The organism is Crassaminicella indica, from assembly GCF_019203185.1.
Lineage (GTDB): Bacteria > Bacillota > Clostridia > Peptostreptococcales > Thermotaleaceae > Crassaminicella > Crassaminicella indica.
In genome coordinates, this window is sequence record NZ_CP078093.1 from 2,595,219 (window position 1) to 2,652,889 (window position 57,671).

Genomic DNA, 57,671 nt, shown 5'->3' on the forward strand with positions numbered 1-57,671 from the left:
GCGCACCCATTTTAAATGCAATAACAAAGGTATTTATTAATATTCCTATCAATTTATCAACCATAAAAGCATTGATAGTTAAATTTCCTAAAGGTATACTATCAAAACTATATTTTAAGGCATAAATTAATGTATGATGTCCATTTATGGATAAAAATACCAGCACAGCCATAACATAGAATAAGCTTCCCATTAATGGAACTTGTGTATCATCCTCTGGATTGATTACACTCGCCATAGAAAAACCTATTTGCATATCTATGATAGTTCCTGCCAAATATATAGAGCTATAAAACAAATAGCAAATAAATCCTATCATCATCCCTATTAATAGCTCTTTTATGCTCGATACCAATAATAAATAAAAATGATCATTCACTAAAGTTGTTGGCACTTTTATCACTGGAAAAAGAATAAGCGCTGTAATAAAAGAAAATCCTATTTTAAGATAGGTTGGTACATTTTTATGATTTAAAACTGGCGCTGAAACAAAAATACCTAAAACTCTCGAAAAAATCAATAACAAAACATCTATATGCTCAAGTAAACCAAATGCAATCTCCACATTTTTTCATCCAATCTATTGTATAAAATTATTCAAATTCATAAATAAGCTTTCGGTATAATCCACAATAGTATTTAAAATCCACGGTCCAAAAACAATAATTGCAACAAGCACCGATATAATTTTAGGAACAAAAGCAAGGGTTTGTTCTTGTATTTGCGTTGTTGCTTGAAAAACACTTACTGCTAAACCAACAATAAGTCCTAATACAAGCATTGGTGCTGATAACAATATTACATTTGTCATGGCTTGTTGCATAAGATCAATAATCTGTCCCTCACTCATTTAATACACTCCTAATGAAATCCCATAATTAAGGATTTGATAATAAGATTCCATCCATCTACTAGTATAAATAACAGTATTTTAAACGGCATTGAGATCATTACCGGCGGCAGCATCATCATTCCCATAGACATCAATGTACTTGCAACCACCATATCTATTACAATAAATGGTATAAACAATACGTAGCCGATTTGAAATCCTGTTTTTAATTCACTAATAATAAAAGCTGGAATCAAAGCTTTAGATGGAATATCTTCTAATTTTTTAGGTTTCTCACTCCCAGATATATCTATAAATAGTGCTAAATCCTTTTCTCTGGTTTGTTTGAACATAAAACTTCTAACTGGCTTCATAGCATTCTCTAAAGCTTCTTCTGCTGTAATCTGTTCATTTATATAAGGCTGTACTGCCTTCTCATTGATCTCCTCACCTATTGGTGCCATAATAAAAAAAGTAAGAAAAAGGGCTAAGCCAATAAGGACTTGATTCGGAGGTGTTGTTTGGGTAGCAATAGCTTTTCGTATAAAAGATAATACAATGATAATTCTAGTAAAGCACGTCATCATAATCAAAATAGACGGTGCTAATGCTAAAATTGTCAATAAAAATAAAATTTCCAAGCTATTTGCTACCTCTTTTGGATTTTTTGCTTCATCTATGCTTAATCCTATCTTAGGAATAGGCATCTTAGGTTCAGCAGAAGATATAGAAAACGAGAGAGCTAAAACAAATATCATCAACACAGTAATCCATAAAAATTTTTTAAAATCTTTTCTTATCATTTCATTTCGTCCCTATCCGTATGATGTTTTACGCCCTGCATTCGTCTCTTCATTTCCTTTAATTTGTTCATCATAGTATTTGTAAAAGCATCAAAGCTTTTAGGTTTTTCTTGTGAAAAAGTATTTTCTTTGTATAAATATTGGTCTAATAAAGTATCAAAATCATTATCCATTTTTTCATATTGCTGATTTTTAGAAGCTACTTTAATATCATCTTCATCAATCTTATCAAGTATATTAATATTTTGCTTTGAAACAGCTAAAATGTAATAATATTTTCCAATATAAAGCAAATAAATTGATTTATCTATTCCCAAAGATATTTTTTCAATAACTTTCATATTTTTCCCTTTTACGAGAAATGAACCATTTTTTGCAATTAATTTTGTTACATAATAAGCTGCTACTAGTATAAAAATAAATACAAACAAAACACTAATAAAATATTTTACATCTGGTATAATGATGATTTCCCCTTTCAAATTAACCTAATACTTTTTTTACAGCTTCAATAACTCGATCTGCTTGGAATGGTTTTACAATAAAATCACCAGCCCCAGCTTGAATAGCTTCAATAACCATAGCTTGTTGTCCCATTGCTGAACACATAACAATTTTAGCATTTGGATTTATTTTTTTTATCTCTTTTACCGCCTGTATTCCATCTACCTCAGGCATAGTAATATCCATAATCACTAAATCAGGATTCAATTCTTTATACTTTTCAATTGCTTTTGCACCATTTTCAGCTTCTCCTAACACATTGAATCCATATTTCGTTAAAACATCCTTGATCATCATTCTCATAAATGCAGCATCATCAACTACTAAAATTCCTTTTGACATGATTGTTCCTCCTCTTTATTTCATTTTATTTGCTTTTTTAGCAGGATTCAAAATATCCGTTATACGGATACCATAATTTTCATCTATTACTACCACTTCACCTTTAGCCATAAACTGTCCATTCACTAATATATCTAAAGGCTCACCTACCAATTTGTCCAATTCCACAACAGTACCTGGTGAAAACTCTAAAATTTCACTTATTTTTTTTGTAGTTCTACCTAATTCTACTGTAATTTCTAGTGGTACATCTCTAATCAAGCTAATATTTTCTTTTTCGCTACTTGAATAGCCATTATCAAATGACTGAAACTGTACAGGTTGTACATTTACAGGTTCTCTTCTAGTCATGTTTGGTCTAGCCATTTCTGGCTGTTGGTTACTGCTTATATATTCAGTATTTCCAACCTGATTCGCCATAGTACTAGGTTGTGTTTCAATAGGTTGAGCTACATTATTTGCTTGCTCATTTGTAGTATTATGATCTTCCCCATTATAATTCGATGAACTTCCATTAAGTAAATTATTCACTAAATCCTTTGCAAAATCAATAGGAATTATCTGCATAATCTCACTATCAATAAGATCTCCTACTACCATTCTAAATGCAATTTTAACAATTTTATCATTATACCCTACAAAATCTAACCCATCCAAATCAGTTGCAAAGCTCATAGAGATAGCTCTTGGTGGATGAATATCAATTTTACTATGAAACATTTCAGATAAAGATGTAGAAGATGATCCTACCATTTGATTCATTGCTTCACCAATTGCACTTAAATGTAGTTCAGTAAGTTCTCCAGAAACATTTGTTCCATCTCCACCCATCATTAGGTCTGTAATCACTTTTACATCATCTTCTTGTAATACCAAAAGATTTGTACCCTTTATCCCCTCTTTATATTTAACCTCAACTACAACAAAAGGAATAGTATATTGTTTTGCCAATTCATCCATAGTAAGTACTGTAACCTTTGGTGTAGTAATAGTAACCTTTTGTCCTAAAAGAGTAAACAATGTTGTTGCAGAAGTTCCCATACTAATATTTCCTATTTCACCTAGGGCATCTTTTTCATCTTCACTTAGATCTTCATCTGGCTTGTTTTCTGCAACCGTCGAGGTGCCTTTCAATAAAGCATCTATTTCCTCTTGAGAAAGCATATCGCCCACTTTATTCATCTCCTTTCTCTACAATACCTTCTATTTGTACAGCCATCCTTTTTCTTTTTGTTCCAGGTTTTCCATAATATTTAAGCTGCTCTCCAACAAAAATCTTTACATCTTCTTTGATTGAAGTATCTAATTGAATTACATCTCCAACTTGAAGGTCTAAAAACTCACTTACAGTTATATAAGTACTTCCTAAAACTGCTCTAACAGGAACTTTTGTTTTTTCTACTCGCTTTGCAATAATTTCTTCATCATCAGATGTTCTTTCCTTGTTCACACTATTAAACCATAATCTTGTATTCAATTTAGGCAATATAGGCTCAATAACTAAATGAGGAATACATAAATTAACCATTCCTTCTACATCACCAATTTTAATATTTAATGTTATAAGTGCGATAGTTTCACTAGGTGAAACTATTTGAGCAAATTGAGAATTTGTTTCTATTTTTTCTAATTTTGGATTAATGCTTACTACATTTTCCCACGGCTCCTTAAAAAGTTTGATAATTTGCTTAATAAGCTTTCTTAATAAAGAAATCTCAATCTCTGTAAAATTCCTTTTTTCTTCGACAATTCTACCACTGCCGCCTAAAATTCTGTCAATAATAACAAAGGCAACATCAGCAGTAATGTCTAATATGATTTGCCCTTCTAATGGAGAAAAATCAATAATACCTAAAACTGCTGGATTTGATATGGAATTAGTAAATTCATGATTAGATAATTGTTCTACACTTAATACTTCAACCTGCACTAATGTTCTGAGATAGCCAGATAAGAAGGTATTTAACAATCTGGAAAAATTCTCATGAATAATTTGGAGTGTGCGCAATTGTTCCTTTGCAAATTTATCTGGTCTTCTAAAATCATATTTTTTTACTTTTGATTCCTTAGTCTCTGCAGTTATTTCCTGTGCATCTACTTCTCCAGAACTTAAAGCCTGTATTAGGGCATCTATCTCACTTTGTGATAATACATCAGACAATTACGTTCCCTCCCTTATTGGATAATAAATTCAACAAAGTACACATCCAAAATTTCATCAGAGGGTACGACTTTTTTGATTGATTTTAGAATTTCTTGTCTAAGAGATTGCTGTCCTTTATCTCCTGATAACTGTGTCTCATCTTTACTTCTTAATAATTCTAAAATATTATTTGTTATTTTAGAACGCTTATTATCTAGACGCTCACTCAATTTTTCATTCAGCATTTCTATATCCATATTCACTTTTAAGATTTTTCTACTATCTTTTACATTTGCATATAATTCTCCAATAGAGTAGGTATATGTCTTAAGTTCTTTGGGCTGAGTATCAGCTTTTTTATTTGTAGCCATATAAAATGCTGTGCCTACTACTACTGCAGTAATCAAAAAACCTATGATACTGAATAATATTACTTTTTTTGTTGTCATTCTCTTACGCCCCTTCTGAGAATTTTAGTAATATGGTTCTGATTTTACAAAATCTGAACGAAGTATTACAATATCTACCCTTCTATTTTTTGCTTTGTTTTCTATAGTGTCATTAGGTACTACAGGATGGTACTTGCTGTATCCTGACGCTGATAATCTTGTAGGCTCAAGTCCTGCTTCCTCAATTAAAAATCTTACAACATTAGATGCTCTTGTTACAGAAAGTTCCCAATTTGTCGGGAATTTTTTAGAATTTACAAGTCTATCTGAATCTGTATGACCTTCAACTCTTATATGTTTTCCTGTAAATTCATCTTGTTTCAAAAGATCTGCTATAAACTTTAATGTTTGCTTGGCTTGAGGCTTCAAATCTGCTTGTGCTGCATCAAACAACACATTATCTTTAAATCTTAATAATAATCCTCTCTTTTCAAAATCTACTAACATCTGCTCCTGCATATGATTATTTTTTAAATATTCTTCTAATTTTTCCTTAAGCTTTTTAAAATCCTCTGTTTCTTCGATTTGCTTTGTTAATCTTTCATCATTTAATGCTTCTTCAATATATGGAGTGTTCTCAAGAGTTTTCCCTCCACTTAGTACTCCTAATGACCCTTGAAATGACTGTAATACCGCTGTAAACTTCTTTGCATCAATGGAAGAAAAAGAGAAAAGCAATACGAAAAAACATAAAAGTAATGTCATCAAATCACTAAAGGTTGTCATCCATTCAGGCGCACCACTCTGTGCTTCTTCTTGTTTTCTTTTTCTAGCCATCTAAGCTCCCACACTCTCTTTATTATTCTCTTGAGATGTCTTTCTTTGCTTTGGAGAAAGGAACGACTTAAGCTTTACTTCTATAATTCTAGGATTTTCCCCTGCCTGTATAGATAAAAGACCTTCAACTATTACCTCTTTTATCAATATTTCTTCTCTACTTCTAAGCTTTAATTTTGCAGCTATAGGTATAAAAATTAAATTCGCAAGCAATGCACCATAAAAAGTTGTAATTAACGCTACAGACATACTTGGTCCTACAGTTGATGGGTCATCTAGCGTTTTTAACATATTTATCAGTCCTATTAAAGTACCGATCATACCAAAGGCTGGTGCTAAACTTCCTAAAGTATCAAAAATGCTTTTTCCTTCCCCATGCCGCTCTTCTAAGAATGCCAGCTCAGTCTCTAATATATTTCTAACCAATTCAGGATCTGTACCATCTACAATAAGCATAATACCTTTTTTTAGAAAATCATCATTGATATTTTCTGCTGCCTCCTCTAAAGCTAAAAGACCTTCTCTTCTTGCAATATTTGCTATTTCAATAATCTTATCAATCACTTCCGTAGGGTTAAGATTTTTCGTAGTAAAAGCCTTTTTTACAACAACTAAAGCATCTTTAACTTTGTTTAGTGGATATGCTACAAGTATTCCTGCAACGGTTCCACCAAGAACAATAACTATTGAAGCTGGATCCACAAAGGTCCCAAGACTCCCTCCAAGCAAAATTCCACCTATTACAAATCCCATACCTACGATAATCCCTAATACCGTTGCTAAATCCAATGCCTACACCTCATTTCCTAAGAAGTTATGGGTTATGATAGTTTTCGAGAAAATCCTCTGTTTATATTTTATTATTTTGTCGATAATTTGGTCAATAGATTCTAGCACAATAATTTTTTTACCAGTTGTAAGCGTTATAACTGTATCAGGTGTAGACTCAATAAATTCAATCAGGTCACTATTTACTGCATACTCTTTTCCATTTAGCTTTGTTAAGATAATCATATAAACCATCCTTTAAACTCCGGGCTAAAACGCCCGGAATAAATTATTATCTTTTTAAGTTAACTAATTCTTGAAGCATTTCATCTGTTGTCGTAATTACTTTTGAATTCGCCTGAAATCCTCTTTGAGTTGTAATCATATTTGTAAATTCTCTACCTAAGTCTACATTTGCCATTTCAAGACTTCCTGGACTAAGCTGTGCAAATCCATTTGACCCCGGAAGACCTATCGAAGCAATACCTGAATTTCTTGTTTCTATATACATATTTGATTCTGACTTTTGCAGCCCTGCAGGATTTTTAAAGTTGGCAATCGCAACTCTTCCTAAAACTCTTCTCATGTTATTAGAGAATACACCAGTAATCTCTCCATTTGGAGCAATTGCAAATTCTTCTAATGAACCTTGTTTATATCCTTTTATATAAGTTGCTCCTGCATTTGATTCATTGGCAAATTGAGTTAATTTTTTTAGATTGATATCAAATTGAAGGGGAGCTGCTCCATTAGTTATATTTTTTCCTAATTTAAAGGTCATTTTAAAATCTCCTAATACATTTCCCTTATTATCAAATTTTAATGTAAAAGATTCTTGTTGAAAAGAACCAGCAGTATCTTTTGATCCATATTGAAAGCCATCCTCTGATTGTCCATCATCTTTAATCGCATCTCCCTCAACTTTAATATTAGAATCTCCATTTTTATACATATTTCCATCAGGATGTAGATAAAAGGCATCTACATTCCATGTAGCTATACCTGAATCGATATCTACCTCTTTCTTTGTGAAAACAAGCTTTATTTTGTGAACATTTCCTAATTTATCATATACCTCTATTGTTGTTTCTCCACCAATACTCTCTTTATAATCATCATTCGCCACATATATAGCCTTACCCTTTGTAATAGTTGTATCAAGTTCATATATTCCATTTTTTTCAGGATCTGCATTTACCGTTGGATCAGGTTTTGGATCATAGGTATCAGAAGCTTTAGCCCTACTATCTAAATTTCCTTCAAATATTACAACATCTTCATCTGGGTTGGTTGGTGATGGTTCTGTAGCTTGTGGTGGATATACTACAGACCTATCTATTCTTAATCCTTCTATACTACTTTTTAGATTTCCTGATTCATCAGCCATATAGCCTAATACCTTATATCCATCTTGTGTAACCAAATTACCATAATCATCCAATACAAAATTTCCTGCTCTTGTATAGTATTTATTAATATAATTTACATCATCAGATACCATGAAAAATCCTTCACCATTTATCATCAGATCTGTTGGATTCTCTGTTCTTTCTGGTGTTCCTCTTTTATGTAGTACATCTATAGCTCCTATATCTACACCAAGACCTACCTGCATTGGGTTAGTTCCTCCACGACCACCCGTACTTGCTCCTGCTCCTTTTAAAGTTTGATTGAATGTTTCCTTAAAGGTAACTCTAGAACCTTTAAATGCTACTGTATTTACATTGGCAATATTATTTCCAATAACATCCATTTTCATTTGATGAGCGCTAAGGGCAGATACTGCCGAATACATTGAACGCATCATTTTAAAAAACCCCCTTTATTTGCTGTAATAGTTCTCATCTGTCATTCAGAAAACCATAGCCCCCTAAAAGGTCCAGCTATATGATTACAGCACCGTCTATATTTGTAAATATATTTTCTTTTAGTTGTTCATCTGTAGCAACAGTAATAATAGTTCTATTTTTTACACTTGCAACAAATGCTTTGTTGTTCATAAGTATCAATGTTTCTTTGATTCCCTTTTGCTTTGCTTTATTTAATGCTTCATTGATTTTGTTCATTTCTTGATTATTAATCTCAATATTTCTTGACTGCATTCTCTCCTTTGCATGCTTTGAAAACTTCACATCCTTGCTTGCAATATTATCTAATACCTGTGCAAATGATTTTTTATATGTGTTATTTTTAGGAGAGAGCTTAGGTATCGAGGCGTGAATTTTATGAATCAGGATCTTATTCATTTTCACTGCCTCCATTTTCATCATCTGTACTGTCCGAACCATCTGTGCCACCCTCTGGTGGTTTTATTCCATATGCTTCTAACGCTTTACTGATCTTTGCTAATTCATCAACCATTTGTTTATTTAAATTATAGTTCATTTTACTCACCGTCAGCATAGCATCGTTTGTATTTCTTATTTCTTTTGTCAACCCTTCCATTGCATTATTCATATTTTGCATTTGTTCAAGACTACTAAATTGAGCCATTTGTCCCATAAATTCTTTATCGTCTACAGGATTTAATGGATTTTGATATTTTAACTGTGTCACAAGTAATTTTAAGAAATCATCTTTTCCCAGCTTGTTTTTAAGCTTTTTAGAAGTAGTTTTCTGCTCATCTTCCTTCATCTTATTAACCTCACCATATATGAGCTTATCTTCCTCTTTCTTTGTTTTTTTTGTCGTTTTTGTCATTGATGTGGCTGTACTTGTACTATTACTTACTCCATAAACTGCCATTTATTCACCCCCTACCCTAATTGATCTATTGTAGACTCTCCAATAGAAAGTCTAGTATTTACACCTTCATTCACGACTATATTTTCATACTCTAATGAATTAACCATATTTTTCGTACTATTTTTCTTCTTAAAGTTCATGAAATTTTGATGCTTTTGAAAATCTGTATCTTGTCCAACAGATACATTCAATTCTTGAATGCTAAACCCTTTTTCATTGAGTGCATCCCTAAGCGCATTAAAATTTGATTCTAAAACTTCCTTTACTGTTTGATTTTCTGCAACAATATTAGCTATAACAATACCTCTTTCAACTGCTATTTTCATTGAAAGATTTCCAAGATGCTCTGGTTTAAGCTGCAATGTCATTTCAGAACCCTTTTCATCAACTAATACGTGAGCCTTCTCAATCACCTGCTCTAAAATATTTTGAAAATTTGGCTTTTGTATTGCTGTTTCTAATTTTATATGCTCTATCTCATTCATATTGTTTTGAATCACAAAAGCTGTAGGAATATCTTCGATGATTTTATCGTTAATGATTACTTTTTGTATCTTATTAGCGAAAAATCCAAATTTTCCTTTATTTTTGTCATTCTGAGACATTTGTTTCTCATTTTCTGTATTTTGCTTAGCTTTATTCTCGATATTTGCAAATATATCTTCTTTAGCATCAGCTGTTTCAGGTCCTGTATCTTCTTTTATATATAAGTCGTCCACATTAGATTTATTTGCAGCTTCACTCGCTGTTATATTGATTGTTTCATTTTTATTAGTTATTTCTTCAGCTAGTAAATTTTTAAGCTTTTCAAATGCTTTATCAAAATCTTTTATCTCTAGTTTTACTTCGCTCTGATCGAGTAATATTTCTAATTTGTCTGTTAACTGCTCAAGCCTTTCTTTTGACAGAACATACTCCTTTATGTCATTTCGTTCAATAAAAGATATTATTTCTCCTAGCTGTGATTTTATATCGTCCAATTTTATTTCTGTGTTTTCACTGTTTTCTCCTGTTTGCAGTGCTTTATCTAATTCCTCTATAAATGCATTTAATACAGCTATTAGCTCTAGCATCTCCTGTTTTACATTCTCATCTTCATCTTTTTCTATATTTTCAGTAGAGCTTTTGTCTATTGCTTCCTTTACATTACTTTCTTTTTTTTCATCTTTAGCTACTTTATTTTGAATCGAAGCTTTTTCGTTCTTCCTTCCCTTTTTAGGCTCATTCATTTTTTCATTGAGTACCTTGTCAAAAGAATCCTCTTTGCTCGTTTTTATAATGCTTTTTTCTTTATAATCCATTTTTTTGTTATTGCTTACCTTAATATTTATATTCATCATATCTACATTCATTTTTTCACCTCCTTTCTATCTTATATACATTTATTTCAGCTGTTTACTTGGTAGCGTTAATTTTTTAGATATATCTGAAGCTAAATCACTATCTAAGGCTTCAAGTACCTGTGCTACCGTTTTTTCTTTAAGCTTCTCTAAAACACTTATTGCAAGGTCTTGATCTGTTATAGTAATTTGATCTTCATTATTAAAAGTATATTTTTCTGGAGCTTTACGACTTTTAAATAATTTACTTATCATATCTCCAATCTGTTTAGGTTCCATTTTTGTATATATTTTTACTAATTCATCTACCTTCTGATCATACTCTCTATATATTTTTATAGCTCTCATTAAATCTTCAGTTAATGTATCATTTCCTTTTATAAGCACTTCATCATTTTTAATCTGTTCTAGCAACTTATAAGTGAAATTTTCGTCTTGAGTCTTAGCAAGAACTTTTGCTGCTTTTAACATGTTCATATTTCTATATATAGTTGACAATTCGTTGAGCTTATATTTTTGTTCACTTCCAATATCCTCTAATAGCTTCTCAGCATTTTCAGAATTATAAATATTAGCTATATTCACTAATTCTTTTTCTCTATCATTCATTTTATTTAAAATATCTGTTACTTTTTTTCTCTTTTCATTTGATTGATAATTAGCCAAAAGCTTGTTTTTTACTTCAGCCTTTAAATATTTTAAAATATCTGCTGCGTTCCCTTCTTTCATTTGCTCTAGGATCAATCCCATCGTATTATAAGAAACTGTTTCATTCATTAAATTTGTATTAATTTCTTGTACAGCATTCACTAATGACGTATTTTCATAATATTTCGCCTTTTCCTGTAGTTCTTTTGTTTTTTCGCTTTTAATTTGTTCTATAATAGACGATAAAATATCCTTCTTGATATCGCCCTGTCTTCTATATTCAAGTATTTTTTTTGTTTGATTAGAATTTAACTGTGTGCATATTTTAATCAAATCCGAATATAACTTTTCATCTTCATTTTTAATAATGGTCAATTTATCAGAAGCGCTTTCTGCATCTAAACCTATCAAGTATTTTGCAACGGTTCTTTTTTTACGCTCTTCTTCTTCTTTTGTTGGAAAACTTTCAAAATAATTTCCAATCGGTCCAGAAACTTTGCTTAAATATTTATTTGCTACAAATTTAAAATTATCATTTGTAACATAAACGATACTCATAATCATAATAGGAATAGTAATAAAAACAGCTGCAACAATAAGTAAAATTTTTCCTATTCCCATGCTATTTTTTTCTCTTTCCTTAGACTTTGCCATTATTGCCCCCTAATTGCTTTTGAAGTTTTGAAACGTTACTAATTGGTCTACAAAATTTTCTTCTTCCTTTTTTTCTATATAACAAAAATTTTCTTTTTCTTTTTCTTTTAATTTCTCAAAGGTTCGCTTCTCCATAGAAGCCTTCATCAATTCTTGTCTGCATTTATTTACTTCATTATTACATTGTTCTACAATTTGAATCTGTTCATGGATCTTTCTTTTTAATCCTAATAAAAATGAATCATAAGTCTTTAAATATCCTACGTTTATTCCACTTTGTACCTTTAAAGCAATATGATTTTTGCAATTATCTTTATATTTTTCCAACTCCCTTAATTGCTTTTTTTCATTTTGAAGCTTAGACTGTGCCTTATTCAATTTCCCTTTTATTACATCTTCATATTTTTCTTTCACTTCTAATAAATTTTGATATTTAAAGCGAAACTTTAACAATCAGAACACCTCTATTGTAGAAGATTTTTCATTTGTGATACTGCATCATGATAATTAAACTTATCATGTATTCCTTGTCGTAAATAATCATTTAATGCATCTATCATCTTTATAGCATAATCTATTTTTGGATTGCTACCACTCACATAAGCACCAATATTAATCAAATCTTCAGCATCTTTATAAGTAGCTAATATATCTCTGAATTCACCAGAAAATTTTCTATGCTCCTCATCAACAATATTAGGCATTACCCTACTCACACTTGCAAGAATATCAATAGCTGGATAATGATTTTTATTCGCAAGCTTTCTAGACAATACAATGTGTCCATCTAATATACCTCTCGCTGTATCCGTTATAGGCTCATTCAAATCATCTCCATCTACCAACACAGTATATAAAGCCGTTATAGATCCCTTATCAGAATTTCCAGATCTTTCAAGAAGCTTAGGTAGTGCTGCAAAAACAGAAGGCGTATATCCCTTTGTTACAGGGGGTTCTCCCACTGCTAAGCCAACTTCTCTTTGTGCCATTGAAAATCTTGTTAATGAATCCATAAGCAACATAACATTTTTGCCACTATCTCTAAAATATTCTGCAATAGAAGTAGCAAGTAAAGCCCCTTTCATTCTTACAAGAGCTGGTTGATCAGAAGTTGCTACAACTAAAACAGATCTTTTTAATCCTTCTTCCTGCAAATCCTTCTCAATGAATTCTCTAACTTCTCTTCCACGCTCTCCAATCAAAGCGATTACGTTTACATCTGCTTCTGTATTTCTAGCAATCATACCCATAAGTGTACTTTTTCCAACACCACTTCCAGCAAATATTCCTATTCTTTGTCCCACTCCACAAGTTAATAATCCATCAATAGCTTTTACTCCAAGAGATAAAACTTCTTCTATTTTTTTTCTTTTCAAAGGATTTGGAGGTTGATTGTTTACAGGGTATTTCTTTGTAGTAGCTAACCGTCCTGTATCATCTATAGGATTCCCTAAGCCATCTAATATACGACCTAAAAGTTCTTCTCCAACATTCACAGACAGCATTTCACCTGTAGCTACCACTTTACTCCCTGGTCCAATTCCATCCATTTCTCCTAAAGGCATTAACAATACCTTCTCATCTCTAAATCCTACTACTTCTGCTTTTATTGGTGTTATACCCTTTAATGGATATATATAACATATTTCTCCTAATTTAACAGCAGGGCCTAAGGATTCTATTGTTAATCCTACAACTTGAGAAACCTTGCCACTATATTTAATTAAATTTGCATTTTCAAGAGCATATCTATATTTATCTAGATTAAGCATTTCTTTTATATCACTCGCTCTCTAATATTTCATGAAATAATGACTTGATCTGATCGAATTGAGTTTTAATACTTGAGTCAATACTTCCTGAAACTGTATCCAAAATACAACTACCCTTTTTCAGAGAAGGATCTTGTTTTATTTTAATATCATCAATGTTTTCTGCTAAAACTAATATTTTATCCTTTGCACTAATAGCATAATCATAGTCATCAGGACTTACTCTAAGTACTAATGATTCTGTATAAGCACATTTGCTAAGTGCTGCTTTTACAAGTCCAATAATCGTTTCATATGAATCTTCTATCTTCATATTCAGTATTTTTTCTACAATATTAATAATAAGTTCTATACTTTCTTTTTCTAACTGTGAAACTAAACTCTTTTTTGTCATTAGCACTTCATTTTTTATATCAAGGGCTTCTTTAATCAATTTATCTGATTCTGCCTTACCAACTTCATAGCCTTCGCATTTCCCAGCTTCAAATCCATCTTTCTTTGCATTTTCATATATTGTTTTTGCATCTTCATAAGCATCACTAATAATCCTTTGTGCTTGATTTTCTGCTTCTGCTAATTTTTCTTTTACTAAAGCTTCGATTTCCTGCATTTTTTGATTATATATCGCTTCGAAATCAACTTCCTGCACCTTCTCTTCTTCTATTTCCTGCTCACAATCCTTTTGTGTATTTATAACTAAATCATCTTTTGAAATATTTTCTATACAGATTTCTTTTATATCTCCAACCTGCACATAAGAAGACTTATAAATCCTAGGCAATGATTTCGTCCCCTCCTCCACGAGATATAATAATTTCACCAGCTTCTTCAAGTTTTCTAATGGTATTGACAATTTTTTGCTGTGCCTCTTCTACATCTCTTAATCTTACTGGTCCCATAAAGTCCATATCTTCTTTGATCATTTCTGCCATACGCTTTGACATATTATTAAATATAATATCTTGTACTTCTTGCGTAGCACCTTTTAAAGCAATAGCTAACTCATTGTTATCTACATCACGTATAAACCTTTGAATCGATGTACTATCTAATGTAACAATATCCTCAAATACAAACATTCTCTTCTTGATCTCTTCTGCCAATTCAACGTCTTCTATTTCAAGAGTTTCCATAATAAACTTCTCTGTACCTCTATCAACAGAATTTAACAGATCCACAATAGCTTGTATACCTCCAGCTGTTGTGTAATCTTGTGTAACCATAGAAGATAATTTACTCTCAAGAACCGCTTCAACCTCTTTGATAATTTCAGGTGTTGTTCGATCCATAGTAGCAATACGCTTAGCTACTTCAGCTTGTTTATTCTGTGGCAAAGAAGATAAAATCTGTCCTGCTTGTTGAGGTCCTAAATACGAAAGTATTAGTGCAATTGTTTGCGGATGTTCATTTTGTATAAAATTCAACAATTGGCTAGCATCTGCTTTTCTTGCAAAATCAAAAGGACGAACTTGTAAAGAAGCTGTAAGCTTATTTACTATATCATAAGCCTTTTGCGTTCCTAATGCTTTTTCTAAAATTTCTTTTGCATAGTTAATGCCTCCTTCAGAAATATATTCCTGTGCGAGACATACTTGATAAAATTCTTCCAAAACCTTCTCCTTTTCTTCAGGAGAAATTTTTCTCATGTTTGCAATTTCTAATGTTAATTCTTCAATTTCTTCTTCTTGAAGATGTTTAAATATCTTTGCTGATTTATCTGGCCCTAAAGAGATCAGCAGCACAGCTGCCTTCTCTTTGCCAGTTAATCCTGTTTTTCTAGGCATATTCTACACTCCTAATCTTCGTTTAACCATGTCTTTAGCAGTTGTGCAACTGCTTCAGGATTCTTATCTACAAATTTATCGATTTGTTTTTTATAGCTTGATTTTTCATTTGCTTCAAGTTCTATCTCTTCAAGTTCATCTTCTATAGTTGGAACAGTATCTTCTAGCACCGTATCCATTTCATCTTTTCTTTTTCTAAGCCTGTAGACTGTATATACAGCACCACCAATAAGCAATGCTCCTAATATGCCTATAGCCCATAGTGGAATATTGCCAAAAGCTCCTGATTGGCTGTTTTCTTCCATACTTGCAAATTGATCCGCTAAAGTTGTATCAAAATCTTTCGCCATCACTTCAACAACTTTTGTATCTAATCCTGCTGAAGCCGAAACAATACTTTTTATTTGCTTTTCTTCTTCTTCTGTAAGCTCTCCATTTGGTAACACCTTCTTGTTTATTAAAACAGCAACAGTTATATCCTTTATTTGTCCTTGTGCTTTTACAATCTTTTTATTTATTTCATTTAGCTCATAATTAATAGTTTTATTTATTTTATCATATTTAGACTCATTTCCATTTTCTTCTACATATTGAGTAATATCTTCTGAATTAGAGTCTGTTCCCGGAACTCCACCATTGCTTCCATTTGTTAAATGTTCATTTTGCTCATTCATACTTCGAATAAGTCCATTTGTCTCATCTTTTATCGGTGGTGAGAATTCTTTTACATTTGTTACTTCACTATCAAAGTCTAGTTTTACATTTACCATCACTGCAACATTTCCTGATCCATATGAAGTAGATAAAAATTCTTTTATACTTTCCTGCATTTGATTTTGTACTTGCTTTTGTAGCCCTAATTGGGTAGAAGCATCAAAATTATCTTTATCCTTTTGATTGTTTAATACTTTTCCTTTATTGTCAACTATAGATATATTTTCAGGGTCTAAATCTTTTACAGCATTTGCCACAAGCATTACAATACCATTTACTTGTTCCTTTGAAAGCTCTTTTCCTTTTTCTAATTCAACAAACACAGACGCTTTTGATTTTTGCTTATCAATCAAAAAATTTGTATCATCTGCTACACTCAAATTAACCATTGCATTTTTTATCCCATCAATTTCTTCAATCGTTGCAGCTAATGCATTCATTTGCGCAATAATATATCTTTTTTTTCTTTCTTCATTTGTCATTGTAAGACTATTGCTATCTATCATAGTTTCATAAGAAAATCCTTCTTTAGGTAATCCTGCCACAGCAAGCTTTGCCTGTGCTTTATTCTTATATTCCTTCGGCACTAATATAGTACCTAATTCATCATCTTTCCACGGTATAGACATTTCATCAAGCTTTGCAGTAATTTCTCCAACATCCTTTGGTGTTAAATCATTAAATAGTGTTACATATTCTGGTTGTGAAGTAAAATAAAATAATAATGTCATACTAATGATCACCAATAATCCGCTGACGCCAATTTTAATTTTTTTGCTTCTTATCTAATTTCTTATAAAATTCATTTAATTGCTCTTTTATTTGTTCTAGCCCATTGCCCATTTAGCCACCTCATTCCCTTATACGACTATATGCATTATACTTGCAATCTCATTATCTCTTTATAGGCATCTAGAACTTTATTTTTAACCTCAACAGTAAATTGCAGTGCAATTTTAGATTTTTCAGCGGCGATCATAACTTCATGTATATTATCAATTTCTCCCATCGCTGCAAGCGTATTTATCCTCTGAGATTCTAACTCATAATCATTTACCTTTTTCAATGAATCCTTCAAAAATGCAGAAAAATCCTTATGATCTTTCTTTTGTGTAATATTCAATGCATTTATTGATGGATTGGTAATATTATTTATCTTCATCTATAACTCCTCCACCATTTATTATCTATTTTCCTATTTCAAGTGCTTTCATCGCCATGCTTTTCGCAGCATTCATGGCTGTTACATTGGCTTCATATGCTCTAGTAGATGAAATCATATTAATCATTTCTGTTACAATATCTACATTTGGCATCTTTACATACCCATCCTTATCTGCATCAGGATGTCCTGGATCATACACTTTTTTAAACGGAGTTTTATCTTCCTTAATTGCAACAACCTCAACACCATTTCCTATTTGTTGTCCATTTTTAGCATTTTCTAACGTCTGTGCAAAGTTGGGGCTACTCTGTTTAAAAACTGGAACTTGACGTCTGTAAGGAGTACCACTACTAGTCCTAGTCGTATTGGCATTAGCAATATTTTTTGATATTATATCCATCCTCAACCGTTCTGCTGTTAATCCAGTAGCACTAACATTAATTGAATGAAACAAACTCATTTTAGCTACCTCCCATCCTTAATAACAATTCTAAGTTTCTGAAAATCTGATGTAATCGATTCTTTTAACATATAATACCTTATCGTATTCTTTGACAGATTTGCCATTTCCACATCTATATTTACGTTATTCCCGTCTTTTCTATACTGATTTGTATAATCCTTTGTAACTATTGGCTTTACTTTGTCTATAGAAACATTTCCTACTGGCAAGTGATTTTCATTTGTCAATTTACCTTCTATAGATCTCTCTGATAAATTTTGTGCCAAAATCGATTCAAATTTAACTATATTTCTTTTATATTTAGGTGTATTTACATTTGCTATATTGTTAGATATCGCTTCATTTCTAAGCCAACAAGCATCCATACCCATTTTTAAAATATTTATATTGCTAAAGGACTTATTTAAAATACTCATATTTTCCTCCCACATTCATTCTACATAAATATTTTCAACATTATCTTTTCTCTTTTATGAATATTCGACATAAAATTTGCTTTCCCTTCTTTTTCTGCACATTTGGTTTCATCTCGTACCAGTCTATTTCATTTTTTTTCCATATTTCTCGTTATTATTATAATATATATTCTTTGAATATGCGACATTTTTTTCATAAATAGTAAATTGGAACTATTTGCTTTAAAATTTACATAACATTCTTACTGTCACTAATTCTAGTATATTTTATTTTACCTTTAGACCCAACAGGAAATATTTTCACATAAAATTATATATCAAAATATAACCTCATATTAATCTCAGATAAATAATTTTAATCTTTATTTCAAATATATTTATACCTTATTTTAGCAGACCTGTCATTAATTTTGAAATTTTATGCCTTAAAAAAAAGCAACCTTATAGATTGCTTTTTTTAACATCTTATCTCTTTAATTTTTCCAACTCATCAATAAGCTTATCATTAAGTATTTTAATATGTGTACCTTTCATTCCTAAAGATCTTGATTCTATTACTCCAGCACTTTCAAACTTTCTCAAAGCATTGACAATAACAGATCTTGTTATTCCTACTCTATCCGCTATCTTACTAGCTACCAGCAAACCTTCTGTTCCTTCAAGCTCTTCAAATATATGTTCTACGGCTTCTAATTCAGAGTAAGAAAGTGTTCCTATTGCCATTTGTACGACAGCTTTCTTTCTTGCTTCTTCCTCGATTTCTTCACTTTTAGCTCTAAGTATTTCCATTCCTACAATAGTAGCACTATATTCAGCTAGTATTAAATCTTCATCAGTAAATTCTTTATCATGTCTTGATAAAATAAGCGTACCCAGTCTCTGCCCACTTCCATTAATAGGTACAATGGTTGCTAATTTTTTTGCACTTTCAACATCGTATCTGAAAATTTCAAGTAGTGCATCTCCTGTTACATTATATTTTGTATCAACGATTTTTAACAATTGTTCATTGTACTCTTCTGGGAATTTTTGTCTTCCTGTAACAGAGTCAACAATAATAGGACTTTCTGATTCATCTATTAAATAAATCCCTAAAACTTTACCTCTTTTATTTGCAACATACACATTAGCATCCAATACATCACTCAAAGTTCTACATAACTCTGCAAATGAAACAGGCACATTGCCTGACTGCTGCAATATCTTGTTCAGCTTTCTTGTTTTTTCCAATAACGTAGTACTCATTTGTAATCCTCCTCGTAAACTTTTTCTTATAGAATAAATTTATTTATATTTTCTTTTGATATTTTACATATTGGTTATTTTATTTATAGCTTCTTCTATAAAAGAAGCTTTTATTCCTTCTGTTTCCAAATCATAATCGATATCAAAATTTTTATTTTAGCAAACCATTTGCAATGGTATCATATTTTATCAATTTGTTCAATAACAAATTGTAAAATTATAAAATAAATTTTGATTAATCAGCCTTTTCTTCAATTCTTTTATATTTACATTCTTTATCTGAACATTGAATAATTGTATCGTTTTTTCTATTTTTTTTAACTAAAAGAGAGCCACAAACTGGACACTTTTCAGCAATTGGTCTATTCCATGTTATAAAATTACAATTTGGGAAATTACCACATCCGTAAAACAATCTACCTTTTCTAGATCTTCTCTCTACGATTTCTCCTCCACAGCGTGGACATGCTATTCCTATTTTTTTTACAAAAGGTCTTGTATGCTCACATTCTGGATATGCAGAACAAGCCAAAAATTTTCCGTATCTTCCATACTTTATCACCATATTTTTACCACACACTTCACAAATTTCATCTGTTTCCTCTTCAACTAACTCTATTTTTTTTATTTCTTCTTCTGCATGTTTTAATGTTTTACTAAAAGGTTTGTAGAAATCATCAATTACTTGAATCCATTCTAATTGATTTTCCTCAATTTTATCTAATTTTTCTTCAAGCTCCGCTGTAAAATGCTTATCTACAATATCTTTAAAATACTCTTCTAACAAATCATTTACAATAACCCCTAATTCTGTAGGCTTTAATGATTTATTTTCTCTTTCCACATAGCCCCTACTGATTATTGTTGATATAATTGGCGCATATGTACTAGGTCTACCTATATTTTTCTCTTCTAATTCTTTTACCAATGTACTTTCCGTAAATCTTGGAGGTGGCTGCGTAAAATGCTGCTTTGGTTCTATGCTTTGAAGTTGTAATCTTTGTCCTTTTACAACTTGTGGTATTTCCTTATCTGAAACGGTTGCATAAGTATAAACCTTTAAAAAACCATCAAATATAAGTTTTGAGCCTGAAGCTTTAAATAAATAGTTATTATTAGTTATATTTACTGAATATGTTTCATAAACTGCATTTTTCATTTGACTTGCTAAAAATCGTTCCCAAATTAATTTATATAGTTGATATTGTGCTTTTTTAAGAGAAGACTTAATTTTGTCAGGAGTTCTTTCTATAGATGTTGGTCTTATAGCTTCATGTGCATCCTGTGCTTCTTTTTTTGTTTTATACTTTTTTTCTTCATCAGCTATATACTCACTAGAAAATTTTTCTATAATATATTTCTTAGTATTTTCCTTTGCTTCATTAGAAATTCTTGTTGAATCTGTTCTTATATAAGTTATTAGACCTACAGACCCTTCTCCTTCAATATCTATTCCTTCATATAGCTGTTGGGCAATCATCATTGTTTTTTTAGTAGTAAATCCTAATCGATTTGCTGCTTCCTGCTGCAGACTACTAGTTGTAAAAGGTGGATACGGATTTCTTTTTTTCTCTTTTCTTTTTACCTCTGATACAATAAAAGTTCCTTGTTTTAATTTTTTTACTATCTCCTCTACCATATCTTCATTTTTTAAATCTATCTTTTGGTCAATTGTACCATAAAATTTACTTTCAAAAACTTCTTTTTTATTTTCTGTAGATAAGCTTGCAACAATACTCCAATATTCTTCTGGTATAAAGTTTTTAATTTCCTTTTCTCTATCGCATATCATCTTCGTAGCAACAGATTGAACTCTACCAGCACTTAATCCTTTTCTGATTTTTCTCCAAAGCAATGGGCTAATACTATACCCTACTAATCTGTCTAATATACGTCTTGCTTGTTGCGCATCTACTAAATTCTTATTGATTTGTCTAGGATTTTTAACAGCATTTTTTATAGCTGTTTTTGTTATTTCATTAAATTCAATTCTACATTGATCTTGTTCATCAATAGATAATATATGTGCTAAATGCCATGAAATAGCTTCTCCCTCTCTATCAGGGTCAGTAGCTAAGAATACTTTCTCTGCCTTTTTCACTTCTTTTTTTAATTCCTTGATAATAGGTCCTTTTCCTCTGATAGTTATATAATGTGGTTCATAATCATTTTCGATATCTATCCCCATTTTACTCTTAGGTAAATCTCTTACATGACCAACGGAGGCAACAACTTTATAATTCTTGCCCAAAAACTTTCCAATAGTTTTGGCTTTAGCAGGAGATTCTACTATCACTAAAGATTTTGCCACAATTTCACCTCCATTTTGTAAAGCAATAGTAATTATATCAGAAAGCTTTTTAAATTTCAAAATATTAGTCTAAAAATTACTTTGCTATTAATAGTTTTCCTGGTAACTGCTCTACCAATCCTTTAAGCTGTAAAACAGTAATAATACTGCTAACTTTATCAACATTCCAACTTAATTCTTTTAAAAGTAACTCTATATGGATTGGCTGTTTGTCTAAAATCACATTATATACCTTTGATTCTAAAGCACTAAGAGGTATTTGATTTTCCTCTTTTTCATCGATCTCTATATGAAGTTCTTCTAAAACATCTTCAATATCTGTTACTAGCTTTGCACCTTCTTTTATAAGTTTATTTGTTCCCGCGCTTAGTGAACTATTAATATTACCAGGAATAGCAAATACTTCTCTTCCTTGTTCAAGGGCAAACTCTACAGTGATCAAAGAGCCGCTATTTATACTTGCTTCTACAACTATCACTCCCTTAGACATTCCACTTATAATCCTATTTCTAACTGGAAAATTTCCAGGCAAGGGCTTTGTTTCAATGCTATATTCAGATATAACAGCTCCACTTTTTTCAATTTCTAACATTAAATGATAGTTCGCTTTCGGATAACAAGTATCTAGTCCACATCCCAAAACAGCAATCGTTCTTCCACCATGCTCTAATGCCCCTTTATGAGCCATAGTATCTACACCATAGGCCATTCCGCTAATAACCACAATTCCTTTTTTCGCTAAATCACTAGCCAGCTTATAAGCTACATACTTGCCATAAGATGAAGCCTTTCTTGATCCTACAATTGCTATTGCATTTTCATCTTTTTTTAATATCGTTCCTTTTTTATATAATAAATAAGGAGGATTATATATATTCTTTAAGTTTTCTGGATATTCTTTACTATTCCTCCCTATTATTTCAATATTATGCTTTTTTATTTTATTCATCAATTCATTGATATAATAAGGATTACGGTTTTTTACTATGTTATTAACAATTGCTTTATTTATTCCTCTGAATTGATTAAACTTTTCTATAGGTGCTTTAAATATATTTTCAGCACTCCCAAAAATTTTTAATAAATTTTCCAAAGTTTTATTTCCTATACCATCTATACTATGTAGCCAAACCATATATTCTTTTTCATTCATTTTATCCATCCTCTATTGGCTCCAAAATTTCCTATCTAGATTTCTATATTGAATAGCCTCTGCAATATGTGTTGTGTCAATTTTAGTACTACCTTCTAAATCTGCAATAGTCCTGCTCAGCTTTATAATTCTATTATAAGCCCTTGCACTCAACTTTAATTTATTAAAGGCTTCTTCCATTAATGCTTTTTCTTCAGAACCTAATTTACAATATTCCTTCATTATTTTAGGAGTTAACTGAGAGTTGAATAAAATATTATATTTTTTATATCTCTCAAGTTGAATTTGCCTTGCTTTTTCAACATCTTTTCTTATTTCTAAAGAAGATTTTGATTGTTTTTCTGTTGTTAATTCTTCATACTTTATCGGAAAAACCTCTATATGCATATCTATTCTATCTAATAGAGGTCCTGAAATTTTAGATAAATATTTTTTGATTTGCCACGGAGTACAAGTACATTCATGGAATAAATCTCCATAATACCCACACGGACATGGATTCATACTAGCCACTAAAATAAATTTAGATGGATAGGTAAGAGTAGTATTTAATCTTGAAATAGTAACAACTTCATCCTCAATAGGCTGCCTTAACATTTCTAAGACACTTCGTTGAAATTCTGGCAATTCATCTAAAAACAATACCCCATAATGAGCAAGAGATACTTCTCCTGGTTTAGGAACCCTCCCTCCTCCTACTAGTGCAACACTTGAAATAGTATGATGTGGAGAGCGAAAAGGTCTTACCTCCATCAAAGCTGCATCATCCGCCAATTCTCCTGCAACACTATATATTTTTGTAACCTCCAACATTTCTTCATATGTCATAGAAGGAAGTATAGTTGGTAGACGGCGAGCCAACATAGTTTTTCCTGATCCAGGAGGTCCAATCATTAGTATATTATGTCCCCCTGCTGCTGCAATTTGAAATGCTCTTTTAACCATTTCCTGTCCGATCACATCTTTGAAATCTTCTCGTTCATTACCGCTATAACTATTCTTTTTTCTATCTATTTTATAGGGGTTTACAATAAATTCCCCCAGAAAATATTTAACAATATCTTTTAGATTATCAAACGGATAGATTTCAACATCTTTAATCATTGCCGCTTCTTCTGCATTTCTTTTCGGTAATATAATTTTCTTTATTCCTTGACTTCTGAGTGCAATAACAAGGGGTAATACTCCAGTAACCTTATTTAAACTCCCATTCAATGACAATTCCCCTATAAAAGCAAATTCTTTAGTCTCTTCACTCGCTATTTGATTTGATGCTTTTAAAATTCCTAATGCCATAGGTAAATCAAAATGTGTTCCTTCTTTTTTTGTATTTGCAGGGGCCAAATTAATAGTAATTCTCTTCATAGGAAAATCAAATCCAGAATTTTTTATTGCAGATCTTACTCTTTCCTTTGATTCCTTGACAGCTGCATCTGGTAATCCTACAATAATTAAAGCTGGTAACCCATTAGATATATCTACCTCAACCTCTGTAATATTACCATCTAATCCTTTTAATACACAACTATACACTCTAGATAACAATTAAATACCTCCTTTATGTAAACTCAAAAATTTAAAGCAAGCTTATCAATTCATTTCTTTGATCCTTTTATAATCATTACAATATTTATAAGATTATATTTTCTATATGGTTTACACTAGGAGGTTTCGAAGGAAAAACAATAACTTCTATAGCATCAAATCTAAAATTATAATCTTCTAATTTAAAAACCTGCATATAGTACTGTCCTACCTTCAATAAATGCTTTTTCTTTTTCGCATTTATAGCTTCAATAGGTCTGCCAAAAGCTAGATTACTTCTTGTTTTAACCTCAACAAATATATACGTATAATCTTTATATGCAATAATATCTATTTCTCCGAGTTTGCATCGATAATTAGACTGAACAATTCTATATTGAGATTTTCTTAAATATTCCGTTGCAAATTTCTCACCAAATGCGCCTAAATTCTTTATAGAATTCATTTAAATTGCTCCTTACATATAATGAAATTTATTTCATATTTCTTCCTTATAATTTTATTTTGTATTTTTTCTTTTTTTATATTTTTTATACATCCTAACTTTTTGTTGTGAATTTTTCATTTATTGATTTTTTATTCCTGCATATTATCAAATGTTTATTTAAAAATTTATATCTAAATAAAAATAGTGCGTAAAGCTCCCTATTATAAAAAAAGAAGCTTACGCACAAAAGTTAAAACTCTCTATCTTTATCTAAATATTTTTATCTTCCTTACATATTATCCTCTTCTGCTTCTATTATTTCCGAATAAATAAATCTGTCAACAATTATTTCGCTTATATTTGGATTGTTTTTCTTTAATGATCCATAAATAAAATGAAATAAATCATCTGATAAATCCTTATAATTTTCATGTATATTTACAATAACATGAATAATTGGTTCACATATATTTTCAAAAAATTTTTCTTTCATTTCTTCATTTGGAAGTTCTGTATCAATGTATCCTTTCCATAAAGGCTGTTCCATCATCATTTTTTTATTATTTTCTGGAGATATATAATGAATATAAATTTCACAAATTCCCTCTTCTTTTCTAATATTACTAAAAATCCAAGCTTGAGAACTATCAGTAATAAAATGTGCATTCATGTTTACTGGTATCCCTTTTATCGCTGTAATATTTTGCTTAGAAATGTTTAAAAATTTCAACATAGCTTATCCTCCTTATTTTTCTTGAAGCCTTCTTACATTTTTTATCATAATATTGATGGTTCCATCTCCATTTCTTATTATTTCAAATTTCATTCTATCTTCAAAATCTTCATATCCTCCCTTGATCTCTATGCCTGTATCTGTTTTCATGATTCTCTTCTTCATTTTCTTTTCAACCCAAGATTTATCAATTTCAAAAGCTTCAAGTTTTAATCCTTCCTGATCCATATGATTGATAAAATTTTCTTGCATTTTTATATCATTTCCAAAAACATTTTGGCTAAACTTTTCTATGTCTACTTCTGCGCAATTTTTAAAAGAAGAAATAACTTCTTCTCGTAGCTCCTGTGCTTTGTCAATATCTTCTTTCAAATTTTTTCTTGTCCATTTTTCTGCTGCTCTTTTAAAGATCTTTGTCTTATCTCGGCTATCTAATAAAACATCACAGTTTAAAAAATCATTTATAAAAAATTGTGCAATCTCACCATCTTCATCTTTCCCATATATTTGTTTATCTAAAACAATCATATCATACTCATCATTCTCATCTGCCGCTTTTATAAAAGCACATTTTTGCAATCTTTGGCTCATTCCAGGAAGACCTATTGTCTGAGGAATGATAGAAACTTTTAATTTATCATCAACAAATTCTACATCATGAATAAACGATTTTTTATAATCTAATTTTAAAATTCCAATATAATCTTTATCCTCTGCTGTATATAAACAAACCACCAAATCACAAGAAGAAATATTATTATTACTCTTCATAGCCTTAAATAATTGTTCAGCGATAGCTTTTGAAGCATCTATAAAGCTTTCTTCATTTTTAAATATATTATAGCAAGCTTCCTTTACAACACTTAGTCCACCACGAAATTTTCCTTTTCTATTTTCTTCATCCTGCAAAGATTTAATAATATGTTTTTCTAAAAATTCATGAATATCTTCATTGATTTCCTGTTCAAAATCTGTAAGTATAGGAACATCTCCATTTCTATCTAATACATGAATAATTGCCTTTTTAAGGATTATCGCATCTGTATTTCTCATAATTTCTCTCCTCTGATCATGATAATAGTAATTTAAATTATACTACAGTTCTCATGAGGTTAAAAGATTTAATCCTTTTAACCAATCTATATTATACAAAATTTCTGTATTTTACGATATAATATTTATAGCAATAAAAGTGATTTCAAGGAGGTATTTATGGAAAATGCAGCAATTATGCAATTATATGATAAAATTTCTAGCAAATTATTAAATCTTCACTGGTTAGAAAAATTATCATTAGATAAAATATCAATAAAAAAACATATTGTAGACTTTTCTTTTTTAGAAAAAATAAAGTACATGCTAGATAATCAAGACTATAGTTGTAAAGCTGTACTAAATTTATGTGAAAATATACTAAACCAAATAGCAAAAGAACACGCTCCTGATAATTGGCTTTATTATATTTATCAATTTACTTTAGAAAAATCTTTTCCTCATGCAGTAGAAATTCCTCTTAAAAAAAATCTTGATCCTGCTTGTTATTTGTATTTAGAGATTTTAAGAATCATCTCAGATTTTCAAAAATTTGCAGAGGACTCTACTTGGCAAAGTCAATATCCATTGATCTTTTTAACAGAGGAAGAAATCAATGATCTTGAGGACCCTACAGAATATAAACAATTTTTAACTGCATTTCATGATAACTATGTATATGAAATGATGAAATTGAATCATGAAGTAGCAGGGTACAATACTATAGATCACATATGCGGTGTACACTATCTTGCTCTTTTTATTGCTAGACAACTAAAAAAAAGCGGTCTACCTATAGATTTAGGAAGAGTATCTGGTGCTACAGCTGGACATGATATCGGCAAATATGGTTGCAAAAAAGATGAACAGCATAGAGTTCCTTATCTTCATTATTATTACACTGATTTATGGTTTTCAAACCAGCATATTGTTTATATTCGCCACATTGCCATAAATCATTCTGTATGGGACTTAGAATTAGAAAATTTATCATTAGAATCTCTTATATTGATTTACTCTGATTTCCGTGTCAAAAATCATAAAGATGAAAACGGAAAATTTGCTATGCATATATATAGTCTTTCAGAATCCTTCAAAGTAATTTTAGAAAAGCTTGATAATGTAAATACAAAAAAAGAAAAAAGATATCGTCGTGTATATGCAAAGCTAAAAGATTTTGAAGATTATATGATTCATTTAGGTATTCATATAAACCCTAATCCTAAAGTACTAATGTACCCAATAGAGCATAAAAAAAAGAAATTTCACTATGCGTTGATGCAAGGAAAAGATATTATCCATAATGTAAAATATCTTTCTATTCATCATAATATTCATTTGATGTATTTACTTCGCAACGAATATGCTCTTGAATCTATATTACAATCAGCACGCAGCGAAAAAGACTGGACAAATCTTCGTGAATATCTAAGAATATTTGAAGAATATTCTACTTATTTAACTCAAAAGCAAAAGCTGATCACTTTAAATTTTTTATATGAAAACTTAATTCATCCAGAAGATGATATAAGAAAACACTGTGCAAAGCTTATAGGTGCTTTAATTGCTATGTTTGATGAAGTCTACCGCAAAGAAGTACCAGAAAATGTGAGTTTGCTTCCCCCAGATACAACTAGTCTCGAACTACTAAAAAAATATTTAAAGCTTTTTATTTTTCCTGATCACAAAATAATTCCAAAGCATCAAAAATGGATTGGCTATAGTTTGAGTACTATGGTTGCATCTTTATTTAAACATAGCAAAGCAAAGCATAATAAACATTTTCTTCCTCAAGCAGACAATTATATCGATTTGCTTTTGACATATTATAATAAAAATATTTATCAAAGAGAAGAAATAGCCTTTTATCTTCTTGAAACATTGAAATATATCCCTATAATCCATAACGATTCACGATTTGACAGTTTATTTGAATTCTTGTTTGAAATGCTTCAGGAAAAAAATGATTCACTAAGAATTGCTGCTTTAGAAACTACTTATAGATTGATCAGCCATATTCGTAGCAGTAATGTATTAATGGATAAAATTTCGTCAATCCTTTTAAATAAAAGAGCTTTATCAAACTATACAACAGAAAATTTCCTAAAGCTAAAAATTGCAATCAATTTAAATAACGATATGTTAATGCAGCATGCTTCTTCTTTTAAAATAGATAAAAATAAAATAACTTCTATGTTTTTAAGTAATTTAAAAGCAGCAATAGAACCAATTATAAAAAAAGTTCAAACAGAAGTATTATTAGAATATGCTCTTAATGATCCTGAAAATAATGGACTTCAAACAGCCCTTCATTTTTGTAACTTACTAAAAATGAGTGCATCAGATCAAATCAGAACACGAGCTGGTGAAGCTATTTTAGAAATTGCTCATTATTTATCCTTTGAACAAAGAAATGAAGTAGCTGTTGAGCTATTAAGTGCCCTTGAAATAGATAATTACCAGTTTGCAGAATATATTCCTCCATTTTTAGGTCAATTAATATTAATGCTTCAACCAGTAGAATTAGATGAGTTAATTGATGAATTTATGGAAAAAATCAAACAATCAAGCACGATCCTTAGTTCACTGCTTTTAAAAACCCTTGGCGTTGCTATTGCTAATTATCCAAAGTATGCACTATTATTTCATGAAGATGAAGAAATTTTCCAAAATCGCCTAAAAAAAATGCTTGGTATTTTATTAAATGGTCTTGTTAGTTATAACCCTAGAGTAAAACAAGCAGCTTTTTCAGTCATTGGTAAAGAAATATTTGGATCAAATTATCTAAGTTTTTCTGAAAAAAATCATATTTTTCAATTTATCGCTAAAAAAATTCTCACATTACTTACAGATAATCAAGAAGAAACATTATTATTTTTAGGAAATGCTGCAGCACTACATCATATATATAGATTTATTTCTGATTATATATTCTTTAAGGGTAATTATGATCTTCCAATTCCTGAAAAAATAGCTTTTTTCCCTGGCACATTTGATCCATTTTCCTTAAGCCACAAACAAATTGCAAAATCTGTAAGAGATCTTGGATTTGAGGTATATCTTGCTATTGATGAATTTTCTTGGTCAAAGCAGACACTTCCTCATCTTCTTAGAAAGAATATTGTAAATATGTCTATTGCTGATGAACTGAATATTTATATATATCCTGAGGACTTTCCTACAAATCTTGGAAACCCAGAGGATTTATCGCAATTAAAAAATAATTTTCCTTATTCTGAAGTACACATAGTGGTAGGAAGTGATGTGATTTTAAATGCTACAAGTTATCAAAGCCCCAAATTTGAAGGTTCTATACACACTTTCCCCCACATCATTTTCGAAAGAAATCATCTTTTACCTGTTAAAAAGAACCATATTCCTCTTACTTCAGCTATAAATAAAATTAATGGAAAAGTTACCGTTTTATCTCTCCCCTCACAATATAACGAAATTGGTTCTATTCAGCTACGCAGCTATATAAATGATAATAGAGATATTTCTAGTATTGTTGATCCTCTAGCACAAAAATATATATATGAAAATGGTTTTTACCGAAGAGAACCTCAATACAAAACACTTATGCAGGATATGTCTATAGAAATTGACCTTATTGAACATATGGATATGGACCTCATTAATCAATTATCATATGAGGTTTGTAAAGATTTTGAAGATGCTCGTGAAAAATTTATTCAGTTTTTTAAAAAACCTTCAGCTAGATTATTAGTAATAAAAGATATGAAGGATCATGGAAAAATTATAGGTTTTTCAGCCTACCACCGGGTACAGCTTAGCAGCTTATTTTATGACTTAAAAGACAGCAGGGTTTCTGAATATATTCGGGAACACTCACAAGGGCGAATTGTCATTATTGATGGCATTTTCACACTTCCTTTAAAAAATCAAGAAAGAATGGAGCAGATTCTACTAACTGAGACTTTGTCCTTTTGCTTGGCTAAGGATTATGAATATGCTATTTTTTATAATATGCTAAAGGATTATACCTCTTTGTCTTTAGAAGAAATATTAAAAATACAAGGTTTTCAAAAACTTTCTTTTAGTAATGAGAACCATCCTGTTTTTGTTGTAAATATGAGTTCTCCTTGTACATTAAATTTAGATATGGAAACAATCATTAAAGAACCCTTTAGAAGCAATAAAAAAGTAATAGAAGCTATCCTTCGTTCCAGAAAAAAACTTCAAAAAGCTTTGACAAATCTTTATCCAGGAAATCTTATTTTATCCTTTGACAGAGATATGCTTCATAATACTCTTGTAAGAAAAATTTGTGCAGAAAACAATGTACCCACAACGCCATTAACTCCTCGTAGGTTAGGACCAAATATGTGTGTACCCTTTGGTACAATACTCAATAGAACTATTATACCAAACACTGTAACCAAATCTTTGCATACTGAAAAACTATTTTTACCTGATATGAAGGATTTTATGATAGGACCTTTTCCACACTACACAGACCTTGAAATACAAATTAAAATGCTTCGCTCCTTCAATAGACCTATTATTTTAGTAGATGATATTCTTCATAAAGGCTATCGTAATAATGTTATTCATCCATTGCTCAACAAAGCAAATATAAAAGTAAAAAAGACTATCGTAGGCATTCTTTCTGCTAGAGGAAAGGAGTTGATGGAAAGACAAGGTAGACGTGTAGATAGTGCTTATTATATTCCAAAATTAAAAGCTTGGTTTAACGAAAATGCCATGTATCCATTTTTTGGAGGAGATACAGTATGGCGAGGCAGTACCCCTCAGAGAAATTTAGTACCTTCGATCAATTTAATACTGCCTTACACATCTCCTACATTTATTAAAGATGCTTCAAAAAATTCGCAATACACACTATCAAAAATTTGTATTCAAAATGCAATAGATATTTCTACAGTTATTGAAAATGAATATCACAATATCCATGAAAGAAAATTAACACTGGCATCCTTAGGTGAAGTATTTATATCCCCACGCTGTCCAGATCATGGCAAAAATATGAGGTATGATTTAAACTTTGGACCATCTGATTATTTACAAAACGATTTAGAACAGCTAAATCGTCTTGAACAAGCTATACTGAATAAATAAGGAGGCGCTATATGTACTATTATAAATCAGAAAACAAAATATTTATCTCAGAAAAAGAATATAAAAATATGAAAAAAATCTCAGAAAGTGAAGCATCCTCAAGCCGAGAAATTATTTATTTACTGCATGAAATCGATCCTGAAAATTCTCGCAGAAGTTTTTCTGTAACAGATCCGTCCCTTGCGTTTTTAAATAAAGAAGGTATTCATCTTCTACAAAAATCTAAAACTAAAAAAACATTGCCCAGTTGGTTAATTTCAAAAATAATTGAAAGAAAGGTTAAAAGCATCAATACAGCTTATCCAAATTGGAAAAATGCTTTAGATTCTCCATTCCCTGAGCAATGGAGAATTCATATAGCTGGTATGGGAGATGTAGGAGGAACGCTTGTAACAGGTCTTCGTTTACTAGGAGGAGAAAAGATTTCAAAAATTGGTATTTACGATAAAAATATCAATCATATAAAACGCTGGGAATATGAAATCAATCAAATTCTTTCTCCTTTTACGCAAAAAAAATATCCTGAAATATCTATTATCTCTGAAGATAAAATATTTGATTGCGATTTATTTATTTTCTGTGTTTCTGTAGGTGTGCCACCTATTGGAAAAGAAAAAAATGACGTTAGAATCGCTCAATTTGAAGGAAATGCAAAAATTGTAAAAGCTTACGCAAAGATGGCACGAGCAAAAAATTTCAAAGGAATATTTGCAATTGTATCTGATCCTGTAGATTTATTATGTAAAGCTGCATTTTTAGAAAGCAATAAAAATGATGATGGCAACTTAGACTTTAAGGGGTTAGGAGCCGACCAAATCAGGGGATATGGGCTTGGTGTAATGCACGCACGTGCTGCTTATTATGCAAATAAAGATCCTAAATTAAGGCACTATTTAAAGCTAGGGCGAGCCTTTGGGCCTCATGGTGAAGGACTTATTATTGCTGATAGCATTCAAAACTATAATGAAGAATTATCTAATATACTTACAGAAAAAGCTAAAACAGCAAATCTAAAGGTACGTGCTACTGGATTTAAGCCATATATTGCACCAGCTCTATCTTCTGGAAGTTTATCAATAATTGCAACAATCATGGGAGATTGGCATTATAGTGCTACCTATATGGGGGGTGTATTTATGGGTGCTAAAAATAGAAATACTCCTACGGGAATAGAAATAGAAAGATTAGAATTACCAAATTCTCTAATCAACAAATTAGAAAATACCTTTAAATCTTTAAGGAGAATCCTATGAGTCTTTATGTAATTATTCCCGGGGAAATATCTAACTCTCTTTATAAAATGGTTAAAGCTGCAACTAGTCACATTGATACCACCACAATAAAATCGCCACATGAGCTTCCTGATTTGAGAAATAAAAAAATACTCTTTATCGTTCAGCTAAATGAATTAGGATATAACCATGCTTTCTTTGAAATGCTTTCTGCTTTATATCATAAAGGAATAGATGCACTCTTTGGTGCAACCGCTGGAATGATTATCCATAGTCCTAATGAGCTGTATACAAAAAGTAGCGCAAGAAATATTATTTTCTTAGCCAATCAATTAGGCTGTCGTTTTATAGGTCATCCCATGATTGAAGCCACTGGAAGTTTCAATAACTTCCGAACATGGCAAAAAACCTATAATTTATCCTTAGAAGAAATATGCCATAAGCTATGCAAAAAACTTGTTGACAGATTGATAAAAGATAGCCCTGTATTGATTACTAAGCCTAAAATTCTAGCTCTTCATTCTAGTTCCTATAAAACCTCTAATACCCTTATGCTTTGGAGCATGGTAAAAAAACACCTTGCCACTTATGAAATAAAGGAACTCCACGTTGAAAACGGAACTGTTAAAGACTGTATTGGATGTTCTTTTAAAACTTGTTTGCATTATAGTAAACAGAGCAGCTGTTTCTATGGAGGCTTTATGGTAGAAGAAGTTTTACCATCTATCGAAAAAGCAGATGGAATCGTATGGTTATGTCCAAACTACAATGACGCTGTATCAGCAAATCTTATGGCTGTCATAAATCGATTAACTTCTCTTTATAGAAAAACACCTCTTTATGATAAATCACTTTTTTCAGTGATTGTATCTGGAAACTCTGGAAGTGATTCTGTTGCAAAGCAGCTCATTGATGCTTTAAATATCAATAAAGGCTTTAGACTTCCACCATATTTTACTTTAATGGCTACTGCAAATGATCCAAAAACTGTACAATACATACCAAGCATTGAAAAAAAAGCTGAAAGCTTTGCACAAAACATTTTGCATCAAATCAAAGCATAATAAAGACTGCCGCATATGCAGCAGTCTTATTTTACGTTTCCAAAAATATTATAAAAAATTTAGTTGCCATTATTCATAAGCTATGCTCTACTCCTCTGGCATATCCCAGTTATGATAGATTTGTTGTACGTCATCATCTTTCGGACTGAATTATGATATATCATTTACACTATTTTTTGTAAGTTTATCACAATTTAGCCTTGTTTTCAATGGTGTCAAAAAACATAATTCAGACTTTTATTGTATAGCTTGAATATGTCTATCAAAACCCACACCAAATCTCAGTTTACCTCAAAACATCTTCCCCTTCTTCTTTATAACCAACCTCAAAAAATCAAGACTTTTTTCATTTAAAATACCAAAAAAAATAAATCAAGCAGGGCATTAACTCTTCCCTGCTCTTTAGTAAGTTATGATTATTATTTATCGCTGTAGTAAAATAATTCAGCATTAACCCTATTTATAAATTCACTATTCAATATATCCATTATCTGCTCTGCTGTTAAATTTTCTGTAAAAATATTCCTTTCAAAATACTCTAGCCATGAATATATTATTTTACTTGAAGTATAAAGACCAATCAACTCTAATGCAGAAATAACACCAAATATATATACGCAGTTTCTAATCATATTTGCATATTGAAACACAAATTCCTGTCCTATATACATCATTAACAGAAATAAGACAGCTAAGCATATAAATAGAAATCTTTCAACCATCAAAACTCCTTTTTCAATTATAGGTATTTTGTTTTCAAAATAATCTCTTCTTCGTCTTATTTTTTCAATTTGATTTTCTTCAAGTTCAAATTTTTCTATAAGTATAGCAATAATATCTTTCTCATTTTCATCTTCCTTATGTTTCCATAAATAGTTCCTATACAAAACCCATATTTTGCTCAATAATATTCTAGTAACATCTACAACTAAGAAAAGATAAGAAACAAATACCATTTTTAATAGAACATATGATGAACTTATAAATTTTGAAGAATCCATTAGAGGTACAATTATCTCTTTAGCAATATTTATATTCTTATATAAATACCAATATCCCCAAGCAACTCCTATATGATAGATACATTCAATAATATGCCCTAATAATAATACTTGTTTATCTAATTCACTGTATTTCTTTATGTTTATACCTTTTATTGTGCTTTGACGATAAATTGAATTTATTAAAAACCATCCAATTCTATAAACAATATTTATAGATATTAACAAGAATACAAATATATATATTTCATATATTTTATCTGAATCGTTTTTAATATTTATATCTGATAAGAAGGTTACTAGCTTATTCCCAGCAGTGATAATAAAAATAATTAATGCAGCGATTTTAAATGATGAGAGGTTCATCTTCCTAAATTCTTCTACCCTTAATGTTCTTATATACTCAATCAGCTCTGACCTATTAAATTCAGAATTATGTATTTCTTCCATAGTGTATTACTGCTCCTTTCTTTTTTACAATATTTACCATATATTAAAAGCAATTATATTACACAATGGAATTTTTTACAATATATTTTACCTATCCACCCATCAAAATCATTACACCAAATCTCAGTTTAACCTATAACCCCTTTCCTCTTTTTGAACGAGTTTCTTCATTAATATGGTGTTAGTATAGAATCATGGACACACTTAGTTTAACAAGATAAACTATAATTAGATGAAAGAGTGTGTCCGTATGAATATTAATGGTAAAAGATACAACGAAGATTTTAAACAAACAATTATTTAATTATATAACTCTGGTAGTTCAGTATCAGAGTTAGAACGTGAATATAGTGTAACTAGAACAACAATCTATAAATGGATTAAAGAAAACAAAGTAATCAAAGTAGAAGATCAAGAACCTATTACTCCTAAAGATATAGATGAGATGAAAAAGTAAAAAGCGTTACGATGCTCCTAAAATTAGACAAATACTAAAATCTTGTGGATGGTCAGTAAGTCTAAAAAGAATACAAAGGTTAATGCAAAAGCTAGGTATTAGATCAATTGTTCATAAAAAATTTAAGCATTATTCTTCTAAGTGTAATGAAATAATAGGTAAAAATATCATCAAAAGAGACTTTACAGCTACTTGTATAAATCAAAAGTGGGTAACTGATATTACCTATATTTATACTATTAAAGATAGTTGGTGTTATCTAGCATCAATAATGGACTTATATACAAGAAAAATCATAGGTTACTCACGGATTAACCCCCTATTATTGGACACTATCTTAAATTTTCTTAAGATCACATAGTATTTCAGCTTTTTCTAAAGTTGTCATGTAACTCTCGATCTGCCCTTGACATTGAATCTCTGTATGCATGATGTAATGCTCTTAAGACAGCATTAAAAGTGAAAGAACTTGCCTTGTTAATAGGCTATCATGCATGCCCTCAATATCAAGGGTACGCTCTGCCGGACATAAGTATAGCTTTTATAGCGCATCTCATTTGTATTCTGTAAATATTCATAATACTCATTTGGAGGCATAAACTTTGTAGATGAATGGATTCTTTTCGTATTATATTTTTTCACGAACTCATTAACTTATCTATAAATGACTCCAGACCAATTTGAGAATAATTTAAAGTCAGCTTTTTAATTTGTTATAGATAAACCATTTTTAATGATTAGTTATCCATTACAAATAATGGTAAAATTCTAGGACTATTTACGCAGCTAATAATCCTATATCTGGTAATTTATAATAGTAATTTCTGCCATAAACAATAGATTTTATGAGTTCTTTATCTTCATTGAATTGGTCATAAAGAGAGGCGATTTCATCAAACAACACTTCTATATTTTCTCTAGCTCCAATATTAAAGATCTTGTTTTTGAGCAGGTTCCATATATTTTCTTGGGGATTAAGTTGTGGTGAATAAGCAGGTGTATTGATGAGAACAAGTCTTTCTTTATTTGACTCCCAAAACTCTTGTATTTTCACATTGTTGTGTGTTCTAGCATTGTCTAAAACAAGATATACCTTCTTACTAGGATTACACTCTAATAGGTATTCCATGAAGCTTTGTATTTCCTCGCTGGTTATACTTTGTTTAGCTGAGTATATATCAGCAACTGTATCAAAATTTTTGGTGATTTCTGTGGCGCCTATGATATTTACACCTTCATGAGAACCGTTACTTTCTAATATAGGGGATACCCCCACAAGGCTCCAACTTCTCCTATTATCCGATTCGGTTCTTAGACCTGTTTCATCCATTACGTATAGAACACTTTCAGAGTCGTTTTCTACAGTAGATACTAAATCTATCATTTTTTTTAAAGGCTTCCTGTTCGGATTTTACACCTTTTGTTGGTTTTTTCTGAGCTCTTTTAAAACTAAAGTTGTTTTTGTGAAGGATATTACGTATAGTTTGTGCACATACTCTGACCTCATAGTTTTGATACAGATAGTCAGCTAGAAGTTGAGCCGTCCATACGTGACCTAATAGACCAAAATTATTAGGAGTAGTATGCATAACTGTTTTTAGAAGATCATCTTCCATTTCAGCAGTAATTTTACAATTAGAAGGAACTTTTCCTCTACGATCTTCTAGTGCCTTTATTCCTAAAGCATTCCAACGCTTGATATAAACATAAATATTTACATCTGATTGTAAGAGAAAATCTGCTATTGCTTTAACTTTATAACCTTCAGCAAGCATTATAATTGCTGTAAGTATATTTCGTGCTAATGCTACGTTGTGGGTATTTCTTAATTTTTTCAATTCCTTTATGGAATGTCCGTGAAGATCTGCTGTTACGATTGTTGGTCTACTCATTCATCTCATCTCCTAAGGGCTTTTTCCTTAGGGTGTGGAAAAAATCACTTAAAAATGCAGCATAGCCGAGAAATTAAACTGATTTATCTATAAACTTTTTGTGTTCAAAATATTGACATAAGCCCAAGAGATAAGAAAATAAAAATCTGGATTTCCTACCAGCTTTGTTAAAATCTTAGTTTACTATAATTTTTTATTAGTCATTTTGTTATCTTGCTCTTTAGATAATTCAAGTTCTTTGTCTATCTTTTTTTCTAATTCAATATATTCCGCTAAAGATTCTTTACCTTTAACATGCCTTGAACCTCTTTGCACTTCTTTCTTTTTGTTTTCTAAATTGCTTGAAACTGTATTGATATCCTCCGAACGAACAAATGGACATTTAGGATTATTATATTCTTCTGCTTTTTGTATTGCTTCTCTAGCATTTTCTTTTATATATCTATGTTCTACAATATTCAAAACTTTTTCCTCCTATATCTATTAAAAATAGTTTCATTGCTTACAACTTTTTATTTTAGATAAATCTAACAGTTAGTCTAATTCCCATTTTTTATTTTTTCAATTTTTCATAATAATTTATAATATATTCTCTTTAAACTTACTAACTAAATTACCTTATATTATTTTTACATGTTGGGCTTATGTCAATATTTTGGACACAAAAAATTTAACAAATTAAAAAGCTGACTTTAAATTATTCTCGAATTGGTCTGGAGTCATATAACCAATACTACTATGTATTCTATTTCTGCATTATGTTCATTTTTTTAATATATATATATTATACCAGTATTTTGATTACATCTGCATTAATTTTATAATTCAATTCACCTACGCTAACTAAAGTATTTGTCTAAAATAAATATCCACCAGCTTAGAGGTGGTTTTTCCTAAGCCCTATAAGGGCAACTTTCCAGCATATAAGTGATAACATAAGAATGTAAGAAAATGATCATATAAGAATGCACAATTACTGCAAAACAATATATAATTATCTCTGAAATTAATGGAGGTAATTATGATAATAAAAAATAATATAAATACAAATATAGAAATTAATACATTAGAAGATCTTCATAAACTGAAACCTTTCATGGAGGTAGGAAACTTGAAAGTGAATAAAAGCCAAATAGCAAGAGAATTAGGCGTTGATGCTCGTACTGTTAGTAAATATATAAATGGCTATACTAAGCCCACTACAAGAAATAGTTCATCCAAAATCGATAGATTTTATCCTATAATCAAAGAATTATTAAGCGATGAATCAATACAAGTATTTTATTATAAGCGTGTATTATGGCAATTCTTAAAAGACAATTATAGCCTTGATTGTGCTCAATCATCATTTCGTAGGTACATTTCTAAGCATGAAGAATTTAATAATTATTTTAAGAAAAGGCGAAAAAATTATGCATCTAGCGTTGCCCCTATGAGATATGAAACGTCCAAAGGACAACAAGCGCAAGTAGATTGGAAGGAGAACATGGAGTTTGTATTAAGCGATGGTGAGATAATTAAAATAAATATATTTGTGATTATCCTTTCTTACTCAAGATTCAGAGTTTATAGATTGTCACTTAGTAAAACACAAGATATTTTATTATCCTTCTTAAGCGAAGCTTTTGAAACCTTCGGAGGTGTCCCACATGAATTATTAACGGATAATATGAAAACAGTTATGGATGAACCAAGAACCAATTATTCAAAAGGAAAGGTAAATGCAAAATTTCAACAGTTTGCAAGCGACTATAATTTTAAGGTTTGTCCATGTATTGCTGGCAGACCCAATACAAAGGCAAAAGTAGAAGCTCCAATGAAGCTATTAGACGAGATACGTGCGTATAATGGAATGTTAAATTATGATAAATTAAATCAACTTGTAACAAAGCTTAACAATAGAATAAATAGTACATGTCATACTGCAACAGGTAAAATACCCATTTTACATTTAGAAAAAGAAAAAGACTCCTTATTTGAACTTCCTAGGGAACAAATAAGAAATCTTTATTCAATCACAACAGTATCTGTAACAGTAAATCCTCAAAGTATGATTCATTATAAATCAAACCAATACTCTGTACCCCCAGAATATATTGGAAAGAAGCTACAGCTACAAATATATGATGGTCAAATACACATTTATTATAACACAAATTTAGTTACTATTCATAAGGTGAAAAATCAAAAACTAAATTATCATCCACAGCATTATGTAGCAATTAGCTCTTTGACTTTAAATAATCCACTTGAGGAAATAGAAACGATTGCAAAAAATAACTTGAAGATGATAGGAGAGATATACCAGAATGAATAGTTCATACACACAATTAGTAAAAAACCTAGAATACTTGAAATTAAAACAAATGATTACACATCTAAATGATGTAATAGACTTTATAAACAAGAATAATCTTTCTTTTGTAGAAGGACTTACTAAACTGACAACCCATGAAATCGACTTCAAAGAAGCAAATATGATTCGTTCAATGGTAAAAGTAGGGGCTTTCCCTCATACAAAGGAAATCAAGGATTTTGACTTTGATTTTCAACCAAGTATTAATAAGCAACAAATTTTAGATTTTGCAACTCTACGGTTCTTAGAATCGAAAGAAAATATTGTATTTCTAGGCTCTAGTGGGGTTGGTAAAACACATTTAGCTACTTCAATAGGCATTGCAGCAGCTAAAAAAAGATATAGTACATATTTTATAAAATGCCACGATCTTCTTCAGCAATTGAAGAAAGCTAAACTAGAAAATAGACTTGACGCTAGGTTAAAACATTTTGCTAAATATAAATTGTTAATTATTGATGAATTAGGGTACCTTCCAATCGATAAAGATGATTCAAAGCTATTTTTTCAACTGATAGATATGAGATATGAGAAAAAAAGTACTATCCTTACAACAAACATAAACTTTAATAATTGGGATGAAGTTTTCTATGATGCAATAATAGCTAGTGCTATTTTAGACCGAATTCTACATCATGCTCACATTATTTCTATTAGTGGAAAATCATATAGACTAAAAGATCATTTTAAACAAGATGCTGAGTAAAAAACTACATTTTTAAATGATCAAAAAGTTACATTCTTAGCTTGACATTTATAGCCTTTTTATTTCTTCCTACTGTATCTACATAATGTCCTCTACACCAGAAATGTCTATTCCCATATCTATATTTTAAGTTTGCAAACTTTTCAAATATCATTAAACTACTTTTCCCCTTTAAATAGCCTACAAAACCTGACACACTCATTTTTGGTGGAATTGAAACTAACATATGTATATGATCAACACATGCATTTGCTTCAATTATTTGAACTCCTTTCCAATCACATAACTGTCTTAATAGCTTTCCTATTTCTGCTTTCTTTTTTCCATAAATCTCTTTTCTTCTAAATTTAGGTGAAAAAACTATATGATACTTACAATTCCATTTTGTATGTGATAAACTAGTACTATCCATATAGGATACCTCCTTTGATTTTAGAATCAACTGGCGAAACCTATTCTATTTTATCAAAAGGAGGTTTTATTTTTCTGCTCATCGCTAAAGCTTTTCAGAACTCACTCGAACAGATGCATGTCCTAGCAATCTGGAAACAACATGAATATTTTTATTAATTTCTAAAGATTTTACTGCAAAATAATGTCTTGCAGTATGAGGGGAGCACCTCACTTTTTCTCTTATTTTACATTCTTTTTTTACTTTTTTAAAAATATGTTCAATCGCACTCACTGTAAGTGCTTGTCCTGTTCGGCTGATAAATAGATTATCACTAAATTCACTATCTGTAGTTTTATCATATGCTTTTCTTATTTTTAAATATCTATTTATATATTTTTTGAGTGGTACACTCAAAGACACAAATCTCTGTTTATTTCCTTTTCCATTTATTAAAATTCTGTCTTTTTCTACATCTTTAAGTTTAATATCAATTAATTCAGAACATCTTACTCCTGTATCAAAAAATAAACTCAACATAGTTTTATTTCTAGCATTTAAAAACGTACATAAATCAAAATAATTAATTATTCTTTGAACTTCTTCATCATTGAAAATAATTTTAATTTCTTTGCTTTCATTGATTGTCTTTATGTTGTTCATCGGATTTTTAACAATATATTCTTCTTGCTCACAAAAATTAAAAAATACTTTTAAATTTCTTTTTAGAACATTAATATACCCACTTTTACATCCTTTATCAATTTTTGATTTTAAAAAATGTTTTACATGAACACTTTTAATTCTTGATATTTTTTCAATTTCTAATTCATTTTTACAATACAGCAAAAAATCAGTTATAATATTTTTGTAACTCTTTAATGTTTTTGGAGATAATTTTCTATACTCGCAATCAAATAAAAAATCTTCTAGTTCTAATTTCATAAAAAATATCACACCTTTCATTATTTTAAAAAGTGTGATATATCATAATTCAAACGTATTTTTCACCTAAGTTATTTATCTCAATTAAGGTAAATATTACTATTATTTTTAACATCACCATGCTTATACCCATTGAAATAACTTAATTTCATTTGTTTTATTCACAATCCCAGTTATGATAGATTTGTTGTACGTCATCATCATCTTCGAGCATATCTATAAGCTTATTCATAGATTTGATTTGTCCTTCATCATCAAGCTTTACTGTTGTTTGAGGAATCATATTTACATCAGCTTCTAAGAATACATATCCTTTTTCAGCTAGTGCATTTTTTACATCATAAAAATCCTCCGGAGCTGATAAAATTTCATACACTGCTTCATCATCTGTTATAAAATCTTCTGCTCCTGCTTCTAATGCTGCTTCCATTAGTTCATCCTCATTGTATTCGTCTTTCTTTTCAATAAGGATTTGTCCCTTTTTATCAAACATAAAGCTTACACAGCCTGGAGTTCCTAAATTTCCACCATTTTTATCAAAGTAGTATCTCATATTGCTTCCTGTTCTATTTCTATTATCTGTAAGTGCTTCTACAATAACCGCAATACCATTTGGTCCATATCCTTCATATGTGATTCTTTCAAAATTATCACCGTCTGTTCCACCTGCACCTTTCTTAATAGCTCTATTGATATTGTCATTTGGCATATTAATAGATTTTGCTTTATCTATTGCATTCTTAAGTGCTGCATTATACTCTGGATCTGCTCCACCTTCTCTTGCAGCAACAATAATCAATCTTGCATATTTTGTGAACATCTGAGCTCTTTTAGCATCTTGTTTGTTTTTTCTGTTCACAATAGTTCCGTGTCTACCCATATATTTTATCACTCCTTAATCCTTCTAAGCAATTTACAAACCTAATTCTATCATAAAATGAAATTTAAGTAAATAAACGACAAAGCCTCATACATACAATCCTTCTACAATAGCAACTCCCTTAGCATATCAGGTCTTAACTCAAAAAACCTGATTATCTCAGGTTTTTTGTTAAACAATATTTAAATATTTTTCAAGCTCTAATATTCTCTCTTTACACATTGGCTCAATCCCATCTAATTTATAAGGGATTCCCATTTTTTTGTACTTATTAACCCCCAAATTATGATATGGAAGCAACTCAATTTTTTCCACATTTTTAAACTCCCTTATCATATTTTTAAGCTGCTTTATATGATCTTTGCTATCTGTTATTCCTGGAACAACCACATGTCTTATCCATAATTTCATATGAGCATTTACAACTGCTTCCTTAAATCTTTCAAAGCTTTCAATATTTCTACCTGTTAATTTCTTATATCCTGTATCATTTACATGTTTTATATCTAAAATTACTAAATCTGTATATTTTAATATTTCTTCATATTTTCCTTTTCCAAAACCAGCAGTATCTATGGCTGTGTGAATATTATTCTCTTTACATAATTTCAAAAAATCTATTAAAAACTCAGGCTGCATAAGTGGATCTCCTCCTGAACAGGTTACCCCTCCTCCTGAAGCCTTAAAATATGGTTTAAATCTTAATATAATTTTCATTAATTCATTTACTGTTATCTCTTCTCCTTTATGAATATCCCAAGTATCTGGGTTATGACAATAAACACATCTTAATTTGCAACCTTGAAAAAACACTACCGTTCTTATACCCGGACCGTCTACAAGTCCCATGCTCTCTATTGAATGAATTCTTCCTATCATATAGTTCCCTCTATATGACCATATTCTTATGGAATGTTCTACTGATCACTTCTAATTGCTGTTTTCTCGTAAGTCTATTAAAATTAACAGCATATCCAGATACTCTGATAGTTAATGAAGGATATTTTTCTGGATAATTCATAGCATCTATGAGTGTTTCTCTATTTAATACATTTACATTCAAATGATGTGCACCTTGAGAAAAATATCCGTCTAATATGCATACTAAATTATTCACTCTAGTATATACATCTTTACCTAAAGCTTCAGGTACAATTGTAAATGTATTTGAAACACCATCTTGACAAACATCCTTATAAGGAATCTTTGCAACAGAATTGAGTGATGCTAAAGCACCACTTTTATCTCTTCCATGCATAGGATTTGCTCCCGGTGCAAAAGCTTCTCCCATCTTTCTTCCATCTGGTGTTGCACCTGTCTTTTCACCATATACCACATTTGAGGTGATCGTGAGTACTGATAAAGTATGCTCTGCACCTCGATATGTCTTATGCTTCTTTAATTCTTTGATAAACTTTTTCACTATTTCAACAGCAATTCCATCTACTCGATCATCATCATTTCCATACATAGGAAATTCTCCATCTATTTCAAAATCTACTGCTATGCCGCTCTTTCTTATTGGTTTTACTTTTGCATGTTTTATTGCACTCAATGAATCTGCTACTACTGAGAGTCCAGCTACTCCAAAGGCCATAATTCTTCCTACATCTGTATCATGTAAACTCATTTGCCCTGCTTCATAAGCATATTTATCATGCATATAGTGAATAATATTCATAGTATTTACATAGAGCTTTGCTACATATTCTAAAACCTTAAAATAATTTTCTTTCACTTTATTATAATCTAATACATCATCTTCAATCTTTTCAATTTCTGGCACAACTAAAATTTCTTTTTTCTCATCTATTCCACCATTGATTGCATATAAAAGAGCTTTTGCAAGATTGCATCTCGCCCCAAAAAACTGCATCTGCTTTCCTAACTTCATTGCTGAAACACAACAAGCAATCCCATAATCATCTCCATAAATAGGTCTCATAATATCATCATTCTCATACTGAATAGAATCTGTCATAATAGACATTTTTGCACAATATCTCTTGAATTTTTCCGGAAGCTTTTCAGACCACAACACAGTCATATTTGGTTCTGATGCTGGAGCTAAATTTGTTAGTGTATGCAAAAACCTGAAAGAAGTTTTTGTAACCAAAGTTTTTCCATTTATCCCCATTCCTCCTATAGCCTCCGTAATCCAATTAGGATCACCTGCAAACAATTCATTATACTCTGGCGTTCTTAAATGTCTTACCATTCTAAGCTTTATTATAAATTGATCAATGATTTCCTGAGCCTCTTTTTCACATATAATACCCTTTTTAAAATCTCTCTCAATATATATATCAATAAAAGCGCTTGTTCTCCCAAGCGACATAGCGGCACCATTATTCTCTTTTATGGCAGCCAAATACCCAAAATATATAAACTGAACCGCTTCTTTAGCATTTTGGGCAGGTCTTGAAATATCTATTCCGTAAGAGAGTGCCATATTTTTTATTTTTTTTAATGCTTTTATTTGTTCTGCTACCTCTTCTCTCTTTCTTATTAATGCTTCATCCATGACACCATTTAAATCAGCAAGATCCTTTATTTTTTCATTTACTAAAAAATCTATCCCATATAGAGGAATTCTTCTATAATCTCCTATAATTCTTCCTCTTCCATAAGCATCAGGAAGTCCTGTTAAAAGTCCTGCCGATCTTGCTATTTTTATCTCCTCTGAATATACATCAAAAACTCCCTGATTATGAGTTTTTCTATAATTTTGAAATACTTCATACATTCCACTATCCATTTCATATCCATAAGCCTCAAGAGCAGACTTTGCCATTCTAATACCACCAAAAGGATTGACTATTCTCTTTAATGGCTTATCTGTCTGAAGTCCTACAATAACCTCATTTTCTTTATCTATATAACCTTGTTTAAAGCTATCTATTCCTGAAATATTTTTTATATCAATATCTAATACACCTTTTTTTAATTCTACTAAACACAGTTTTTTACAAATTCCCCATACCTTTTCAGTTTTTTGTGTCGTTTCCGCCAAAAAGCTTTCATCTCCTTCATAAGGAGTATAGTTTTTTTGTATAAAGCTTCTTACATCTACTTCTTTTGTCCAATTTCCTTCTATAAATCCTGTCCATTCTCTTCTCAACCTAAAATTCCCTCCCTGACATAGATTAACAAGTCCGAGGTATCAAAAAAACATAAAGACCCCCTGGACTTGTCGCCCAGGCGGTCGGCATTTCTCAAAATCACACTCCCATGTGGTTTATTCCACTTCCGCCAGTCATGTGATCTGTTTCATAAAAATAATCAATTTTGTATTTTTATCATACCAATAGACGCATTTTTTGTCAATAATTTGGGAAAAATAATTTTTTCATAAATATTGGTAAATAATTTAATAGAGGAAATACGATTAATATATTGAACTTTATAAATCAAAATCTATATAAAGGAGAACTAAAAATGAAAATAGATATACCAAAAGAACCTGCAATAATTCTTCATTTATTAAATAATCATGGCTTTGATGCCTATGTAGTTGGTGGTTGTGTTAGAGATGCTTTACTAAAAAGAAAACCCCAAGATTGGGACATCTGTACTAATGCACGACCAGAGGAAATAATTCATATTTTTACTAGTTATTCATTAAAGGTACTAAAAACAGGTATAAAGCATGGAACAGTTACAGTACTTTTTCATGGAAAACATTTTGAAATTACTACATATAGAATTGATGGAAATTACTTAGACAATAGAAGACCTGATAAAGTCATATTTACCGATTATATTAAAGAAGATTTATCAAGACGTGATTTTACTATAAATGCTATGGCCTATCATCCTAAAAAAGGATTAGTAGATAATTTTAATGGACAAAGCGATTTAAAGAAAAAAATTATAAAATGTGTAGGAGAACCTAAAAAAAGGTTTGAAGAAGATGCCTTAAGAATCTTAAGAGGTATTCGATTTACCGCACAATTAGATTTTCATTTAGAGGAAACAACAAAAAATGCTATGTACTTGAAAAGAAAGCTTATTCAAAATATCAGCAAAGAAAGGATAAGAGATGAAATAGTGAAAATACTTTTAGCCCATAAGCCTTCAAATGGTATACTTCTTTTAAGTGATCTACATTTATTAGAATTTATAATACCTGAATTTAAAAATATTCCTAAAGATCTATTTAATCGTATATTATTCTTATTAGACAATACACCTAAAATATTAGAAATTCGACTGTCAGCATTCTTATTTTATATCAATCTTTTTTTGAATAATCCTCTAACAGTAAATAATATATTAAAAAATTTAAAGTTTGATAATAAAACAATCAATAATGTATGTTTATTAATCTATGAAAGCTTATATACACCTGATTTTTCTAGTATTAAAGATATAAAAAAATTTATGATAAGAATTGGAATAAAAAATTTAGAAAATTTTTGGGCACTTAAAATAGCACTCATCAAGGAATCACAAGCACATAGTGATTTTTCTAATATTTTAAATGTAAAAAATACAGTCGAAAAAATATTAAAAGAAAAGCATCCTTTAGAGCTAAAAGATTTACAAATTACTGGTAATGACCTCATATCACTTGGCATTCCTCAAGGAAAACAGGTAGGCATATTATTAGAACAGCTTCTTGATAAGGTTCTAGAAAATCCAAATTTGAATGAAAAGGATCAATTACTTAAAATAGCAAAAAATTATAAACCCTCTATTTCATGAGGGTTCATTTCAAGTATTATTTTTTTTATGCTTTGATATAAAATAGCATAAAGAATAAAATGCTACTAAACTTAATCCTGCTATAAGACCCAAGCCTTGTCCTTTAATCAATGGCATACTTCCAATAATTGCAATCAACAAAATAATGGCAATCCATGATGTATATGGATACCCAATAAGTTGACAATTTCCTCTTGGTGGACATCCTTCACATTTCCGAAATTTATAATGTGTTGCCAAAATAATAAGATAAGTAAATAATAATGAAAATCCTCCTGAACTAATTAAAAATAAATAAACCTTCTTTGGTAGTATAAAAGACATTCCAAGTGCTAACAACATGGCAACTCCTGAAAATATTATCCCTCTATAAGGTACATCTGTTTTATCCTTTACCCATACTGGTGCATAACCTTCATCTGCTAAAGAACGTATCATTCTTCCTAATCCAAAAGTTGCAGCAAGCATTGTAGAAAGAATAGCTGTAACCAAAACAATATTCATAATCCCAGCAGCCCAATTAATTCCTTTAGCTTGTAGTGCTGCTACAAATGGACTTACTTCCTCTGTAAGCTCTTCTGTAGAAATAAGAGGCAATAGCAATGCAATTGCTACTGTATATAATCCAACTAATCCCAAAACAGTATAAGTAATTGCTCTTGGCACTGTATGATCTGGATCAGGCGTTTCAGAAGCAGCTAACCCTATAATTTCGAAGCCTGCATAGGTAAACATTACAATCAACATACTTCCTGCAATTCCTGAAATTCCTCTAGGAAATAATGGTTCATTTTTTAATTGACCTATTCCGATAGCAGCCATATCCGGAATAACTCCTGTTACCAATACAAAAGCTATCACAATAAAACCTACAATTGCTAACAACTTTATAGCAGCTAATCCACTCTCAAGTTTACTTAATCTTTCTGCCCCTAAAAGATTTAATAATGTAATTCCTATAATAATCAGCATTCCTAAAAGAGAAACTGATATCTTCGGAAACCATACTCTTAAAAACAATGCTACTGCTGTAGCTTCGCTGGACATAGCCAATACAAGGCCTGTCCAGTATACCCATCCAACAATAAATCCAACTAATGGACCAAATTCTCTCTCTGCAAATGTACGAAATGAACCTGGGTCTGCATCAGCTACAGTCATTTCTGAAAGAGCAAAAAGAATTAAATAAACTAATCCACCTCCTAATAGATATGCAATAATTACTGCAGGTCCTGAAGCACGAATAGCAATAGCCGAACCTAGAAAAAATGAACCTCCTACAACTGTCCCTAACGCCATCATAGTAAGTCCCCATGCAGATAGACCTGCTTCATTATTTTTCATCATTCATACCTCCTCTAAAACTCCATTTATGCATAAAATTTCAAAATATATTTTGTCTTTTATTGTTGTATACTCTTTAGTATAAGCATTTATAATCTTAGATATAACTTCTTTATACTTTTAATATAAATATTAAGTATAATATTATATATCCATAACAAAATAGAAAGTTGGGAAATTTTTTATGAAAAAAACAATATATACTAAGTTTCTTTTTATACTCTTGATCCCTATTACATCATCATTATTTCATATAGCCTCATTGCATCCTCAATTAATTGAAACAGTATATGCAAATATAATCTATAAGCAAATTATGCAAATTTTAAGCTCTATTACTGGTATTTTTCCATTTTCACTAGCTGAATTTCTAGTTATATCGCTTATTTTTTTCTTTATAAAAATGTTCATTCAAACTATTCTATGCTTTATAAAAAATAAAAATCAGAGAAAATTTACTATCCTTAATTGCATAGGAAATATGATAGTTTTTGTCAGTATTATTTATTTTGTTTTTATTATGATCTGGGGTTTCAATTATTGTCGTCTTCCTTTTTCTAAAATTGCAAACCTTGAAATAAAACCATCAACTGTTCAAGAACTAGAAATCTTATGTAATCATCTTATTGAAAAAGCAAATGATTTAAGATCTCAAGTAATAGAAAATAAAGATGGGATTATGATGCTTCCAAAGGGTTCTTCAGATGTTTTTCTTCGTGCCTCTAAAGGATATGAAAAAGCAGCAAACATTTATCCTGAACTAGGGAGAAAATACGGTAGACCTAAAAGGATTACTTTCTCTCATTTGATGTCCTATACAGGTATAGCTGGAATTTATTGTCCATTTACAGGAGAAGCCAATGTGAATACAGCAATATCAGATAGCTCAATACCTAGTACAGCCTGTCATGAAATGGCTCACCAACGAGGCTTCTCAAGGGAAGATGAAGCAAACTATATTGCTTATCTAACATGTAGTATGCATCCTGATAAAGATTTTCAATACTCTGGAACTCTTTTGGCATTGATTCATTCTATGAATGCACTATATAAAGTAGATCTAAAAAAATATAAAAAACTACAGGAAAAATATAGCGAAGGATTAAAGAGAGATTTAAGCTATTTAAGATCATTTTGGCAACAATATAAAGGCCCTATAGAACGCACGTCCACAAGACTAAACAACGCTTATCTTAAAGCAAATCATCAAAAGGACGGTGTGCATAGTTATGGAAGAATGGTGGATCTTTTACTTGCAGAAAACCGTTTGAAAATGACTAAATAAATAAAGGATTTAAGATTTAAACGTAGAAATTTATTAAAGCAATTTTTATTCAAACAAAGAAAGGAGTAATACCATGTATTTTGCTACTTTTCATTATAATGGAGAAGAACAATTTGGCATTTTAAGTGAAAATAAAGAAAATATCATACCTATAAAAAAAATTTTAAACAAGCTAGGTATAGCCATACCAAAAACTTTAAGGGATTTCGTAGAAAATTCAGACGATACACTCATTAAAGCTATAAAAGATACCCTAAAAGCACATGATTTTGAAGCTATCCCCCTTGAAAGCATCAAATTATGCGCACCCATTCCTTACCCTCGTAGAAATCTAATCTGCCTAGGAAAAAATTATATGGATCATGCAAAAGAAGTTGTAGGACTTCCTGGAGCTGATAATGAAATCCCTAAATTCCCAATATACTTTACAAAGATTGCTGATCCAGCAATAGGAAATGGAGATATTATTAAAAATCATAAAAATATAACAAACATGATAGACTATGAAGTAGAATTAGCTATTGTCATAGGAAAAGATGGTATAAATATTAAAAAGGAAGAGGCTGAAAAATATATCTTTGGATATACAATTGTCAACGATATATCTGCAAGAAATATTCAAAGAAAACATTCACAATGGTTTAGAGGAAAAAGTCTTGAAACATTCTGTCCAATGGGTCCCTATCTCGTACATAAGAGTGAAATTCCTTTCCCTGTTGAATTAGATATAAAATGCAGTATCAATGGTGAAATTAGACAAAATTCAAATACGAAAAACTTAATATTTGATATTCCTTATATTATCAGTGACCTATCAAAAGAAATGTACTTACGAGCTGGAGATATTATTCTAACAGGTACTCCTTCAGGCGTTGGATTAGGCTTTAAGCCATTTAAGTTCTTAAAATCAGGTGATGTAGTCGAATGCTATATTGAAAAAATCGGAACGCTTACAAATAAAATTGAGTAGCAAGGAGTTTTTTCATGATACAATTTCAAAAGAAATATAATAAGCTCTTTTTAAACAATATAAGAAAAGCTATTGATGATTATACAATGATCAAAGCTAACGATAAATTAGCAGTTGGATTATCTGGTGGGAAAGACAGTATTTTTCTATTGTTCTGCCTAAAATTAATACAGTTAACTTATATCAAAGACTTTGAATTAGTTGGCATTCATATAGATTTAGGGTTTCCTATGAACATGCAACCGCTAAAAAAATATTGTATAGAAAATGATATTCCCCTAATCATAGAAAAAACAAATATTGCAGATGTGGTTTTTCATGAAAGAAAAGAAAAAAATCCATGTGCTCTTTGTTCAAAGCTTAGAAGAGGTGCTTTGTCAAGAGTAGCAAAAGAACATCACATAAAAAAAATCGCATTAGGTCACAATAGTAATGATGTTATCGAAACTCTTTTTATGAATGTACTAAAGGTAGGCAAATTAGGAACTTTTCACCCAAATAGTTATAATACAAAAAAGGATCTTTCTATTATAAGACCTATGATATATATACGTGAAGATTTGATACAATCTATGGTTGATAAATATAATCTTCCTGTCATTAAAAATCCTTGTCCTATGGATAAAAAAACTACCCGTCAAGATATGAAAAATTTATTGATCAAGCTTGAGAATATTTATCCAGACTCACAGCAAAAAATTTTATCTTCTTTATCCAATTATAATCCAAAAAACCTTTGGAAAAAAGCTCATAAAAAATGACCAATACTATCTTGGTCATTTTTTAACATATAAACTATTGCTAACAGTATTGTTCCATCTCTTTACATAACTACCCGTTGCCCACTCTGCCATAACAACCCTTTCATCTTCTTTTAATTCTACTTTTTTTATATATTTATTAGAAAGCTTATTATTTTTGATGCTATATACATATATTGCTTCTTTTGTAATAACAATGGCTATATCCTTATTAGGAGAAGTAAAGATATCCAATGCCTTTGGTTCTCTCTCCTTTACTTCATTCCATGATATATATAAATTATCATAATGAACAATTTTTTTAGGTGGAATCATATTAATGTTAAACGATAAAAACTTTTCTTTTTTACCCTTATAGTATAATCTTCCCTTCATTATCCAATGTCCATTTCTTCTTGATAATGTAAAATCTTCCTCCATAGGCTTATATAATTTACTTACTTCACTTTTACTTAACTTTGAAAGGCATCCTTGTGCTGAATAAAAAAAAGCATCTTTTCCTTCATCTCCTGCAAGCTCCGATATCTTTATACTCTTTTTAACATTATCTACAAGAAGCATTTGAAGCCCTGATAAATTTTTTATATTTTTTCCATAAGCCGTTGCAATATAATCATTTCCAACAAATACTATTTCCCGGATCATATTTTCTTTAATATTTTCCTTTTCATCCCCTTCCTGCTCATCTATACTTTCTAAAGTTTCTTTTTTTATATTACTTTCTAATGGATAAGCAAAAATCTCATCCTTTATATATCCTCTTTTCATAAATCGATTTTTTCCCACAATCCAAAATCCACTTTTTCTTGGTAAAAATAAATCCTTTATTTCTACTATTGGATAGAGATTTCTGTTTTCTGCAGCAATCCATAATGTTCTATAAAAATCCCCTTCATTTGTGTTTTTTGAAGAAGCAAGTCCTATTAAAACGCCTGAACTTAAAAACTTTAGTTCTTTTTCCTCTTTCGTAGCATCTTTTTCTTGCAAATATTTATCAATCTGATCCTGATTAGTTGCATCAGATATTTTACTTAAATAATAAAATACATCCTCCACACAAACAATTAATTGATGATCATTTATTCTGATAAAATCATAAAAGTATTGATTCTTTGAAGTAATAGAGATCACTTCAATTTTTTCACTCTGAATCCCTAAGTCTTTAGCGACTGCTTTATGTGTATATAAGAAATAATCTTTTGCATCAACATTTTTAACTTTATACTCTGGTTTCTCACATATTTCATCTCCAAAAACAACCGATTCTTTGCTAAATACTACCACCTTTCCTACTAAATAATTTATTTGTTCTTTATCTTTACTATATTTTTTTATCTTATATTTTTCAATTTTCCAAGTTCCTTTTATCGGAATCCTTTGATTTTTAGGGGCTTGAATACTTTCCCCAATATCTAACTTTATATCCATACATCCCTGTAGAAAAATTATACAAATTAATAAAGGAATCCAAAAAATCATTCTTTTTTTCATAAATCTTTCTCCTAAAGTTTTACTTTTTTCTTTTCATAGGTAATTTTATATGAACAGTAGTTCCTTTATTTAACTTACTTTCTATAATCAGTTCTCCTCCATGAAGTTTAATAATCTCATCACAAATAGACAACCCTATTCCATTCTTTGATTTGCTATTTTTCCCTTTATAAAATTTCTCTTTGATCTTAGGTAAATCTTCACTACTAATACCACAGCCATTATCTTTTACAAACATATTTAGATATTCTCCTTCTTGTTTAACAAAAAAATCTACTCTTCCTCCTTTATTCGTAAACTTAAATGCATTATCTAAAACATTTATTAGTACCTGTTTGATTCTGTTTTCATCTACACACATAGGTATAATATGCTTTTCATAATCTACATTAAAGTATATATTTTCTCTTTCTGCACGAGGACCCATATATTTTTCAATATATTCAATCAAATTCTCCATATTAATTTTTTCTTTTTTTAAAGTAATCTTACCTGATACAAATTTTGAGAAATCTAGGAGTTCCTCCACCATAGCAGTCAATCTTTCACTTTCCTCTTCAATAATTTTTAGTCCTTCTCTCATCGTCTCCTTATCTTCAAATTCTTCTTTATTTAAAAGAATTGCCCATCCTTTTATAGCAGTCAAAGGTGTACGAATTTCATGAGAAACAGAAGAAATAAATTCGTTTTTGAGCTGATCTTTTTTTACAATCTCTTGAGCCATAAAATTAAATGTATCTGATAATTTTCCGATTTCATCATCAAACCTCTTTTTACTTCTTACTCTAAAATTTCCTAATGCCATTTTTTCAGCTACACAAGTCAATTCTTTTATAGGCTCTGTAATCGTATTTGCTAAAATAATACTTACTACACCAGACACTAAAATAACTAAAGCCCCTATACTAAGGAAAAGAAAAGCAATCCTTTGAATACCATTATTCACTTCTTTTAAAGATGTAATAAATCTTAACACTCCAACAATTTTTTTATCCGTTTTTAATGGATAAGCAACTGCCATTACATCATAATCATCATAATTTACTTTTCCAATCCATGTTCCCTTTTGGCCCTTTAATGCACTTTTTACATCGTTGGTTTCTATTGGTTCTTTGTATGTTACACCAATTGAATCCATTAAAACCTTTCCCGAAAGGTCAATAATTTGTACTTGGGCAGGTGTTTGCTTCCAAAACACATCTACATTATCTAAAACATTATCCTCAAGAGTAGCACTTGAAAAGTATCTTGAATAAAATTCAGAAGAAATAGTAATTTGATTTGTTAAAACATCTTCAACATTTTTATAATAATATTGCTTAACAAAATTAATTAGCAATATTTCAAAAAACAATACACTAAAAAAAACTACTAACATAAAATTAATGGCTAATCTCTTTTTTATACTTTTCATACTTTCTCCCTATTACTTATTCGTATATTATGATTTTTTCCATCTATACCCTACTCCCCAAACAGTTTCAATAAAATTTGGATTAGATGCATCATCTTCTATTTTTCTTCTTAGTCTTCGAATATTCACATCCACAATTTTTGTATCTCCAACAAAATCCCAGCCCCAAACTAAATCTAATAGTTCATCTCTTGTAAAGGCTTTTCCTGGATTTTCCATAAACATTTTCATCAACAAATATTCTTTTGGCGTCATATCTATAACAACATCTTTTTTATATACAATATGTGCTTTCGTATCGATTTTAAAGAAACCATTTTCAATAATTGCATCATCCTTATTTTTTCCATCATCCATTCGTCTAAGTAGTGCTTGTACGCGAAGTACTAATTCTGTTGGATTAAAAGGCTTTATTACATAATCATCTGCACCTAACTTTAATCCCAAAATTTTATCTGTATCTTGACTACGAGCTGTAAGCATAATCATGCCCATATGCGGATATTCTTTTCTCAAAGCTTCACATACCATAAATCCATCTATCCCCGGTAGCATAACATCTAATATAGCAACAGATGGTTTTTCCCGCCTTGCCTTTTCAATGCCTTCTTCTCCAGATGATGCTTCTATCACTATATAATCACTATTTTTAAAGCTCACCCTTAATAAACTTCTAATACTGCTTTCATCTTCTACGATTAATATTTTGTGCTTCATATTATAACTCCTTTAGTTCTAATTTACACATTCATATGAACTGTTCTTTATATTTCATTTTAAAGCTGTTTACCTATAACATTTTACCAAATATACTAAAAAGAATACAGTTATATAAATGCTATAAAAACAATTTCATTATTATAACATTAATACATAATTTTTTCACAAATCATAAATTAAAATATAATCCAAAAAATTTTTTGAAATAAGATTTGACAACTGTATGAAAAATATATATATTAAAATTGTAAAATATCCATCATAGAATCTTTTGATAGATTTTGGGCTTGCCCCCCATAAAAGGTGAATACGGAGCTATCTCCGTAGACAAGGGTGATAACACGAATAAAACTTCGTCCCTTAGATAATTTGTTTCAATTTATCTAAGGGGCGTTTTTTAAAAATTAGCAATCCCCTTATTTATAATATGTTATTTTTTCCATATAATATGGTTAAATACATTACAAACAACATAATCATAAAGACTTGTGGTAATAAGTCAAGATGAAAACAGATAATTTTTTACTAAATTTATGAAAATATTTCTTAAAAAAGGCATCACTTAATAAACCTAAGGAAAATTAGGCATAAAACGAAAGGATTACGCATCGAATAGTATTCGATATTATACACTCCTTTCAGGTGCATAAAGTTGGTGATTGCGTAGCAGCACATCCACCATGCGCACCAATTTTCTTGCGGTAAGGACGAGGGCTCTTTTATGTTGATGTTTGGGAACTTCATGATACTTTTTGAGATAGTATTCTCTATAAACGGGTTCATTTCGCATAACTGAATTGGCAGCTTCAATCAAGTAATAACGAAGGTAATGATTCCCCGTTTTGGTCATAGTCGTTCTTTCAGCTTCAAAATTGCCGGATTGTTTTCGTTTCCAGTAAAGACCTGCATACTTGGCAATCTTCGCTTCATTTTCAAATCGTTCAATTTGACCGATTTCGGCGATGATACCAGCAGCATAAACTGGTCCAATACCAGGAATACTGAGCAATGATTTAGATTCGGGCAGAACTTCAAACAGTGCCTGAATAGCTTTATCAAGTTCTTTGATTTGCTTTTTTATAGTTTTGATCATCATAGCGTATGAAGCTAAGACAACATCGACTGAATTCTTCATGACTTTTCCTAGTCGATAAGAGTCTCTAATGGCTTTGGAAAGTGACTTTGCAAGCTTTTGAGGATTGCTAAAGCGACCGCGACCTTTTTGTTGTAAAACAGTTGCCAAATCTTCCAAGGACATATTGGCAATGTCTTCAAGAGACATAGAGTCTGTTAGTAAGTCCATCATAGTTGAACCAAAGACAGATGTATCGATTTCTTTAGTGAGGGTATTACATTTGTAATAAAGATTTTCTAAAAAATGTTGCTTCATTTCAGTCAGTTGACCAATGAGCTGGTAACGTGATCTAGTTAATCTTTGCAAAGCCATATATTGTTCTTCTTTAATCAAAGAAATATTGAAACGATCAAAACGAAGAAAGTCTGCAATACGGTAAGCATCTATTTTATCGGTTTTGTCTTCTTCAAAGAGTCCTTTAAAGCGATGAATGGTCTTTGGATTCATGACAACAACTTCGATTCCTAAGGACTTTAATTCAGCATCTTCTGCTAGGAAAGCTGAAGGATGAAAACTGTAAACAGAAGTGGCTTCCATACCAACAATGATGCGCTTATATTGGATATGCTCAGTAAATCTTATAATATGCTCTTTGATTTTACTAG

The 57,671-nt window shown here is 30.4% G+C and carries 54 protein-coding genes, 3 pseudogenes and 1 riboswitch (2 of these 58 cut by a window edge); of the genes and pseudogenes, 12 read left to right on the top strand and 45 right to left on the bottom strand.

The features are described from left to right. From fliR to KVH43_RS12550, 31 genes are all read right to left on the bottom strand, one after another. Positions 1-565: the 5' portion of a flagellar biosynthetic protein FliR gene (fliR, locus tag KVH43_RS12400; RefSeq protein ID WP_218282832.1), read on the bottom strand. The gene continues 221 nt to the left of window position 1, outside the view; the window shows 565 of its 786 coding nt (coding positions 1-565); the start codon lies at positions 563-565; the stop codon falls past the left edge of the window. Positions 566-580: 15 nt separating this feature from the next. Next, positions 581-850 carry a flagellar biosynthesis protein FliQ gene (gene fliQ, locus KVH43_RS12405; protein WP_218282833.1) on the bottom strand — a complete coding sequence of 90 codons (270 nt, stop codon included), beginning with the start codon at positions 848-850 and terminating at the stop codon, positions 581-583. An 11-nt stretch (positions 851-861) separates the two neighbouring features. Then, positions 862-1,635, bottom strand: coding sequence for a flagellar type III secretion system pore protein FliP (gene fliP / locus KVH43_RS12410; protein WP_255547767.1), 774 nt, complete (start codon positions 1,633-1,635; stop codon positions 862-864). Beyond that, positions 1,632-2,117 carry a flagellar biosynthetic protein FliO gene (locus KVH43_RS12415; RefSeq protein WP_218282834.1) on the bottom strand — a complete coding sequence of 162 codons (486 nt, stop codon included), beginning with the start codon at positions 2,115-2,117 and terminating at the stop codon, positions 1,632-1,634. The genes fliP and KVH43_RS12415 overlap by 4 nt, the downstream gene beginning before the upstream one ends. 1 nt (position 2,118) lies before the next feature. After that, the gene (locus tag KVH43_RS12420; RefSeq protein WP_218282835.1) at positions 2,119-2,481 is read right to left on the bottom strand and encodes a response regulator; all 363 of its coding nucleotides are present in this window, start codon (positions 2,479-2,481) and stop codon (positions 2,119-2,121) included. Positions 2,482-2,496: 15 nt separating this feature from the next. Further along, the gene (gene fliY, locus KVH43_RS12425) at positions 2,497-3,645 is read right to left on the bottom strand and encodes a flagellar motor switch phosphatase FliY (RefSeq protein ID WP_476695952.1); all 1,149 of its coding nucleotides are present in this window, start codon (positions 3,643-3,645) and stop codon (positions 2,497-2,499) included. A gap of 10 nt (positions 3,646-3,655) precedes the next feature. Continuing rightward, positions 3,656-4,642 carry a flagellar motor switch protein FliM gene (gene fliM / locus KVH43_RS12430; RefSeq protein WP_218282837.1) on the bottom strand — a complete coding sequence of 329 codons (987 nt, stop codon included), beginning with the start codon at positions 4,640-4,642 and terminating at the stop codon, positions 3,656-3,658. 14 nt (positions 4,643-4,656) lie between these two features. After that, entirely contained in the window at positions 4,657-5,073 is a 417-nt protein-coding gene (locus KVH43_RS12435) for a flagellar basal body-associated FliL family protein (protein WP_218282838.1), read from the bottom strand. Positions 5,074-5,097: 24 nt separating this feature from the next. Beyond that, positions 5,098-5,850 carry a flagellar motor protein MotB gene (locus KVH43_RS12440; protein ID WP_218282839.1) on the bottom strand — a complete coding sequence of 251 codons (753 nt, stop codon included), beginning with the start codon at positions 5,848-5,850 and terminating at the stop codon, positions 5,098-5,100. Further along, positions 5,851-6,639 carry a flagellar motor protein gene (locus tag KVH43_RS12445; protein ID WP_218282840.1) on the bottom strand — a complete coding sequence of 263 codons (789 nt, stop codon included), beginning with the start codon at positions 6,637-6,639 and terminating at the stop codon, positions 5,851-5,853. Positions 6,640-6,642: 3 nt separating this feature from the next. After that, on the bottom strand, positions 6,643-6,864 hold the full coding sequence (locus tag KVH43_RS12450) for a flagellar FlbD family protein (protein WP_218282841.1): 222 nt from the start codon (positions 6,862-6,864) through the stop codon (positions 6,643-6,645). Positions 6,865-6,910: 46 nt separating this feature from the next. Next, complete coding sequence (locus KVH43_RS12455; protein WP_218282842.1) at positions 6,911-8,425, bottom strand: flagellar hook protein FlgE; 1,515 nt, start codon at positions 8,423-8,425, stop codon at positions 6,911-6,913. A gap of 76 nt (positions 8,426-8,501) precedes the next feature. Then, positions 8,502-8,864 carry a TIGR02530 family flagellar biosynthesis protein gene (locus KVH43_RS12460; protein WP_255547768.1) on the bottom strand — a complete coding sequence of 121 codons (363 nt, stop codon included), beginning with the start codon at positions 8,862-8,864 and terminating at the stop codon, positions 8,502-8,504. Then, positions 8,857-9,363, bottom strand: coding sequence for a flagellar hook capping FlgD N-terminal domain-containing protein (locus tag KVH43_RS13520; protein WP_338028347.1), 507 nt, complete (start codon positions 9,361-9,363; stop codon positions 8,857-8,859). Before KVH43_RS13520 ends, KVH43_RS12460 begins: the two co-directional genes overlap by 8 nt. An 11-nt stretch (positions 9,364-9,374) precedes the next feature. Then, the gene (locus KVH43_RS12470; protein WP_218282843.1) at positions 9,375-10,715 is read right to left on the bottom strand and encodes a flagellar hook-length control protein FliK; all 1,341 of its coding nucleotides are present in this window, start codon (positions 10,713-10,715) and stop codon (positions 9,375-9,377) included. 30 nt (positions 10,716-10,745) lie between these two features. Further along, entirely contained in the window at positions 10,746-12,005 is a 1,260-nt protein-coding gene (locus KVH43_RS12475) for a MotE family protein (protein WP_218282844.1), read from the bottom strand. A gap of 9 nt (positions 12,006-12,014) precedes the next feature. Beyond that, positions 12,015-12,458, bottom strand: coding sequence for a flagellar export protein FliJ (gene fliJ / locus KVH43_RS12480; RefSeq protein ID WP_218282845.1), 444 nt, complete (start codon positions 12,456-12,458; stop codon positions 12,015-12,017). An 11-nt stretch (positions 12,459-12,469) separates the two neighbouring features. Beyond that, entirely contained in the window at positions 12,470-13,777 is a 1,308-nt protein-coding gene (gene fliI, locus KVH43_RS12485; protein ID WP_218282846.1) for a flagellar protein export ATPase FliI, read from the bottom strand. Positions 13,778-13,787: 10 nt separating this feature from the next. Beyond that, positions 13,788-14,558, bottom strand: a complete 771-nt coding sequence (locus tag KVH43_RS12490) for a FliH/SctL family protein (protein ID WP_218282847.1) — start codon at positions 14,556-14,558, stop codon at positions 13,788-13,790. Beyond that, positions 14,551-15,561 carry a flagellar motor switch protein FliG gene (gene fliG / locus KVH43_RS12495; RefSeq protein ID WP_218282848.1) on the bottom strand — a complete coding sequence of 337 codons (1,011 nt, stop codon included), beginning with the start codon at positions 15,559-15,561 and terminating at the stop codon, positions 14,551-14,553. Before fliG ends, KVH43_RS12490 begins: the two co-directional genes overlap by 8 nt. Positions 15,562-15,572: 11 nt before the next feature. Beyond that, on the bottom strand, positions 15,573-17,060 hold the full coding sequence (gene fliF, locus KVH43_RS12500; RefSeq protein ID WP_338028386.1) for a flagellar basal-body MS-ring/collar protein FliF: 1,488 nt from the start codon (positions 17,058-17,060) through the stop codon (positions 15,573-15,575). Positions 17,061-17,152: 92 nt separating this feature from the next. Next, complete coding sequence (fliE, locus tag KVH43_RS12505; RefSeq protein WP_218282850.1) at positions 17,153-17,437, bottom strand: flagellar hook-basal body complex protein FliE; 285 nt, start codon at positions 17,435-17,437, stop codon at positions 17,153-17,155. A gap of 25 nt (positions 17,438-17,462) precedes the next feature. After that, entirely contained in the window at positions 17,463-17,900 is a 438-nt protein-coding gene (gene flgC, locus KVH43_RS12510; RefSeq protein WP_218282851.1) for a flagellar basal body rod protein FlgC, read from the bottom strand. 5 nt (positions 17,901-17,905) lie between these two features. Further along, positions 17,906-18,319, bottom strand: a complete 414-nt coding sequence (gene flgB / locus KVH43_RS12515; RefSeq protein WP_218282852.1) for a flagellar basal body rod protein FlgB — start codon at positions 18,317-18,319, stop codon at positions 17,906-17,908. 465 nt (positions 18,320-18,784) lie between these two features. Then, positions 18,785-19,564 carry a GTP-sensing pleiotropic transcriptional regulator CodY gene (gene codY / locus KVH43_RS12520; protein WP_218282853.1) on the bottom strand — a complete coding sequence of 260 codons (780 nt, stop codon included), beginning with the start codon at positions 19,562-19,564 and terminating at the stop codon, positions 18,785-18,787. 235 nt (positions 19,565-19,799) lie between these two features. Then, complete coding sequence (gene topA, locus KVH43_RS12525; protein ID WP_218282854.1) at positions 19,800-21,875, bottom strand: type I DNA topoisomerase; 2,076 nt, start codon at positions 21,873-21,875, stop codon at positions 19,800-19,802. Between the two features lie 76 nt (positions 21,876-21,951). Beyond that, positions 21,952-23,037: a DNA-processing protein DprA gene (gene dprA, locus KVH43_RS12530; protein ID WP_218282855.1), complete on the bottom strand. Its 1,086-nt coding sequence runs from the start codon at positions 23,035-23,037 to the stop codon at positions 21,952-21,954. 3 nt (positions 23,038-23,040) lie between these two features. Continuing rightward, a complete protein-coding gene (locus tag KVH43_RS12535) occupies positions 23,041-24,573 on the bottom strand; it encodes a YifB family Mg chelatase-like AAA ATPase (RefSeq protein ID WP_218282856.1) in 1,533 nt (510 codons plus the stop codon). 85 nt (positions 24,574-24,658) lie between these two features. Beyond that, entirely contained in the window at positions 24,659-25,018 is a 360-nt protein-coding gene (locus KVH43_RS12540) for a YraN family protein (RefSeq protein ID WP_218282857.1), read from the bottom strand. Between the two features lie 271 nt (positions 25,019-25,289). Next, positions 25,290-25,733 (bottom strand): hypothetical protein, encoded by a 444-nt coding sequence (locus KVH43_RS12545; protein WP_218282858.1) that lies wholly within the window; start codon positions 25,731-25,733, stop codon positions 25,290-25,292. A gap of 12 nt (positions 25,734-25,745) precedes the next feature. After that, on the bottom strand, positions 25,746-26,786 hold the full coding sequence (locus KVH43_RS12550; RefSeq protein WP_218282859.1) for a nucleoid-associated protein: 1,041 nt from the start codon (positions 26,784-26,786) through the stop codon (positions 25,746-25,748). Between the two features lie 159 nt (positions 26,787-26,945). On the opposite strand from KVH43_RS12550, the gene KVH43_RS12555 reads away from it, so the two are divergent. Genes KVH43_RS12555 through KVH43_RS12565 form a run of 3 tightly spaced genes read left to right on the top strand, consistent with a single transcriptional unit; the run spans position 26,946 to position 34,161 of the window. Continuing rightward, positions 26,946-31,865, top strand: coding sequence for a nucleotidyl transferase family protein (locus KVH43_RS12555; RefSeq protein WP_218282860.1), 4,920 nt, complete (start codon positions 26,946-26,948; stop codon positions 31,863-31,865). A gap of 11 nt (positions 31,866-31,876) precedes the next feature. Then, positions 31,877-33,118 (top strand): Rossmann-fold NAD(P)-binding domain-containing protein, encoded by a 1,242-nt coding sequence (locus KVH43_RS12560; protein WP_218282861.1) that lies wholly within the window; start codon positions 31,877-31,879, stop codon positions 33,116-33,118. Beyond that, positions 33,115-34,161, top strand: a complete 1,047-nt coding sequence (locus KVH43_RS12565; protein WP_218282862.1) for a flavodoxin family protein — start codon at positions 33,115-33,117, stop codon at positions 34,159-34,161. Before KVH43_RS12560 ends, KVH43_RS12565 begins: the two co-directional genes overlap by 4 nt. A gap of 419 nt (positions 34,162-34,580) precedes the next feature. On the opposite strand, the gene KVH43_RS12570 is transcribed toward KVH43_RS12565, so the two are convergent. Beyond that, positions 34,581-35,612 carry a hypothetical protein gene (locus KVH43_RS12570; RefSeq protein WP_218282863.1) on the bottom strand — a complete coding sequence of 344 codons (1,032 nt, stop codon included), beginning with the start codon at positions 35,610-35,612 and terminating at the stop codon, positions 34,581-34,583. Positions 35,613-35,934: 322 nt separating this feature from the next. Between KVH43_RS12570 and KVH43_RS13465 the strand changes: the two are divergent. From KVH43_RS13465 to KVH43_RS13475, 3 genes and pseudogenes are all read left to right on the top strand, one after another. Further along, positions 35,935-36,069, top strand: a pseudogene (locus KVH43_RS13465) (IS3-like element ISBce13 family transposase); the annotation flags it as partial. 4 nt (positions 36,070-36,073) lie between these two features. Further along, positions 36,074-36,181, top strand: a pseudogene (locus tag KVH43_RS13470) (IS3 family transposase); the annotation flags it as partial. A gap of 84 nt (positions 36,182-36,265) precedes the next feature. Beyond that, positions 36,266-36,430 (top strand): DDE-type integrase/transposase/recombinase, encoded by a 165-nt coding sequence (locus KVH43_RS13475; protein ID WP_420829656.1) that lies wholly within the window; start codon positions 36,266-36,268, stop codon positions 36,428-36,430. A gap of 417 nt (positions 36,431-36,847) precedes the next feature. Here the strand turns inward: KVH43_RS13475 and KVH43_RS13325 are convergent, their stop codons facing one another. The 3 genes from KVH43_RS13325 to KVH43_RS12585 form a co-directional block, all read right to left on the bottom strand. Beyond that, on the bottom strand, positions 36,848-37,453 hold the full coding sequence (locus KVH43_RS13325; protein ID WP_255547769.1) for an IS630 family transposase: 606 nt from the start codon (positions 37,451-37,453) through the stop codon (positions 36,848-36,850). Continuing rightward, positions 37,416-37,961 (bottom strand): helix-turn-helix domain-containing protein, encoded by a 546-nt coding sequence (locus KVH43_RS13330; RefSeq protein ID WP_255547756.1) that lies wholly within the window; start codon positions 37,959-37,961, stop codon positions 37,416-37,418. The genes KVH43_RS13325 and KVH43_RS13330 overlap by 38 nt, the downstream gene beginning before the upstream one ends. Before the next feature lie 183 nt (positions 37,962-38,144). Continuing rightward, positions 38,145-38,423, bottom strand: a complete 279-nt coding sequence (locus tag KVH43_RS12585; RefSeq protein ID WP_218282864.1) for a hypothetical protein — start codon at positions 38,421-38,423, stop codon at positions 38,145-38,147. Positions 38,424-38,982: 559 nt separating this feature from the next. Here KVH43_RS12585 and istA point away from each other — a divergent pair. Then, positions 38,983-40,278: an IS21 family transposase gene (gene istA / locus KVH43_RS12590; RefSeq protein ID WP_218282865.1), complete on the top strand. Its 1,296-nt coding sequence runs from the start codon at positions 38,983-38,985 to the stop codon at positions 40,276-40,278. Beyond that, positions 40,271-41,023 (top strand): IS21-like element helper ATPase IstB, encoded by a 753-nt coding sequence (istB, locus tag KVH43_RS12595; RefSeq protein ID WP_218282866.1) that lies wholly within the window; start codon positions 40,271-40,273, stop codon positions 41,021-41,023. The genes istA and istB overlap by 8 nt, the downstream gene beginning before the upstream one ends. Before the next feature lie 34 nt (positions 41,024-41,057). Here istB and tnpA read toward each other — a convergent pair. The 5 genes and pseudogenes from tnpA to pflB all read right to left on the bottom strand — a co-directional run. Then, positions 41,058-41,435, bottom strand: a pseudogene (tnpA, locus tag KVH43_RS12600) (IS200/IS605 family transposase); the annotation flags it as partial. Positions 41,436-41,519: 84 nt separating this feature from the next. Beyond that, a complete protein-coding gene (locus KVH43_RS12605) occupies positions 41,520-42,359 on the bottom strand; it encodes a tyrosine-type recombinase/integrase (RefSeq protein WP_218282867.1) in 840 nt (279 codons plus the stop codon). A 157-nt stretch (positions 42,360-42,516) separates the two neighbouring features. Further along, a complete protein-coding gene (locus KVH43_RS12610; RefSeq protein ID WP_218284172.1) occupies positions 42,517-43,239 on the bottom strand; it encodes a YebC/PmpR family DNA-binding transcriptional regulator in 723 nt (240 codons plus the stop codon). Positions 43,240-43,410: 171 nt separating this feature from the next. After that, positions 43,411-44,115 (bottom strand): pyruvate formate-lyase-activating protein, encoded by a 705-nt coding sequence (pflA, locus tag KVH43_RS12615; RefSeq protein WP_218284173.1) that lies wholly within the window; start codon positions 44,113-44,115, stop codon positions 43,411-43,413. A gap of 13 nt (positions 44,116-44,128) precedes the next feature. Next, complete coding sequence (gene pflB, locus KVH43_RS12620; RefSeq protein WP_218282868.1) at positions 44,129-46,360, bottom strand: formate C-acetyltransferase; 2,232 nt, start codon at positions 46,358-46,360, stop codon at positions 44,129-44,131. 67 nt (positions 46,361-46,427) lie between these two features. After that, a riboswitch (ZMP/ZTP riboswitch) is annotated at positions 46,428-46,509 on the bottom strand. Between the two features lie 168 nt (positions 46,510-46,677). On the opposite strand from pflB, the gene KVH43_RS12625 reads away from it, so the two are divergent. Then, positions 46,678-47,946, top strand: a complete 1,269-nt coding sequence (locus KVH43_RS12625; RefSeq protein ID WP_218282869.1) for a CCA tRNA nucleotidyltransferase — start codon at positions 46,678-46,680, stop codon at positions 47,944-47,946. A 9-nt stretch (positions 47,947-47,955) separates the two neighbouring features. On the opposite strand, the gene KVH43_RS12630 is transcribed toward KVH43_RS12625, so the two are convergent. Then, positions 47,956-49,290, bottom strand: coding sequence for an amino acid permease (locus KVH43_RS12630; RefSeq protein WP_218282870.1), 1,335 nt, complete (start codon positions 49,288-49,290; stop codon positions 47,956-47,958). 184 nt (positions 49,291-49,474) lie between these two features. Between KVH43_RS12630 and KVH43_RS12635 the strand changes: the two genes are divergently transcribed. The 3 genes from KVH43_RS12635 (at position 49,475) to KVH43_RS12645 (ending at position 52,306) form a co-directional block, all read left to right on the top strand. Then, the gene (locus tag KVH43_RS12635; protein ID WP_218282871.1) at positions 49,475-50,575 is read left to right on the top strand and encodes a DUF3810 domain-containing protein; all 1,101 of its coding nucleotides are present in this window, start codon (positions 49,475-49,477) and stop codon (positions 50,573-50,575) included. Positions 50,576-50,648: 73 nt separating this feature from the next. After that, the gene (locus KVH43_RS12640) at positions 50,649-51,545 is read left to right on the top strand and encodes a fumarylacetoacetate hydrolase family protein (RefSeq protein WP_218282872.1); all 897 of its coding nucleotides are present in this window, start codon (positions 50,649-50,651) and stop codon (positions 51,543-51,545) included. A 14-nt stretch (positions 51,546-51,559) separates the two neighbouring features. Then, positions 51,560-52,306 carry a tRNA lysidine(34) synthetase gene (locus tag KVH43_RS12645; protein ID WP_218282873.1) on the top strand — a complete coding sequence of 249 codons (747 nt, stop codon included), beginning with the start codon at positions 51,560-51,562 and terminating at the stop codon, positions 52,304-52,306. A gap of 15 nt (positions 52,307-52,321) precedes the next feature. On the opposite strand, the gene KVH43_RS12650 is transcribed toward KVH43_RS12645, so the two are convergent. The 4 genes from KVH43_RS12650 to KVH43_RS12665 all read right to left on the bottom strand — a co-directional run. Next, positions 52,322-53,797 carry a hypothetical protein gene (locus KVH43_RS12650; protein WP_218282874.1) on the bottom strand — a complete coding sequence of 492 codons (1,476 nt, stop codon included), beginning with the start codon at positions 53,795-53,797 and terminating at the stop codon, positions 52,322-52,324. A gap of 19 nt (positions 53,798-53,816) precedes the next feature. Further along, positions 53,817-55,211 carry a sensor histidine kinase gene (locus KVH43_RS12655; protein WP_218282875.1) on the bottom strand — a complete coding sequence of 465 codons (1,395 nt, stop codon included), beginning with the start codon at positions 55,209-55,211 and terminating at the stop codon, positions 53,817-53,819. A gap of 27 nt (positions 55,212-55,238) precedes the next feature. Beyond that, on the bottom strand, positions 55,239-55,928 hold the full coding sequence (locus KVH43_RS12660; RefSeq protein ID WP_218282876.1) for a response regulator transcription factor: 690 nt from the start codon (positions 55,926-55,928) through the stop codon (positions 55,239-55,241). 628 nt (positions 55,929-56,556) lie between these two features. Then, positions 56,557-57,671 carry the 3' portion of an IS110 family RNA-guided transposase gene (locus tag KVH43_RS12665; protein WP_218282877.1) on the bottom strand. It continues 112 nt past the right edge of the window, so the window shows 1,115 of its 1,227 coding nt (coding positions 113-1,227); its start codon lies beyond the right edge, outside the window; it ends in the stop codon at positions 56,557-56,559.

Excerpts from the sequence above, each read along its gene's own strand:
- fliQ (WP_218282833.1), bottom strand. The coding sequence starts at position 850 with ATGAGTGAGGGACAGATTATTGATCTTATGCAACAAGCCATGACAAAT.
- fliP (WP_255547767.1), bottom strand. The coding sequence starts at position 1,635 with ATGATAAGAAAAGATTTTAAAAAATTTTTATGGATTACTGTGTTGATG.
- KVH43_RS12420 (WP_218282835.1), bottom strand. The coding sequence starts at position 2,481 with ATGTCAAAAGGAATTTTAGTAGTTGATGATGCTGCATTTATGAGAATG.
- fliY (WP_476695952.1), bottom strand. The coding sequence starts at position 3,645 with ATGCTTTCTCAAGAGGAAATAGATGCTTTATTGAAAGGCACCTCGACG.
- KVH43_RS12435 (WP_218282838.1), bottom strand. The coding sequence starts at position 5,073 with ATGACAACAAAAAAAGTAATATTATTCAGTATCATAGGTTTTTTGATT.
- KVH43_RS12440 (WP_218282839.1), bottom strand. The coding sequence starts at position 5,850 with ATGGCTAGAAAAAGAAAACAAGAAGAAGCACAGAGTGGTGCGCCTGAA.
- KVH43_RS12450 (WP_218282841.1), bottom strand. The coding sequence starts at position 6,864 with ATGATTATCTTAACAAAGCTAAATGGAAAAGAGTATGCAGTAAATAGT.
- KVH43_RS12455 (WP_218282842.1), bottom strand. The coding sequence starts at position 8,425 with ATGATGCGTTCAATGTATTCGGCAGTATCTGCCCTTAGCGCTCATCAA.
- KVH43_RS12460 (WP_255547768.1), bottom strand. The coding sequence starts at position 8,864 with ATGAATAAGATCCTGATTCATAAAATTCACGCCTCGATACCTAAGCTC.
- KVH43_RS13520 (WP_338028347.1), bottom strand. The coding sequence starts at position 9,363 with ATGGCAGTTTATGGAGTAAGTAATAGTACAAGTACAGCCACATCAATG.
- KVH43_RS12470 (WP_218282843.1), bottom strand. The coding sequence starts at position 10,715 with ATGAATGTAGATATGATGAATATAAATATTAAGGTAAGCAATAACAAA.
- KVH43_RS12475 (WP_218282844.1), bottom strand. The coding sequence starts at position 12,005 with ATGGCAAAGTCTAAGGAAAGAGAAAAAAATAGCATGGGAATAGGAAAA.
- fliI (WP_218282846.1), bottom strand. The coding sequence starts at position 13,777 with ATGCTTAATCTAGATAAATATAGATATGCTCTTGAAAATGCAAATTTA.
- fliG (WP_218282848.1), bottom strand. The coding sequence starts at position 15,561 with ATGCCTAGAAAAACAGGATTAACTGGCAAAGAGAAGGCAGCTGTGCTG.
- fliE (WP_218282850.1), bottom strand. The coding sequence starts at position 17,437 with ATGAAGATAAATAATATTACCAATCCATCAATAAATGCATTGAATATT.
- flgC (WP_218282851.1), bottom strand. The coding sequence starts at position 17,900 with ATGAGTTTGTTTCATTCAATTAATGTTAGTGCTACTGGATTAACAGCA.
- flgB (WP_218282852.1), bottom strand. The coding sequence starts at position 18,319 with ATGAGTATTTTAAATAAGTCCTTTAGCAATATAAATATTTTAAAAATG.
- codY (WP_218282853.1), bottom strand. The coding sequence starts at position 19,564 with ATGAGTACTACGTTATTGGAAAAAACAAGAAAGCTGAACAAGATATTG.
- dprA (WP_218282855.1), bottom strand. The coding sequence starts at position 23,037 with ATGGATAAAATGAATGAAAAAGAATATATGGTTTGGCTACATAGTATA.
- KVH43_RS12540 (WP_218282857.1), bottom strand. The coding sequence starts at position 25,018 with ATGAATTCTATAAAGAATTTAGGCGCATTTGGTGAGAAATTTGCAACG.
- KVH43_RS12545 (WP_218282858.1), bottom strand. The coding sequence starts at position 25,733 with ATGTTGAAATTTTTAAACATTTCTAAGCAAAATATTACAGCGATAAAA.
- KVH43_RS12550 (WP_218282859.1), bottom strand. The coding sequence starts at position 26,786 with ATGAGAAATACAGATGCGATAATCCTTAAAAAGGCAATTATTCATGTA.
- KVH43_RS12555 (WP_218282860.1), top strand. The coding sequence starts at position 26,946 with ATGGAAAATGCAGCAATTATGCAATTATATGATAAAATTTCTAGCAAA.
- KVH43_RS12560 (WP_218282861.1), top strand. The coding sequence starts at position 31,877 with ATGTACTATTATAAATCAGAAAACAAAATATTTATCTCAGAAAAAGAA.
- KVH43_RS12565 (WP_218282862.1), top strand. The coding sequence starts at position 33,115 with ATGAGTCTTTATGTAATTATTCCCGGGGAAATATCTAACTCTCTTTAT.
- KVH43_RS12570 (WP_218282863.1), bottom strand. The coding sequence starts at position 35,612 with ATGGAAGAAATACATAATTCTGAATTTAATAGGTCAGAGCTGATTGAG.
- KVH43_RS13325 (WP_255547769.1), bottom strand. The coding sequence starts at position 37,453 with ATGATAGATTTAGTATCTACTGTAGAAAACGACTCTGAAAGTGTTCTA.
- KVH43_RS13330 (WP_255547756.1), bottom strand. The coding sequence starts at position 37,961 with ATGAGTAGACCAACAATCGTAACAGCAGATCTTCACGGACATTCCATA.
- istA (WP_218282865.1), top strand. The coding sequence starts at position 38,983 with ATGATAATAAAAAATAATATAAATACAAATATAGAAATTAATACATTA.
- istB (WP_218282866.1), top strand. The coding sequence starts at position 40,271 with ATGAATAGTTCATACACACAATTAGTAAAAAACCTAGAATACTTGAAA.
- KVH43_RS12605 (WP_218282867.1), bottom strand. The coding sequence starts at position 42,359 with ATGAAATTAGAACTAGAAGATTTTTTATTTGATTGCGAGTATAGAAAA.
- KVH43_RS12610 (WP_218284172.1), bottom strand. The coding sequence starts at position 43,239 with ATGGGTAGACACGGAACTATTGTGAACAGAAAAAACAAACAAGATGCT.
- KVH43_RS12625 (WP_218282869.1), top strand. The coding sequence starts at position 46,678 with ATGAAAATAGATATACCAAAAGAACCTGCAATAATTCTTCATTTATTA.
- KVH43_RS12630 (WP_218282870.1), bottom strand. The coding sequence starts at position 49,290 with ATGAAAAATAATGAAGCAGGTCTATCTGCATGGGGACTTACTATGATG.
- KVH43_RS12635 (WP_218282871.1), top strand. The coding sequence starts at position 49,475 with ATGAAAAAAACAATATATACTAAGTTTCTTTTTATACTCTTGATCCCT.
- KVH43_RS12640 (WP_218282872.1), top strand. The coding sequence starts at position 50,649 with ATGTATTTTGCTACTTTTCATTATAATGGAGAAGAACAATTTGGCATT.
- KVH43_RS12645 (WP_218282873.1), top strand. The coding sequence starts at position 51,560 with ATGATACAATTTCAAAAGAAATATAATAAGCTCTTTTTAAACAATATA.
- KVH43_RS12650 (WP_218282874.1), bottom strand. The coding sequence starts at position 53,797 with ATGAAAAAAAGAATGATTTTTTGGATTCCTTTATTAATTTGTATAATT.
- KVH43_RS12655 (WP_218282875.1), bottom strand. The coding sequence starts at position 55,211 with ATGAAAAGTATAAAAAAGAGATTAGCCATTAATTTTATGTTAGTAGTT.
- KVH43_RS12660 (WP_218282876.1), bottom strand. The coding sequence starts at position 55,928 with ATGAAGCACAAAATATTAATCGTAGAAGATGAAAGCAGTATTAGAAGT.